The organism is Janthinobacterium woesei, assembly GCF_051380875.1.
In the GTDB taxonomy this organism is placed as follows: Bacteria; Pseudomonadota; Gammaproteobacteria; order Burkholderiales; family Burkholderiaceae_D; genus Janthinobacterium.
Genome location: NZ_JBNYXW010000016.1, coordinates 1 through 53,543, shown reverse-complemented (window position 1 = coordinate 53,543; position 53,543 = coordinate 1). Strand labels below are relative to the sequence as shown.

Here is a 53,543-nt window from a genome sequence, read left to right as displayed (position 1 = left end):
GTTATCAAGCTCATCATTATTGCTAATATACAGTGGCATGCTGGTAACAAGTCGTACGATTGCCCTTGCCGCAACGCCTGGAATTGGGCCGTTGTTGCAATTTATTCCCTGGGTAGATTAGTTTTTTTCAACGCCAGGGTATTTGTAGTGAATCCGCAACACTATTGATATACAACAATGCTTTGTGCGCCAGCGCACCGACCGCTTGAACCTGGAATCGTATTCTAAGTCCAACAGCAGTGCATTTATCATAAGTAGGCCGCACCTGGAATTGTTGTCCATCGTCTTAGCAATAGCACGCGTAGCAAGATGTCGCTTTGATGCAGTAGAGAAAATCTCTTATCAACGTTGGGAGTTACTTGTGAATAATCTAAAAAAAATCGCCGTCGCCGCCGCAGTTCTGTGCTCCGCCCTCGGCGCACAGGCCCAGGAAATCAATCCTTCCTGGTACATTCAACCTAGCATCAATGCAATGAAGCCCGATTCGGATTTTTCTACCGATAAGACTGGCTATGGCGCAGGCTTGCGTTTCGGTAAGCCTGTTTCCCCGGACTGGGATATCCAGCTAGGTACCACCTATTCCCGCTCAAAAGGCAACAACGGTACCAGTTACCGACAAAATACGCTGGGGGTCGATGGCTTGTACATGTTCAACCGCAATCCATTGTTCAGCCCATTCCTGCTCGTCGGTGCGGGTATGCAGCGCGACCAGGACACGGGCGCCTTCGGTGAACGCAGCAAGAGCTCGCCGTACGCCAGCGTCGGCCTGGGTTTCCAAGGCAAAATCAATGACCAATGGTCGACCCAGGTCGATATCCGCAACGTGCACGGCTTCCTGCGCGGCAATACCTTCCCGAGCAGCAAGTCGAATAACTACTACGTCAACGTGGGCCTGAACTACGCGTTCGACAAACCGCCTACGCCAGCAGCACCGCCGCCGCCACCGCCACCGGTGCGTGAAGAAGTCGTCGTGGTCGTGCCGCCACCACCACCGCCACCGCCGCCACGCTTTGAAAAAGTAACGATGTCGGCTACGGAACTGTTCGCGTTCGACAGCGCCAAGCTGGGTCCAACACAGACCAAGCTCGACGAAATTGCCCGCGTGTTGAACGCAGCGCCAGACGTCAACAACGTCGTCATCAGTGGTTATGCCGACCGCATCGGTGCGCCCAAGTACAACTTGAAACTGTCGCAGCAGCGCGCTGACGCAGTCAAGGGCTACCTGGTCGCCAAAGGCGTGGGCGCCAACCGCCTGACGGCCGAAGGCAAGGGCCAGACCAATCCTATCGTTACTTGCAACAACAAGAAACGTGCTGATTTGATCAAGTGCCTGGAACCTAACCGCCGCGTTGAAGTCGAGCAAATCACCATCGAACGCCGCGTACAGTAAGCAACACCTGTGGTACGCCACTAGTGAAGACTAGTTAAAAAAGGGGCTGCGGCCCCTTTTTTTCCATTGAAAGCCACCATGAATTTCTCTACCCGCTATCCGAAACTGGCCAGCCTGGCGCCATTCAGCAAGCAGATGCGCAGCGTCATCGTCTGTTCCGTCAAAGAATGGCTGGAACACCGCGCTTCGAGCAAGGGCGCCGCCCTCGCCTACTACACCCTGTTTTCCATCGCCCCCATCCTGGTACTGGTGATCGCCATCGCCGGCTTTTTCTATGGCCCGGCCGCCGCGCGCGGTGAATTGATGGCGCAATTGCAAGGCTTGCTGGGCACGCAGGGCGCCGAAGCCATCCAGCTGGTGCTGGCCGGCGCCAGGAACCATGAGCAGGGCCGCATCGCCACCCTCGTCGCCAGCGCCCTGCTGCTGTTTGGCGCCACCAGCGTGTTTGCCGAACTGAAAGCCAGTCTCGATGAAATCTGGCAAGTGCCGGCCTTGAAGGAAGCGGGTGCCTGGGATATGCTGCGCACGCGTTTGCTGTCCTTTGGCCTGGTGCTGGTGCTGGCCTTCCTGCTGATGGTGTCGCTGGTGGTCAACGCCGCCATGGCCATCCTCGCCAACTTCTGGGAAGGCGTGTGGAAAGATACGGCCGTGCTGTTTGTCATCCTGTCGAACCTGATCGGCTTCGCCGTCATCGCCTGCCTGTTCGCCGTCATCTACAAAATGCTGCCGCGCGTGCGCCTGTCCTGGCGCGATGTGCTGATCGGCGCCGTGGGCACGGCCTTCATGTTTTCCTTGGGTAAATACGCGATAGGCGTGTATATCGGCAATAGCGGCGTCGCCAGCAGCTATGGCGCGGCCGGCTCGCTGGTGGCGCTGCTGCTGTGGGTATATTACTCAGCGCAAATTTTCTTCCTGGGCGCCGAATTCACGCGCCAGTTCGCCTTGCAGCTGGGCAGCATGAAAGACATGCCAAAGACGGACGATGGCGATTTGCAGGTAAAAATCCTGAAACGCCACCAGTCCTGAGCCTGGCGCAACATGCGAAAACGGCGCCTGCGGGCGCCGTTTTATTTTCATTGCAGCAATTTATTCGCCCAACAGTTCCGCCACCACTTCCATGCCCTGCACGCGCTCGGCGACCACCTTGACGATGACGATGATGGGCACGCCCAGCAGCAAGCCCCAGACACCCCACAGCCAGCCCCAGAACAGCAGGCTGATGAAGACGGCCGTGGGATTCATGCGCGCAATGCGGCCTGTCATCCAGGTGGTGACGAAGGTGCCCACCAGGGTGGCAATGGCCATCGAGGTGCCCGTCACCAGCAAGACCATTTCCAGCGATTCGAACTGCAGAAAGGCCACCAGGCCCGTGGCGATGGTGATCAGCAGCGGGCCGAAATACGGCATGATGTGCAGCAAGCCGGCCACGATGGCCCAGGCGCCCGCGTTTTCCAGGCCGATCACGCGCAAGGCGATCCACATCAAGAACGCCAGCAAGCCATTCGTGACGAGCAGCATGAACATATAGTTCTGGATCGAAGTATTGATGTCTTCCAGGATATGCACGGTGACCTTCTTGCGGCTCAGCGACGGCCCCGTCAGCTTGACGAGCTTGCGCTTGAAGATGTCGCCCGACAGCAGCAGGAAGAACACCAGGAAGATGACCATGGTGGCCTGGCTGACAAAGCCCACCAGGCCCAGCGAACCGGCCCAGACCCAGTCCATGATCTTGAAGTTGGGGCCATCGGGCGCGGCGGCGCGGCGGGTGTTGCGGCGCGCCTCGGCGCCGACGGCCACCTGTTCGATTTCATTGGCCACCGCCTGCATCTTCTGGAAGGTGCTGTTCTTGCTGCCTGTATTGGCGGCGATCAGGCGCGACAGCTTGTGCGTGGCGGCCGGCAACTCTTCGACGATGGATTCAAATTCGCCCTGCACCCGTTCGACCATGACGATGGAGCCGAACAGGATCAGGGCCGTGACGGCAGTGGCGCCGATGGCGCGCGGCACGCGTATTTTTTCCAGCCAGGCAACGACGGGATTGAGGGTATAGGCAATGAAGATGCCAAAGATGACGGGAATGAGGAATTTCTGTGCCCACTGCAGCGCATAGATGAAGCTGACGGTGGCAATGATGCCCAGCGCCATGCCGCGCGCGTTGACATGCAGCGGCAAACGCAAGGCGGGGTCGAGCGGCTCGGCAAGCGTACCCGAAGGCGGCGTCAGAGGCTCGACGGGTGCAGCCACAGGGTCAGTCGACGCAGCCACAGGGTCAGTCGACGCAGCCACAGGGTCAGTGGATGCAGCCAACCTCGGCTCGGGCGGGGTATCGGGAGGCTGAGTATGCATGATATTCCCGCTAGGCTCGGTAAGGGGCCACAGCGCCAGCCCGTGGGCTGGACGCTGCGGCAGGCCATGCCATTACTTGACGCGGATATCGTTTTTCACCGATTTCACACCTTTGACGCCGCGCGCGATTTCGCCCGCTTTGGCTGCGTCCGCAGGCTGGGCCACGAAGCCGCTCAGCTGTACCACGCCCTTGAAGGTTTCAACGTTGATTTCCGTCGATTTCAGGGTCGGCTCATTGAAGATGGACGCTTTGACTTTCGTGGTGATCGCGGCGTCGTCAATATATTCGCCCGTGCCTTCCTTGGTCGAGGTGGAAGCACAGCCTGCAACGGCGAACAGGGAAGCGACGAAGAGGCCAGTAGCGATAGATTTAGTGAATTTCATGGTTTTTCCTTAGAAATGGTCAATCAACGTGCTCACAATGAGCTTCTTATACCAGTTTGACTGCAGTGCGCCATACTGGCGTTCAGTAGCCAAACTGGGTTTTTGCAGCCTTGACACAGTCGTCCTTGGCTGCGCCGGCTAATGCATCGCATTTTTCTGTTGCGACCTTGTACTCGGCTTTTCTTTTTGCTTCACGCGCATCGCTGCGCGCTTCGATGACTTTCTTGTCTGCCTTGGCATCGGCCAGGGCCGCTACCTTGGTGGACTTGGCCAGCTTGACGCAGACATCCTTGTCATTGCCCGTCAGCGCATCGCAGCGCGCCAGGTCGACGTCATAGTTGGCGTCCGCGATCTTGATGCGCGCCTTGGTGTAGGCACGCAGGGTATTCGTGTATTGCGCCTGCGCCACCGCTTCATCGTAGGTGCGCACGGCTTTCGCTTCGGCAATACAGACATCTTTCGGGTTGCCCGTGATTTTTTCGCAGGCGGCATGTGCCTGCTTGTAATTCAAGGCCGCCTGCTCATTGGCTGCCTTGTAGGCGGCTTTCGCTTCCGGCGTGGCCGCGACTGCCTGGCTGCCCCAGGCGGCGCACGCCAGGCTGATGAGGATGGTGGCGTACAGCTTGCTCTTTTGCATATTATTGTTCATCTGCGACTCCCTGGTGGTGACAAGCATGTCTGCTTGGCATGACTACCGTTTTACGTGGATAGTTGCCGCTCTTCTGTACGCTGCCGTACACAAGCCATTATTTTTGAAACAAGCAGGCATATAGGGATAAATAACAACGTTTATGCAGACATCCGGCGCCGCGATGGCCGCACTGGCACCAGCTTTGGCCGCCTGTAAGTGCGTGCGGCAGCGTACAGACCCACGCCATGGGCGTGGCTAAGATGGCACCACACCTTCACCATGTCAGGAGAATAAAATGAAAACCAATGCCACCATGGCTGCACTGATGCTCGCCGCCACCGCCGTTCTGAGCGGTTGCGCCAACACCGGCCCGTCCCAGTCACAATACTATCCGGCCAACCAGCCTGAGTCCGCCACCTACGGCACCATCGATACCATCCAGATCGTGCAGGGCGGCGGGCAAACCAGCGGCACGGGCGCCGTGGTCGGTGGCATCGCCGGTGCCCTGCTGGGCAACACCATCGGCTCGGGCGGCGGCCGCACGGCAGCCACAGTGGCCGGCGCCGTCGCTGGCGGCGTGGTCGGCAACCAGGTGGAAGGACGCAGGCAGCAGGGGCAGGCCTACCAGATCAGCGTGCGCCTGGACAATGGCGAATACCGCACCGTGGTACAGGACAATGTGAATGATTTGCGCCCAGGCAACCGCGTGCGCGTCGTCGACGGCCGCGTCTACCGTTATTAATCGGCTGGCCGCCCCGCAACACATACAACATATACAACACATGCAACATATGCAACATATGCAACATATGCAAGCCAACAAGGAGATATCATGGGCACCATCATTCTGATCATCTTGATCCTGGTCCTGGTCGGCGTCCTGCCAACCTGGCCGCACAGCCGCAACTGGGGCTATGGCCCCAGCGGGGTTGCCGGCCTGATTGTCGTGATACTGATCCTGCTGTTACTGACGGGCAGGTTATAAAGAAAAAGGCGCTACGGCGCCTTTTTCATTTCAAGGAGGAAATATCATGTATAGCTACAAGATCGCGTTCGCCGCCCTGCTTGCCTGCAGCCTGGCGCCGCTGAGTCTGGCCCAGACGGCCACGCCGCAGCCTGGCGACCCGCAACGCTGGTACCAGGAAGACAGCACGCCGCAAGCCCAGCTGCGCACCCTGCGCAAGGAAATCGCCGCCGCCCTCGGCGAGGCAAAAAAGTCCTGCCAGCAAGAACCATCGGCCACGCGCAGCGCCTGCCTGAGGGGCGCGCAAGAGACTTACCGGCAAGACATGGCGAACGCGGAAAAGCTGCGGGAAGCGGCGCATCCGCAGCAGTAAGGGGCGTTTTCAGACCGCGTCGCGCTCGTAGGGCGGCAGTTCGTGCACCACCAGCGGCGTGTCTTGTGTGACAAAGGCCAGCCAGCCGGCCGCCTTGATCGCGCGCAAGGCATCTTGGTAGCCCTGCTCCCAGCGCCACTCGATGGAGCCCTGGGAAAAATTGATGTCCTTGGCCGCCATATGCCAGTCGCGCCCCGCATACGGCAGGCGCACGATGTGCATGGTGCTGCCGCAGCCGAGCGCCACCAGCTCTTCGGTCTGCTGGCGGTTGTGCGCGTCGTCGGGCAGCTTGGCGTACAGCTCGCGCAATTTATGCTGCAAGGTATGCGTATTGACGTAGTCTTCGATATGGCGCTTCGAGCGCGAAGCGAACGTGACGTCCTTTTGCCGCGTCTGCACTTCATCGAGCGTGGTCGGCTCTGGCCCTTCCGCGCTCCACAAGTCCACCATGAAGACCAGCGTATCGACGTGGGGCGTGTCGTCGAGCACGGTTTCTAGCGGCGTATTCGAATACAGGCCGCCGTCCCAGTATAAATCGCCATCGACGCGCACGCCCGCAAAACCGGGCGGCAAGGCGCCGCTGGCGCGGATGTGCTCAGCCGTCAGGCGCTGCTGCTGGCTGTCAAAACTGGTCAGGCTGCCGCATTTCACACGCAAGGCGTTGACGCTGAGGCGCATGCCGCCGGGCTGGTTCAGGTAATCGAAATCGACCAGTTCGTCGAGCGTGCTGGCCAGCTCGCTCGTATCGTAGAAACTGGCCTCTTCCGGCTTGACGGCAATGCCAGCTGGAAACAGGCTGAAGCTGCGTGGCTTGAAGAAGCCGGGCACGCCGCGCATGACTGTGTCGAGCGTGGCCAGCCAACTGTTCGAACGGCGTTGCTGGTCGGACACCAGGTTCATGTCGATGCTGTCGCGGTGCGCCACGCGCTGCCAGAACTGTTTCAAGCGTACCAGCCGGTTTTCCTGTTTGTTGCCAGCCAGAATGGCCGCATTGATGGCGCCGATCGACGTGCCCACCACCCAGTCGGGCGCCAGGCCGTGTTCATGCAGCGTCTGGTAGACGCCGGCCTGGTAAGCACCCAGCGCGCCGCCGCCCTGCAGCACCAGCACGATGCGCAGGCGCGCAGGATTCAATGGAATGATCGGTGTACTCGAAGTTGTCGCCAAGATAGCCCCAATGTCCACCGCGCGAAATGCGGCGTGTTTCATTGTAAGGGATTGTGCCTCGCACTTGTGCCCCGCACTTGTGCCCGCGCTTGCGCCCACGCGTGCCGGACGTTGCGTTCAGGCAAAAAAAACGCCGTCGATGACGGCGTTGCTGTCCACATGGGCGTACATTCAGCGCTTGCGGCGCAGCCAGCCAGCGGCAGCGGCGGCCACGGCCACCAAGACCAGGGCCGGCTTGACCAGTTTCCTGCGTCCGATAAAGGACAGCGCCGTCAGTACGTAAGGCATGGCGCCTTGCAAACGCATGCCGCCGGGCGCCAGCAGGGACTCGACGCGGTGGCCGGCAAAGCCGACCGCCGTGTCGACCACGCCTTGCAGCAGCGAGTCGGGACGCAGCGCATAGCCCACGTTGGCGCGCGCATGCACGATGCCCACGCGGTACATTTCGCCTTGGGCGACGAGCAGGCGCTTGCGGGCCGCCTGCTCTGTCAGTTTGTCGGTTTCCGACATGAATTCTCCTCGAAAGGCAGTCCGGACACGGCGGTGGCCACGCCGGAACAGGTCCGCGCGGCCGCCGCCAGCCGGCTACATCAACATGTCGCGGTCGGCTTTCAATTCAGCCATGGTGGCTGGCATGGAGAGCTTTCCTTGACGCAGCATCGCCCGCGCATACATAACCAGGCCGATGGCCAGCAGCACGAACACGACCGTCATGATCGCCAGGATCTTCCAGCCCAGGCTATCCCAGGCCAGGAAAACGATCAGCACGCTGCCGTAAGCGATGGCAAACAAGCCTGCAACGGTCGCGAGCGCGAAAATGACAATCAGTTGCAGCACGTGATTGCGCACTTCCGACAGTTCGATAGTGGCCAGTTCCAGCCGCGACAGCATCAGTCCGACGGCATTCCTGGCCAGGCCGGCGACCGAACCGATCAGTCCCGGCCCCTGGTGAGACGAAGCAGACTTGTCCATATCGCTCCTGTGTGGATTACTTGCGGCCCAGGATGAAGCCGACCAGCACGCCGACGCCAGCGGCAACAGCCACCGTGCGCCATGGGTTTTCCTTGACATAACCGTCCGCCTGGGAGGCGATCTGCTTGGTGGCAACGATGGCCGAGGCTTGCGCTTCATGCGCCTTGGCCAGCGCGGCGTCCAGGGTCTTCATGCCCTTGACGCGCACTTCATCGGCTTTTTCGCCCGTCAGCGCGGCAGCGGCGCTGAACAGTGCCTGTGCATCCTTGACCAAGGTTTTGACATCGTTATTGACGGTGGTGATATTATTTTCCAACATGGTGTAGCTCCTTAGCTGTGGATGAATGTAGTTACTATACCTACTTTATTCAAAAACACTATTCCATTAGATCGCGCATATCATCGGCGTGCTCTTCCTCGACGGCCATGATCTTGATCAATAAATGGCGTGTTGTCGGGTCACTGTCGCCCACTTTGACGATCATCTGGCGATAAGACTCGATCGCCACGCGCTCGGCGATCAGGTTGGCACGCACCATGCTTTGCACGTCCTCGGAGTCATCATACTCGGCATGGCTACGCGCAAGCAATGTTGCAGGATTAAAATCTGGTTTGCCATTCAATTGCACGATGCGTTCGGCCAGCCAGTCGGCATGCTCCTGTTCCTGCTGCGCATGCTCAAGAAACTCGGCCTTGATGGTGCCATTGTCGCGCCCGGTCACGGTGTAGTAATGGCGTTTGTAACGGGCGATACACACCAGTTCCGTGGCCAGCGCCCCATTCAACAGGCTAATCAATTCTTGCCGATTGCCCTGGTAGCCAACCGTCACGGCGCCGTCATCGAGGTTTTTGGCGGCGGCGCGGATGGCGGCCGTATCGATGCCAGCTGGAATCTCAACAGATGTTTCGGTCATGATGCTTCCTTTCAAGTCTTGCATGGGTATCCACCGGCCAAGCTACGACCGGTGCTGCCTTGACTACTACAACGCCTGATGGCGTTTTTCCCAACGCTAGGGGCCGTTCAGGAATTACTGTCACATTTGGATCGTCTCGGGCCGGCGCGCTGCGGCGTTGCTCGTCGTCGCCATAGCTCGCTATGACTCCTTCTCGCGCCTTGCATCGCATCCCGCCAGAGCCACCCAAACGTAACACTTATTTATTCACGGCCCCTTAGCGGCGGGCGGGAATGGCCGTGTTGTCTTCCGACAGCACAATTTCCACCCGGCGATTCAACTGGCGATTTGCCGCGCTGTCATTGCCAGCAGCCGGATACGCGGCGCCATAGCCCTTCGTGGCGATGCGGTCGCGGCTGATGCCTTGGTCCAGCAGCGCATTGCGCACGGCTTCGGCGCGGCGTTGCGACAGTTCCAGGTTGTGCGCTGAACCGCCCGTGCTATCCGTGAAGCCTTCGATCAGTACGGTGCGCTGCGGGTTGTTTTTCAGCACATCGGCCAGCTTGCGCGCCGTATTCGCGCCATCGGCCGTCAAGTTCGCCTTGTCCGTGCCAAACAGCACGTCGCCCAGGGTAATGACCATGCCACGCTCGGTTTTCTTGGCGGCCAGATCGGCCAGCTGCACTTCCAGCGCGGCGGCGCGCGCCTGCGCATCGCGTGCCGAGGCTTCCGCCGTTTGCGCCTGCGCCTTGGCCGCTTCCGCATCGGCCTGGGCCGACTGGGCCCGTGCCGTGGCTTGGTCAGCCTGCTGCGTGCGCGCATCGAGGCGCAGCTGATCGCGCTGCTTGCCGGCATTGGCGATATCGGCTTCGGCTGCCTTCTGCTTGGCAATTTCTTGCGCGGTGGCTATTTTTTGCCTGGCCAGATAGGCCAGCTTGTCGACTTTCTCGCTATCCTCCTGGCGCGTGGCGGCCGCGTTCGCCGCGTCCAGCGCGGCGCTCGCTTCGCGCCATTCGCGTGGCGCGTAGGTCGACACCAGCGGGTTCGATTGCGCCGCCATGTAGTCGCCGCGCGTCTGGTCGAGCAGGCTGGTGGTGGTCGGCGCGGAGCTGCAGGCGGCAACCAGGGCGGCCATGGCCAGCAGGCCGGGAATGGTGGTGTAAGTGGCTTTTTTCATGATCGGGTCCTGTTCTTATTGTTGGGAATTATTGTTTGGGAGCTTGCTGGTTGGCACGGTCGAGTTCTTCGCGCATGACGCGGATGTTTTCGTTGATTTCATCGGCGGCGCTGGTGGCCTTGGCCGAGTTGGCCTTACTTTGCGCCAATTTCGCGTCTGCTTGCGCCTGGTCGGCCAGGTCGCGCGCCGTCTTGTAGTCGCGCTCTTTCAAGGCCTGGTTGGCCATGCGCATTTTTTCGCGGGCCGAACGCATTTCATCGGGCGCCAGGTCGGCGGCGCCGGCGCTGGCGGCGTTATCGACGGCCGCGCGCGAGACGGCGACGTCGGCCGTGGCCGGCGTTTTCAGGCTGGAACAGCCCGTCACCAAGAGAACGGCGGTGATGCCGGCGGCCAGTGCGCTCAAGGGGGTTTTCAAGGAATTGGTCATTTTTCTTCTCCTGGAGAATTTTCGGTAGTGGTTGCAGTCATTGCGTGGCACAACTGGAAATCGGGAATGGCGTTTGCTGTATGACGTTATAAGCCCCCCCTCCCCGCGTATCCGTTCGGTGACGCACATAGGGTAGGAAATCGACAAGACTGTTCCCGGTAGCGTGCGCCAGCGCACGTGCCCGGCGACAAAACTTGAAACGCCCCCGGCTTTTGAGCGATTCCTGTAGCATCGTCACTACTTGTTCAAAAAGAAGCGCTCCATGCAATTGTCCCGCCGCCAGAAAATCGCCCTCGCCAGTGCCGCCGTGGTCGTCGCCATTCCCGTCGCGGCCGCCGTCACCCTGCTGAACATGGACTGGAACCGCGCCAAGCCGTGGCTCAATGCGCGCGCCAGCGAAGCGCTGGGGCGGCCCTTCGCCATCGCGGGCAATCTGTCGCTGACGTGGCAGCAGAGCGCCACCGCTGCGGGACATCAAACCTGGCGCGACTACTTGCCGTGGCCCCATTTGCAGGCGCAAGACGTGCGCCTGGGCAACCCGAGCGCCATGATGGACGCGGACGGCCCGGCGGCGCAGCTGGCCACCGTCAGCCAGATGGCGTTCTCGCTCAATCCGCTGGCCCTGCTGGACAAGAAAATCATCATTCCGCGATTGCGTTTCGACACGCCGCAGGTGCGCTTGCTGCGCAGCAAGGATGGCAAGAACAACTGGACCTTCCAGCAGCCGGAGCAGCCGTCGTCCTGGCGGCTCGAACTACAAAGCGTGGTCTTCAGCAAGGGCACGGTGCTGCTCGACGATGCCGTCACGCAAACGGCGCTGCGCGCCGATGTCGATACACTCGCCGGCGATGCCCGCTATGGCATCGCCTGGAAGCTGTCCGGCACTTACCGTGGCGAAAGTATCAAGGGCGGCGGCAAGGCCGGCGGCGTGCTGTCTCTGCAGCAGCAAGGCACGCCCTTTCCCGTGCAAGCCGAGATGCACGTGGGCGGCACCAGCGTGGCCATCGAAGGCACCCTGACGCGCCCTGCCAGGCTGGCCGCGCTCGACGTGCGCCTGAAGGTGTCGGGTCCCAGCATGGCGCGCCTGTATCGGCTGACGGGCGTGCTGCTGCCGGAAACGCCGCACTTCAGCACGCAAGGCCATTTGACGGGCACGCTGGCGCCCCGTGGCGGCGAGTGGGTGTACGACCAGTTCAGCGGCAAGGTGGGTTCGAGCGACATTCGTGGCAAGCTGGCCTTGTCAAGCAGCACGCCGCGCCGCCGCCTGAGGGGCGAGGTGCACTCGCGCCTGCTGCAACTGTCCGACCTGGGGCCGCTGGTGGGCGCCGACTCCAGCGCCAGCAAGAAGGAGCGTGGCGTGCCATCGACGCAGCCAGCCGGCAAAGTATTGCCGGTGGAAACCTTCAAGACGGAACGCTGGAGCAGCCTCGACGCGGACGTGCGCTACACGGCCGACAGGATCACGCGCGACGCCGATTTGCCGATCAGCAAGCTCGACACGCATGTGCTGCTGGCCGACGGCGTACTGTCCTTGACGCCGCTCAATTTCAACGTGGCGGGCGGCACGTTCACTTCGCAGATCAAGCTCGACGGCAGTGGCAGGATCATCGCCAACGGCATCGCCGCCGAACTCAAGGCCAGCGCCCGCCATTTGCGCATCCAGCAACTGTTTCCCCGCCTGCCCGCGCTGCAGGCGAGCGCGGGCGAAATCAATGGCGACGCCTCGCTGTCGGCCACCGGCAATTCCGTGGCCACCTTGCTGGGCAGCGCGAATGGCGAAGTGCGCGCGCTGATCAACCGCGGCAGCATCAGCAAGCTGCTGCTCGAAGAGATGGGCTTGAATATCGGCAGCGTCGTGCTGACCAAGCTGGTGGGCGACAAGCAGGTCAGGCTGAACTGCATGGCTGCCGATTTCGCCGTCAACAAGGGCTTGATGCGCACGCGCCAGTTCATCGTCGACACGGACGATGCCGTCCTGCATGTGGACGGCATGGTGAACCTGTCCAATGAACGGCTGGACCTGACCTTGCAACCGGACAGCAAGGGCTTGCGCATCTTTTCGCTGCGCTCGCCCTTGTATGTGCACGGCACTTTCAGCAAGCCGGACGTGAGCGTGGACAAGGGCGTGCTGGCCCTGCGCGCCGGTGGCGCCCTGGCGCTGGCCGTGGTGGCGCCCGTGGCGGCCCTCTTGCCGTTGATCAGTACCGGCCCCGGCCAGGATAGCGAATGCGCCGCATTGCTGGCCCAGGCGCGTGTCAAGCCGGTGGCACCGGCACCGGGAAAAAGCGTGCGCCAGAAACGTTGAAAACGCCAGGACAGTGTGCTTTTACAATTGTTACACACCTATGTGCGTTGCCGAACAGACCCTGCCTTGTTGCAATCCTATCCTGTGATCGTGCCTGAAACACCAAGACGTGGCGTCACGAAGTTACTCCGGCCCATACCATGCCGGCGCCACGAGGTCCGAATTCACAGGAGAACCATCATGCAAATCATTCAAAAACTCGCCGCCACCACTTCCATCGCGGCTCTATTGCTGAGCCTGACCGCCTGCTCCAGCATGTCACGCCAGGATAAAAACACGGCCGTCGGCGCTGGCATCGGCGCCGTTGCCGGCTCCGTCCTGACGGGCGGTAGCGCAGTCGGCGCAGTCGGCGGCGCCGCCGTCGGCGGCGTGATCGGCAACCAGGTCAAGCCAAAGTAAGCGGCAATCAAAAAGCGGGGCGGGTGCCCAGGTGCCAGCCCCGCTTTTTTGCGTGTGCAAAACAAAAGACTGCAGGAAAGTGTTGCAGAAGGGATTTAAACGAAGACGTTGGCCATGCCGCTGCTGCCGGCATCCTTGACCAGCGCGTAACAGCGGCAGGAGACGGCTTCCAGGCCGGCTGAATCGAGTATCTCGATGTTGCCGCGACTGTAGCTGATGAGTTTTTGCTGTTGCAGCGCGCTCGCGGCCTTGGTCACGCCGACCCGGCGCACACCCAGCGTATGGGCCAGGAATTCATGCGTCAGGTGGAATTTTTCCGACTGCAATCGGTCGCGCGTAATCAGCAAGGAGCGCGCCAGGCGTGCCTCCAGCACGTGAAAGCGGCTGCATACGGCAATCTGGATCGCTTGCGCCAGCAGGGTATCGGTGTAGCGGTACAGCAAGCGCTGCAGGGAATCGAGCTGGACGAATTCGGCGCAAAAACTGGCCCGCGAAAGTCGGCTGGCCGTCCCGGAACGTTGCACCACGGCACGCACTTGCGCCAGATCATGGCCCAGCGCGACGGAGGCGCCAAGCACGCCTTCACGGCCAACAGCGCCCACTTCCAGCGTCATGCGCCCTTCCGCCACGGCCAGCAGCGAGATCAGGCAGTCACCCGGGAAATAGATATAGTCGATAGGCTGGCCCGGTTCGTACAGCACGTCGCCCACCTCGACCGTGACGCTATCGAACAGCGCCGCCAGATGGCGCAGGTCGGACTCGGGCAGGCTGGCCAGCAAGCGGTTGCCAGCGGCGGTCGTGGCCACGGGCGAACCCTGGCTGGCACGGCCTGCGTCGCGGGACAAATCGCGGGACAAATTCAAGCTGGCGGTCATTGTGGACATTACCTTTTTCTGATTGTCGTTACAACTTGACATAATTTTTACTTAGCCTACGGTGCGGCAACAGTCCTGTATGTACGGTGACGCACGGAAGTGAAGGACGCAGCACCGCACACTGGCCTGCACGCAATACGCATGACCGATTTCATTATTTTAAAAACCAAGGAGCCTTCCATGACTACCACCACCAAATCCCTCCATCCGCTGCTCTTGGCCGCCGCCGTCGCGGTCTTGCTGTTCTGCGGCGTCGGCACGGCCGCCCTGATGGGCTGGCTGCCCTCCTCGCAAAGCGAGGCGCCGCCGCTGTCGGCCAACGCCTCGGCCGAGCAGCTGGCCAGCCTGCAGGCAAACCAGCCGAACCAGGCAGTGAACGGCGTGCAGCCGCTGGCCGCACTGCCACTGCAGCAGCAACAGCAACAGCAGCAGCAACAGCAGCAACAACCGGTACAGCAGCCCGCGCCGATACGCCAGCCACAGCCGCAATACGTGGCGGCCGCCCCTGCGCCACAGGTGTGCGGCAATTGCGGCGTCGTCGAAGCCATCCATGAAGTCAATACGCGCGCCGAAGGCAGCGGCGTGGGCGCGGCCGGCGGCGCCGTCGTCGGCGGCTTGCTGGGCAACCAGGTAGGCGGCGGCCACGGCAAGCAGCTGGCCACCGTACTGGGCGCCGTCGGCGGCGCCGTGGCCGGCAACCAGATCGAAGGCAGCGTGCGCGCCACGCGCAGCTATAACATCGTCGTACGCCTCGATAATGGCAAGACACGCACCGTGCACCAGAGCGCCGCGCCCAAGTGGCGCCAGGGCGACCGCGTGCGCGTCGTCAACGGCGGCTTGCGCGCCATCGGCTAAGCGCCTGAGAGAACGGCGGCGGCGCTGCCGCAATGCGTTGCAGTGAACCCACGCCCGGCTCGTCCGGGCGTTTTCTTTTTGATCATGTTCGTTGGCGTACAGATGCATGAGCTGCAGCGCGAGATGATGCACTCAGGAAAGTTCAACGCAATCCTTCAAAGGAGATGGCCATGGAGAACGACAAGGCAGGCAGCAACAGGATCTGGCTGGGCTTCATCGGCGGCGGCATGCTGGCCACGGCGCTGGGCTTTTGCGCACTGGACCTGGCGCCAGCGCCAGCGAGTGCACCGGTGTTCGGCGTCATGCTGCTGCTCACCGGCGGCATGTTCAGCTGCCTGGCGGGCGCCGTCGGCATGGCCGGCATGCTGGCCTGGCTACCGGGCATGGACGGCGAGCAAGAGAAAACACGCCAGCCGCAACGGTGTGTGCGCGACAGGAATTGGTTAAATAAATAAGCTGGCTAAATATCGCTTGTGTACGGCAGCGTACAGATAATTCCAGAAACAAAGTAGACAATAAGTTATGGCATCAGCGTTCAGCGACTCAGTCGCCGCCAATGACAACAAGCGATGACAGCGCCAGACGCTAGCGCCTTGCAAGCCAGGCAACCGTCATCGACACACTACTCTCGGAGGACACATCATGCTCTATACAATCGCAGTAGTACTCATCATTCTCTGGCTGCTGGGCCTGGTAACTTCCTATACCATTGGCGGCTTCATCCATATCCTGCTGGTCGTGGCGATCATCATGATCCTGTTGCGCCTGATCAGCGGGCGCGGGCTATAGCTCCCGGCCGTTAGCGCAGGCTGACAGGGGCGGCGCGCGTGCAAACGGGCGCCGCTCTTTTGCGTGCCATTTGCGTGCCATTTTGCATGCACTGGCAAGCCGGCCCATTTTGCAGTAACGTGTGCGGGTAGTTCCTGGGTATGTCCCAATAACAAAACAAGGAGAAAATCCATGAAAACGTTCAAAAACGGCCCTGGCGCCAAATCCCTGATCGGCATGCTGGTACTCACGCTGGCCGCCACCGGCTGCGCGGATATGTCCTCGACGCAACGTGGTACGGCCACGGGCGCTGGCGTCGGCGCCGGCCTGGGCGCCCTGATCGGCGGCACCACCGGCGGCGGCGGTGGCGGCCGTACGGCAGGCGGTGCCCTGCTGGGTGCGGCTGCTGGCGCCGTGGTCGGCAATATCTGGTCGAACCGCATGGAAAACCAGAAGCGCGCGATGGAACAAGCCACCCAGGGTACGGGCGTGCAAGTGACGCAGACGGCCGATAACCGCCTGAAAATGGAGATTCCTAGCGACATCTCTTTCGACACCAACCGCGCCGATATCAAAGGCAACTTCCGCCCGATTCTCGACCGCTTTGCCGCCACCCTGAATGAAAACCCGAACACCACGGTCAACATCATCGGCCATACGGATAGCACGGGCAGCGATTCGATCAACCAGCCTTTGTCGGTGGAACGCGCAGCCCACACGCGCGACTACCTGGCCATGCGCGGCGTCTCGCCGACCCGCATCGTCACCGAAGGCCGCGGTTCGCGCGAGCCGATCGCCTCGAATGCCGACGCTTCGGATCGCGCCCGCAATCGCCGCGTGGAAATCTACGTCGCAGAGATGGCGCCGCGCTAAATTTTACATGTGCCAATAAAAAACCGCCGGCAATGTGAACTGCCGACAGTATCGTTTGCCATACGGCCAAGGGCTGGGTTCTGTATTGCACAGGGCCCAGCCCTTTTAGTTTGGGTCTGATGCGGGCGTGATTTGTAGCAGCTCAGGCTTGGCATGACAGCGTCCGGTGAGCGGCAGCTTGCGCCCCAAAGCGGACATCTCGATATATCTCACCAAGTATTGAGCGTTGTCCCTTGGTGACGTAGGGCCACGCGCTCCAGCAACGGCAGGCGCGCGGCGGCACGGTCGGATACCATGCGGCTTACTTCTGCAACTTGTTGGCAGCAAGATCCCAGGTCGATGCGGCGGTGCCCCCCTTGCTGCCGTCGGTCTTCTGCGATGACACTTCCCACTTGATCTTGACGAAGTTCATCAACAGCGTTTCGACCGGCTTGCCGCCGGTGCCGCCGCTGACGCTAACGCTCGAAAACAACACATTCGACAGCGTGTAGACGATCAACGGCATCACCGCGCCGTCGTCGGCGCCGGAATTGCGCGCGCAGGTGATTTTCACCTCGGGGATTTCCTTGCCGCCGCAGCAGTACGCATTGACCACCGGCGTCGAGCTGTCGAGGAACTTGGTGACGCTGAACTCGCCGATATACGGCCGGCCCGAGGTGCGCTCCTTGTTGCTGACGTCGTTCGTAACCTGCATTGCCACGTTGTGGCTAAACGACATGAGTTCAATTTTATCGACAAAGCCTTCAAGCGTCGAATCGCCCTTGATGGTGTCGCCCATGTCCAGAATAATTACCTCCATGCGTGTCTCCGAGGTTCAAATCTATGAAGCGGGCTTAGGCGGCAACTCGGCCACCAGGCGGATCGATGCGGTCAATTCCCCCAGCTGGAAGTGCGACTTGAGGAAGACCGTGGCACGGTAGCTGCCCGGCGTACCCGACACCGACAGCACCTCGACGCGTGCTTCGCGCAACGGATAGCCACGCAAAAAGCTACCATGAATATACGGTAATTCGACATGTCTCTCCTCTACCAGTACCAATGTCCGCTGCTGGCCGAATTCCGCCTAAGTTGCTCAGACGTTGACGTTACGCCAACCTCGCAACCAAATATATTTATCCTTCCATAGGGTGATGTAAAAGATCGCTGAGAATGGTGACGCGTTCGGTCCGCATTCAAGTATCACAGGCTCTGCAAGGCGAACGTCAACCTCAAACTTTTGCGAATGACACCAATCGATTTGCAACTGCACAGTGTGCTTTCCGGGCTCGACATCGAACTCAACCTCCGAGCCATTCGAAACTCTGGCAATATCGCTCCCATCCAAAAGAACGGTGTATTTCCGAGCTCTATCTTGCCAAATTGCTTTCTTTCGTCGAACAATGATTTTTGTCATTAAGATTCATTCAACATTAATTAAGTCGGTGGATTTGCTTGGCCGTCAGCGGCTCATGAGCATAACGAATTACCAAGTGCGAAAAGTCACGCATTGTCACGTCAACGCGAATGGCTACTCCTGACCGAAAGCGGATGTATAGAATAATAAATTGCCGGAAAGAAAAACACGCACATTGTGACAAAAGAGTGACTGTCTGCTACTTGCCGGTGCCTAACATGGCCATAGCTCTCTAACTCATCTGACAACCTGTAGCAGATGAAAGCGCTCCCATTTAACCTGACAGCTACTGCCGAACCACGGCAAGTTTGCACTGCTCCATGTACTTCGTCATGAAAAATCCCCAATAATTTGGCATCCAACTTATTGGGGTCAGTTCACTCGCATTGTCGCTGTTTATCTATACGCGCTACTTCGACGTTGTCGCCTTGGCGCCGCTTTCGCCTTCCTTGGCTACCTTGGCAAAGTCGCCCGCCGTCACGATCGAGACGGCCGCTGGCTTCAGGTAGTCGCGCAGGACCTGGTTTACTTGCGCCAGGGTCAAGGCGGCCACCTTGGCTTCGAGGTCCTTGTCATAGGCCATGGTACGGCCTTGCGCCAGGTAATCGGACAAACCGCGCGCCAGGCCGATGTCTTGCGTGCGGCCCACTTCTTCCGATTGCAGCCAGCCCTTTTTCGCTTCGACCAGTTCCGCTTCCGAGAAACCATCGGCCAGCACCTTGGCGATTTCCTCGCGCAGCGCAGCTTCCACCTTGGCCGTGTTTTGCGGCGCGCTGATGGCGTACGCCATCCAGTAGCCGGCCGGCTCGCGCGATGGCACGGTCACTTGCGAACCGACGCCATACGACAAGCCTTCCTTCTGGCGGATACGGTCGGCCAGGCGGCTGCGCAAGGCGCCGCCACCGAGCATGTGGTTGGCGATCACCAGCGCCGGATAGGCGGGCGCATCATCCTTGAGCGCAATCGGCTGGATGGCGAACAGCACGCTGTTGGCCTTGTCCGGCGTTTCCAAGGTCACTTTTTCGCCGCTGACGGGTTTGACGGCATCAAGAATGCGCACATACGGCTGCTGCGCCTTCCAGTTGCCGTACAGGCTGGCCACTTGCGCCTTCAGCGCGGCCGGGTCGAAGTCGCCCACGGCGGCAAAAGTGGCATCAGCAGCGCCATAATAGGCCGCATGGAACGCTTTCACATCGGCAACATTGATCGCCTTCCATTGCGCCAGCTCAAACGGCATGGTGCCGATATGGCGCACATGGCCTTCCGGCGTGGCGTCAATCAAGCGGCGGAAGGCGTTGACGGCCAGTGGCTGCGGCTCAGGCAATTCCTGCTCGGCGCGGCCCACGCGTTCGCGCTGCAATTCCAGGAACTCCGTCTCGGCGAGGGCCGGCTTTTGCAGCACTTGCGCCAGCAGCTCCATGGCGGCCGGCAAGTTCTCGCGCTTGCCTGTCAGCCCGGCCGTCACGCCTTCGGCACCGCCCGTCACTGCCACTTGCATGCCCAGCTGGTCGAACTTGTCCTTCACTTCCTGGCGCGAGAGTTTATCCGTGCCGCGCGACAGCAGATTGGCCGTGTAGCTGCCCACTTGCGACTTGCCGCGCAGGCCCTCTTCGCTGCCGATCTGCAGTTTCAGCACGACGCTGACCGTGTTGCCCTTGGTTTTCTTCGGCAGCAAGGCGCCTTTCAAGCCATTCGGCAAGGTAAACCGGGTTGTGCGCGCTTCGATATTGTCCGGGCTGGGGTCGAACGATTCGCCCTGCGCCACCACGGCGCGGCCCGTATAGCCGGCCAGTAGCGGCGCCACGTCGGCGTAGGCTGGCACGACCGTGCGGTCCGGCGCATCGGTGGGGATGAAACGGCCCAGGGTGCGGTTCGACGTCTTCAGGTATTTCTCGGCTGCCGCCTGCACTTGCGCCGTCGTCAGCTTGTCGAGCTGATCGCGCTGCAGGAAGAACAAACGCCAGTCGCCGGCCGCCAGGGATTCGGTCAAGGCGATCGTCATGCGCGCCGTGTTCGAGGTGATCAGGTCAACCTGCTTGTTCAGCTGCTGCTTGACGCGCGCCACTTCCGCATCCGTGACCGGCTGCGACTTCAAGTCTTCCAGCACTTTCAGCATGGCCGTTTGCGCTGCATCAAGGTTGCCATCGAGGGGCACCAGCGCGCCGAACAAGTTGTAGCCCGGTTCCAGATTGCTCACCGAGTTGTATTCGATCTTGCTGGCCAGCTTGGTTTCCACCAGCGCCTTGTGCAAGCGCCCGGCCGGCGCATCGGTCAGCACGTGAGCGAGCACTTCGATGGCGATGGCGTCCGGGTTGCCGGACGGCGCCACGTGGTAGCCGGCGCCGACGAACTGCGTGCCGCCGCTGCGGCGCACCGTCACGGCGCGCTCGCCATCCTGCACCGGTTCGGCCGTGTAGGTCGGCTCGATCACGCGCGTGGGCTTGGCGATCTTGCCGAACAGCTCATTGATCTGCTGCAAGACCTTGGCTTCGTCGAAGCGGCCCGCCACCATCAGCACGGCATTATCTGGCTGATAATATTTTTGATAGAACGCGCGCAAGCGGGGAATGTTGACCTGTTCGATGTCGGAGCGGGCGCCGATGGTCGACTTGCCATAGTTGTGCCAATCGTAGGCAATGGCCTGGATGCGTTCGCTGGTCACGCCGATCGGGTCGCTCTCGCCCATCTCGAATTCGTTGCGCACCACCGTCATTTCACCCTTTTGCGTCTTTGGATTCCACAGGTCGTTCTGGTCGATGGCGGCGTTGACCATGCGGTCCGCTTCCATGGCCAGCATCTGGCGCAGGTTGTCGTCGTTGGCAGGGAAGGTGGCGTAGTAATTGGTGCGGTCGTACCAGGTGGTGCCGTTGAACTGCGCGCCCGTCGAGTTCAGGATCTCGACCGGGGTTTTCGTACCCTTCTTGATGCCGAAGTTGGCGCTGGGCTTGAACAGCAAGTGTTCCAGCAAGTGGGCCATGCCCGTTTCGCCATAGTTTTCATGGCGCGAACCGACCAGGTAGACGATATTCGTGGTCAGGGTTGGCTTGCTGGCGTCAGGAAACAGCAGCACGCGCAAGCCATTGGCCAGGCGGTATTCGGTGATGCCTTCGACGGAAGTGACTTTGACGGCAGCAGCGCGGCTGGGTGCAACTTTGCCAGTTTTCTGGAGTGTGGCCGCTTGCACCGGGGTAGCGGCGAAGGCGAACGAAGGCGACAGAATGCCGGCGGCAAGCAGGAGGGCAGTAATTGGTTTCAAGGCAGAGTCCTGGTAACACTACGTTATAAATAAACACAAACATTGAGCGCAAACAATGCGCGCAAGCGCAATGCGATACTGTCACCGGGTCCGCGCTGCGTCTTCGCCACCCGGCGAAATAATTGCCCTCACAATTTACGGCATACTTATCAGTTACGCAACCCCTGTCATCAAGCTGTTATCAGGGCGTGTTATACTTCACGGTTCCAGAACTATCTGCCTGTATATGAGACGAGCTCTCGTCCTGATCTGCCTTTTTGTTTTCATCGCGTTACCCCAGGCGTTTGCCAGCATGGCTATCGCCAGCCCTTCCCCATTCCAGCATGCAGTTGCGGCCGGCGCTACCGCCACGCCTGCCTTCGGCGCGCCCTGTTTTGTCCCATCTCCTGCCCCCTGTCACTCCCCTTCTCACGACGACGGCGCCGCCGGCCTGCCCGGCGACAGCTGCGACGCCGAAGAATGCGACAACGATCCCATTACGCTGTACCCGGGCTCACGCCAGCGCGTGCCGTTTTACGCCATCATTTGGCAAGCGGGACCGGACGCACTTGCCGAAGCGGACGTGCGGCTGGCCACCCGGCCGCCGCGCGTCCGCCACTAAATCACGACATGCTTCACCCACGCGCCTGGGGCAGTTAGCTACCAGGCACGCTTTACACTGATTGACTTTACAAGGTTACACACATGGAATGGTTATTTGACCCGACAATCTGGGTCGGCCTGCTGACGCTGGTCGTACTGGAAATCGTACTGGGTATCGACAACCTGATTTTCATCGCCATCCTGGCCGAGAAGCTGCCGCCGCACCAGCGCGACCGGGCACGCGTGCTGGGCCTGACCTTGGCCCTGGTCATGCGCCTGGGCCTGCTGAGCCTGATTTCCTGGCTGGTCACGCTGACCACGCCACTATTTTCCATTTGGCAATTCGCCTTCTCGGGGCGCGACCTGATCCTGCTGCTGGGCGGCCTGTTCCTGCTGTTCAAGGCCACCACCGAGCTGCACGAGCGCCTCGAAGGCGTGACCCATGCCCAGACGGGTCCCAAGGTCTACGCTGGCTTCGGCCTGGTAGTGGCGCAGATCGTCGTGCTCGACGCCGTCTTCTCGCTCGACGCCGTCATCACTGCCGTCGGCATGGTCGATAACCTGTATGTAATGATGACCGCCGTCATCATTTCCATCGGCGTCATGATGCTGGCCTCGAAGGCGCTGACGCGCTTCGTCAATGCCCACCCCACCGTCGTGGTGCTGTGCCTGAGCTTCTTGCTGATGATCGGCCTGTCGCTGGTGGCCGAAGGCCTGGGCTTCCACATTCCGAAAGGCTATCTGTACGCCGCTATCGGTTTCTCAATCATCATCGAGTTCTTCAATCAGCTGGCGCGCCGCAACTTCCTCAAGCTGCAATCGACCGCCCCGCTGCGCGACCGCACGGCGCAGGCGGTACTGAGCCTGCTGGGCGGGCGCAAGGGCCGCGAAGCCGTCGAAGAGCACGAAGTCAAGCAAGCGCTCGACACCTCCGCCTTCGGCGTGGAAGAGCGCAATATGGTCAGCGGCGTGCTGACCCTGGCCGAACGCTCGATCCGCTCGGTGATGACGCCGCGCGGCGACGTGTCGTGGGTCAACCTGAACGACAGCAGCGAAAAGATGCTGCAGTTGCTGCGCGACACGCCGCACAGCATGATTCCCGTCTGCAATGATGACCTCGACAACGTGGTCGGCATCGCGCGCAGCAAGGACCTCATCGAGGATCTGGTGTCGCATGGCAAGATCGACCCGGCCAGCATGCGCGAAGCCATCGTCGTGCCGGAAGCGGCCGGCGTGCTGAAGGCCATGGAAACGCTGAAACGCTCGCGCGGCCAACTGGTGCTGGTGGTCGACGAATTCGGCACGGTGCAAGGCGTGCTGACGCCGATCGACATCCTGGAAGCGATCGCCGGCGAATTCCCCGACGAGGACGAGCAGCCGGACGTGGAAGTGCTGGGCCCCGGCCACTGGCGCATCGATGGCGCCACCGACCTGCATTACCTGGAACAGGTGTTCGAGACGGAGTCCCTGGTCAGCGATGACGGCGACTACAACTCGCTGGCCGGCTTCCTGCTGGCGCATTTCGAGAACATGCCGGCCGTGGGCGAAGTGCTGGAACTCGATGATTTGCGCTATGAAATCCTGGAAGCGGACGAGCGCCGCATCGCCAGCGTGGACGTGCGCCGCATTGAGCCCGATCACAGTTTGTAACACAATGGCAAGCGTGCCCCGCTTGCCATGCCGTATGCTGGGGTCTGCCATTTTCGGAGACCCGCACGATGAAACCTTCCTTGTCATGTTTGAGTTTGCTCGCCCTCGCAAGCTTAGGCTTGGGCGCGCTGGCCAGCGCCCAGAGCACCGCGCAGTCCACCAGCATCAAGCCGGGGCTGTGGCAAGTCGACAACAAGGTGGCGTCCCCGGACGCGGCCACCGACAACGCCATGTCCATGGTGCTGCAGCAGCTGGGCAACCTTCCTCCCGAACAACGCAAACAACTCGAAAGCATGGCTGCCAGCCGCGGCATGGCCATGCCCACCGTGGCGGCCGATGGCGCCGTGCGGGTGACCGCCTGCGTGACGCCTGAGATGGCGGCGCGCAAGCAGATTCCCACGGGCCAGCCCGGTGATTGCACATCGAACAACACCCCCATCGCGGGCGGCATGAACGTCTCGTTTACTTGCGCCAACCCGAAATCGAGCGGTACAGGCAAGGTACTGTTCAGCGGCGACCAGGCTTTTTCCATGCAGCTGGCGGTGACCACCAGCGCGCGCGGCACGCCCGAGCAGGTGAATGTGACGAGCAAGGGCCAGTGGCTGGGCGCCAGCTGCCCTGTAATTACTGGTCAGAAACCGTGACGAAAGCCCAGGCTGAACGCAGCATCGCCACGGCCCGCGTCGCTGGCGTTGCCCACCGTGTAGCGGGCGCCGTTCTTGTTGTGGATCTTCGCGTAGGACGCATAGAAATCGCTGCGTCTTGACAAGGAATACGTGAGGCCGACGGCCACCTGGCTGGCGTCGCGGTTGGCCAGGTCGCGGTCATCCTTGTGCACCCAGGAGGCCAGCAGCTTGAAGCCGCCCACGGGCACGGACACGCCCAGCAAGATGTCGCGGCTGTCTGAGGACGACATCGACAGCGCCAGCGAGCTGTAGTCATTGCTGGGGTCCCACGGCGAGCTGCCGTAGCCCTTGTTGATGCCGATGGCGGCAAAGGCGGTAGCCACTTTCAGATCGATATTCGCCGCCACCAGGGTGTTGCGGGCCGACATGTCGATGGCGGGTGCGGTGCCGGCCGCCAGAATGAAGTTTTTCTTGCGCTGATGCGAGATGCTGATATTCACGGCGCCATGCGAATAGCCGAGGTTGGCGCCATACGCGCGGTTGCCGGCACTGCTGTAGGGCGACTCGCCAAAACTGTAGATGGCGCTGGCCGACACGCCGCGCAAGGCGGGCGATACGTACTGGACGGTATTGTCGTAGCGTTTCACGCCGTAGCCGGCCAGGTTGCTGGCACTGCCGGCCATGCCGCCCTTGAACGGGTCGGCCACGTCAGTCAGGGCCAGGTATTGCGGATTGTACTGGCGCCCCAGGGTCAGTGCGCCCAGGCGGCTATCGAGGCCGACATACGCCTGGCGGCCAAACAAGCGCCCCTCTTCGGACTGGCCCGTGTCGTTGCTGATGCCCGCTTCCAGGGTATACACGGCGGAAATATCGCCGCCCAGCGCTTCGCGGCCCTGCACGCCCAGGCGCGAGCCGGAAGCGACCCCGCCCGAGACCTTGCTGACGGCACAGGCGGCGGCGCAGCCGCGTTCAGCCACGACGCCCGCGTCGAGCACGCCATACACGGCAACAGTACTGGACGCCGCTCTACCGGCGCCATCGGCGCCATCGGCAGCCTGGGCCGGCGCACAGAGCAGCCACGGCCCTATCCCTATCACAGCAAGCGCAAAATACGAGGTCTTCATGATGAATATCTCGGTAACGTAAAAGAAACTACCCGGTATTGATCAGGACATACGCTGTGTGTCACATCTCAGTGTTATCTTATCCTCGCTTTTTGTCCAGCTATCTGTGCGTTGCGCAACAGAAACTCCAGCTTAGCCCTTGTCAACGCGTCGCACACTGACAACACGCAAGAGTGATCATGATGAGGCTTGTTGTCGCAAAATAGCAGCAGAAGCAGGCCCTGCGATACAGCGACGTTCGGTGCCGAACATTGCGCGATCTGGCACAGGCGGTACACTACTGGTTTTACCGACAGCGGCTCGCCCGTTTTTTCTGCATGCTAGCTATCCTCGAACGCATTGATCCCAACTCCAGCAATATCGACTTGCTGGTGGAATTGTTTAACTCTCTGCGTCCCAAGCGCCCCCACGACAGCGCTACCGCGATTGCCAACGTGCGCACCCTGCGCCAGCTACTCAACGGTAACCCAGCTCAAGCCCGCGCCCTGCACGAATACGTGCTGCGCGTGCTGGCCGCCCGCCGCCATGCCAGCCTGTACAGCGACATCGGCGTGCTGTCGAACAGCGGTTTCTTCACGGAATTGAAACGCCGCATCGCCTACCGCATGCTGCCGCCCGCCCTGGGCGACGAATACCTGAACGATGCACTCGACCAGGTGCTGTACCTCAATACCGACTATCAGTGGATCAGCAACGTGCCCGCCATGGACTGGCTGAAACTGTTCGACGTGCTCACCAGCGACGGCATCGAACTGGCCGTCGGCGACGGCAATATCATGTTGCCAGGCATGCTGGACGCCATCCGCACCCTGTCCTACCGCGTCTGCGCCATGGGCCTGGAGCCGGAACTGACGCGTTTCCACAGTGAAATCGAAGTCTTCCATTCACCGTTCATGGTGCAAAACATGGAAGTCAATGCCTACCTGGACGCCTACACGAATCTGCTGCAAGGCGATATTGACCACATCGAAGATGCGCGCCATTTGCTGGTGATGCTGGACCAGTGCGACGCCGTGATCGCCAAGATCCGCAAAAAGGCGCTGTACCAGGGCACCAGCATTGCCCTCACGTATTTATTGGTGGCGCTGGCGCAAAGCATCGAGCGCCTGCGCAAGCTGCTGTTCCTGGTCGATACCAGCGGCGAGCTGCCCGCATCAAACAATGTGGACATCGCCGCCATCACCGTCGACGCCACCCAGGACCTGCTCGATGCGCAGCCCGTCAGCCGCCGCCGCGCGGGCGCCGTCGCGCTGGCGCTGGAACTGATCTGCGCGCACAACAACAAGTACAAGGTCAGCGACTTGTTTTCCGACAATATCAACTTGCTGGCGCGCAATGTGACGGAAAACGCCAGCCGCACGGGCGAGCACTACATCGCGGAAAACCGCCGCGAGATGGGCGCCATGTTCCTCTCCTCGGCCGGGGCCGGCATCATCATCGGCTTCATGGCGCTGTTCAAGATATTGATGTCGTATTTGCGCTCGGCGCCGCTGGTTGAAGCGTTCATGTTCAGCATGAATTACTCGATCGGCTTCATGTTCATCCACTTGCTGCACTTCACGGTGGCCACCAAGCAGCCCGCCATGACGGCTTCGCGCATCGCCGCCGGCCTGCACAGCAAGGATGGCAGGAATATCGACCTCGACAGCATGGCCGAACTGATCACCAAGGTTTTCCGCACGCAAAACATGGCCGTGCTGGGCAATATGGCCACGGCCCTTCCCACCGCCTGGCTGATCGCGCTGGGCTACAAAGCCATCACGGGGCAAAACCTGGTGTCGCCAGAGAAGGCCATGCATCTGCTGCACGATATCGATCCCATCGGCAGCCCCACCATCTTTTACGCCATGATCGCCGGCGTGTGCCTGTTCGTGGCCGGCCTGATTTCGGGCTACTATGACAACCAGGCGCTGTACACGCGCTGGGCCCAGCGCATCGCGCAATTGCGCGGCCTGGGCCGCATGATCGGCCAGGAGCGGCTGCAACGGCTGGGCATGTACCTGGAAAACAACCTGGGCGGTCTGATGGGTAACTTTTACTTTGGTATCCTGCTCGGCTCCATCGGCACCCTGGGCTTTCTGATCGGCTTGCCAATTGATATCCGTCACATTACCTTCTCGGCGGCCAACTTTGCCACCGCCCTGGTGGGGCTCGACCACAATATGAGCTGGCAGTTGGCCGTCAAGTCGCTGTCGGGTATCTTCGCCATCGGCACGGCCAACTTGCTGGTCAGCTTCGGCCTGGCCCTGTGGGTGGCCCTGCGCTCGCGCCAGGTGCGCTTCAAGCACGGCATGCAATTGTTGAAGATCCTGGGCAAGAGTTTCCTGAAGGCACCCATCGTCTTCTTCTTCGGCTCGAAAAATTCGCCACCACTGGCACTGGCCGATGACTCGGCAAACCTGTCTCCCACGACCAAGGCTCAAAAATGACCGCCAGGCACATGCAACCCTGCCTCACCGCCCTTCTGCTGTGCTGGACCCTGGCTGCATGCGCCTCGCTACCGAACGTCAAGAACCTCAATACCACCTTGGCTCCCGTGGCCGCGCCCAAGGTGATCACGGGCAAGGGCGCCGTGCTGAACGTCAACAGCCGGGCCGCCCTGCTCAACAAGCGCTGGGCCAAGTCTGGCATGGACTTGAAGACCCAGGCGGCACTGGAAGAAGCCGCGACGGGCGTACCTTTGATCAAGGGCAACAAGGTAACCCTGCTGTTTGACGGCCCGCAAACGATGGACGCCATGTTCCAGGCCATCAGCGAGGCGAAAAACAGCATCAATCTGGAAACGTATATCTTCGACCAGGATCCGCTGGGCCAGAAGTTTGCCGACATGCTGATCGAAAAGCAGCAGGCCGGCGTGACGGTCAACGTCATCTACGACAGCGTGGGCACGCTGGGCGTGCCGCAAGCGTTCTTTGAGCGCATGCGCGCGGCCGGCATCCACCTGGTGGCCTTCAATCCCGTCAATCCGGCCAAGCTCAAGGGCGAGGACTGGAAGATCAACAACCGCGACCACCGCAAGGTGCTGATCGTCGATGGCAAGATGGCCTTTACGGGCGGCATCAATATCAGCGACACCTATGCCAAGAGCTCGCTGTTTCGCTCGAAATCGAAGCCCACCGACAAGAAGGACGTGGGCTGGCGCGATACGCACGTGAAAGTGGAAGGCCCGGCCGTGGCCGCCTTCCAGTGGCTGTTCATCCGCACCTGGGCGCAGCAAGATCAGGCCGACTTGCCGGACGCCAATTACTTCCCCGTTCTCGCCGAAGTGGGCGACAAGCTGGTGCGCGTGGTGGCCAGCGAGCCCGATAGCGGTTTCGAAATCTACAAGGCGTATATCCTGGCCATCCAGGAAGCGAAAAAAACCATCCACATCACGTCCGCCTATTTCGTGCCCGACCCGCAGACGGTCGACGCGCTGGTGGCGGCCGCCAAACGGGGCGTGGAGGTGACCGTGGTGCTGCCCGGCGTGTCCGACAGCGGCCTGGTGTTTCACGCGGGACACGCCTTGTACGACCAGCTGCTGGCCGGCGGCATCCGCATCTTCCACCTGAAACTGGCCGTGCTGCACGCCAAGACGGCCGTCATCGACGGCGCCTGGTCGACGGTGGGCTCGACCAACATCGACATGCGCAGCTTCCTGCATAACAGTGAGCTGAACGTGATCGTGCTGGGCGACAGTTTCGGGCGCGAAATGGAAAACGCGTTCCAGGAAGACTTGCGCGACTCGGAAGAGATCACCAAGGCGAAATGGGAAACGCGGCCCTGGGCTGACCGCATGAAGGAGTGGACGGCGCGCTTCATGCACTACTGGCTATAAGTGGAGGCACTCCAGAGAGTGTTTATAAGGGTCTTTTGCTGGCCCACACGCCATCCTCGCGCTCAAACGCTTCCGTGCTGACCTTTTCAAAGTCGGCGCGCTCTGCACGCCAGCTGTAGCGCTCGACCCGGATGCAGCCGGACTCCACGCGCAGCACATTGAACGAGTTCGACTCGCCGCGGCCCCGCGTGGACGTGGCCGTGCCTGCCTGCACCATCAAGGCTGCGTAGCCGTCTATCTTGTAGCGCTCGGCCGTGTTGCCCGCATGACTGGCATGCAAATGGCCGGCGAGCAATAAATCCACGCCGCATTCGGAAAACATTTGCAGCGCTTGCGGGGCGCGGTCGACCAGATCATCTTTGTCGAAATGTTCGGGTAAGTCAAACGGATGATGCGTGACGATGATGCGCGTCAAACCGGGCGCCAGCCGGCCCATGCGCTGGCGCAGGGCCGCGATCTGTTCATGGCTGATGCGGCCATCCTTGAACGTCAGCGAGCGGGCCGTGTTGATGCCCAGCACGGCAATTTCCTCATCCACATATTCAGGCGACAGATCGGGCGTCAGGTAGCGCCGGTACTTCACCAGCGGCATCAGGAAACGGGAAAAGACGTTGTACAGCGGCACGTCATGGTTGCCCGGCACCACGATCTGCGGCCCCGGCAAGCTGTCGAGAAAGGCCTTCGCCTCCTGGAACTGCACGCTGCGGGCGCGCTGGGTCAGGTCGCCCGAAACCACCACCACATCGGGTTCCAGCCGCTCGACCAGCGCGCGCAGCGGCGCCAGCAGGGCCGCATCGACCCGGCCGAAATGCAAGTCAGACAGATGCACGAGCGTACGCATGGCAAACTCTCCTCTATGCCTGGACGGGCGCCGGCACAGGCGCTGGCACCAGCACCTGCAGCGCGGTGGGACGGATGCGGTAGTGCAGCGGCGTCGCCATGATGGTCACTTCGCCATCGGTGGCCACGCGCAAGCGCCTATGCTTGGTGGCAATTTCCAGGTCGGTGGCCGTCAGCACATCAAAATCCTTGGCTTGCGACAACTTGCCGAACAGCGCATGCAAAGCCAGCTTCAGCAACCCCAGGCGCCCCGGGCGCTGCGCCACATACAGACTCAGCTGGCCGCCATCGAGACGCTCGCGCTCGCCGATATTCAAGCCTTCCATCAGGTATTCATTATTGCCGATGAAGACGAACGGCGTGCGCCGCGCATGCACGGCGTCGTTGACCTTCAGCTGCACGCCGAGAAACGGATAACGGCGCAGCGTGGCGATCAGCGCCCAGCAAAAGGCCAGCCACTTGCCGCGTCCCAGCCGGCGCTGCTGCTTTTCGCGGTCGCGCACGATGTCCGGATACAGGCCCAGGCTGGAGTTGTTCAGGAAGATGCGGCCATTGACCTCGCCCACATCGACTTTTATCTGGATGCCTTGCGCCACATTGGCGATGGCCGCATCGAGTTCCAAAGGAATCTTCAAATCCTTGGCGAAATGGTTCAAGGTGCCCAAGGGCAAGACGCCAAACGGCGTGCCGCTGCCGACGACGACGGAGGCGACGGCATTGATGGTGCCGTCGCCTCCACCGGCTACGATGATCGCTGCGCCGTCCCGCAAGGCTTGCTCGGCCGTGGCGATCATGTCAGCCCCGCTGGCGGCCAGGGTGATGGCGGCATCGAGGCCCACAGCCAGGAATTTCGCTTCAAGCTGCTGCGCCCAGTCGGGCGCATAGCCGCAACCGGCGCCTGCGTTGATGATGACGGCAATGTTGGACAGGACAGTTTCCCCTCAGATTTATTTGGTTTGCCGGATATGCCGGCGCCGGCGCAGCGTCGACACGCCGGCGATGCAGATGGCCAGCCAGCCGTAGCTTTCCGCCATCGCCGCCAGCACGTCGCTCAGGTAATGCGCGCCCAGGTAAATGCGGCTAAAACCCACCAGCGCCGCCATCAAGAAGGCGGCCAGCGCAATGGCGATGCGCTTGCCCCACGCGCCCGGTGCCGCCTGGCAAATCAGATAGGCAGCCAGCAAGCCATACAGTGCGGTCGAGGTGGCCGTGTGGCCGCTGGGAAAGCTGTACGTGCCGAGGGCCGTCTGCAGGATGGGTTCGTCAAAGCTGGGCCGCGCGCGGACAAACAGATACTTTAACAGCAGGTTCAGGAACATGACGCCCGGCATGGTGATGATCAGGGTAAGCAGCCAGTAGGTGGCGCCCTTGCGGTACCAATACCAGCCCAGCAAGGTGGCCAGGGTCACGGCGCCGATCACGCCATGCAGGTGCGTGATGACCAGCAGGCACTGCGTGACCCATGGCACTGCATGCTGATTGAACCATTGCGCCACCTGCAGGTCGATCGTCGTGATCTGGGCCATGCCCATGACGGCTTCGGCAATCTCGTGGAACACCACGATGGCTACCAGCATCAGGGCCACGCCCACCGTCATATGCAGGCCCAGTACACCCTCGGGCGATAGGCGCGCCTCGACGAAGCGGCGCAGTTTCGTGGTCCAGCCCGTGGTCATGCCCATGTCATTCTTCCGCTGCAAACTGCTCTCACTTTCCTATTCGTGGTGCTGATCAAAAAAACCACACCAGTAAAAAAATACTGTTTATTCATACAGTAGCTGTGTTTTCATACAGTAGTTATGTTATTCTGATGACTCGTTCAACACATCTCCCTCAAAGGAATTGTCATGGCAACATTGAATAGCGGTTTTGGCTCACGGTTTGGCCTGGAATACGCCCCAAGCTCTTTCCTCGTCCGCATGGGCAAACGCGAAATCCTCGTCTGCCGCGACTTCCGCAAGCGCTACTACACCGTCAATCCCTTGATCGAGTGCGGTACGGGCATCGAGCCGGGCTATGTTGAAGTGCTGCTGATGCGCCGTTGGCTCCTCATTCTATCCAAGGCGCATTAAGAATGCCTTTAAAACAAAGTGTTCCCACATTGTTTTAAAGTCAGCTCGTCCGGCCACGCCAGGAACTCGACAGTACCGGCCAGCAGCACGCTGGCCGACCCCTCACTACTGTCTGCTTTCCGGTGCGGCCGGGCTGGCAGGTGTATTAGCAAGTGCGTTGGCAGGTGCGTTGGCTGGCGGCACGCTGTCAAACACATGCGCTTCGTACCACAGGGTAACAAACAGCACCATCACGACGGGGCCGATGAACAGGCCCACGAGGCCCAGGGTTTCCACGCCGCCCAGGATGCCGAACAGCACGGCCAGGAACGGCAGCCGGGTGGCGTTGCCGATCATGCTGGGGCGCACAAAATGATCGGCCACGAACAGCACCACGGTGCCCCAGACGGCCACGCCGATGGCGGCGCCGACGCTGCCCTGGAAGGCCAGCAAGGCCGCTGCGCACAAGTAGGCCAGCGGCGCACCGAAGGGGATGATGGCCAGGATGCCGGTGGCAAACGCCCACAGCGCCGGCGATGGCAGGCCGGCAATGGCGTAGGCGATGCCGATCAGCACGCCTTCGGCCAGGCCCACCAGCACCAGGCCATTGACGGTGGCGCGGATGGCGGTGGGAATTTTTTGCGCATAACGGCCCCAGCGTTCGGGGCGCAGGAAATGGCTGCCGATGGCGGTGATCTGGCGCGTCAGCGCTTCGCCATCCTTGTAGAAGAAAAACAGGCACAAGAACGCCAGGCCAAAGTCGACCAGGCGGTGAAATACATCTGCGCCGAGGATTTTCAGCATGTCGCGCGCCGAGTGAAAACCGCCGACGGCGCTGCCCGCAAAGAAATGGCCGAGGCCGTGAGGCTGGCTGAGGGTGGCTTGCCACCAGTCGCCGATGGCGTCGCCTGCCAGCGGGGTCTTCGCCACCCAGGCCGGCATGGGCAAGCCATTGCTATTCGCATTAACGACGAAATTGGCCAGCACGGGCACTTCGCGCGCGGCCTGCGCCACGCCGAACAGCACGGGAATGATGAAGATGCAGGCAAACGCCAGGGTCAGCACGGCCGCCGCGATGATGCTGCGCTGGCCCAGCGCCGCGCGCACGCGCCGGTATAATGGCCAGGTGGCCACGCACAGGATGCCGGCCCACACCAGCGGCAGGAAGAAACGCTGCATGACGAACGCCGTCACGGCAATCAGCGCCAGGGAAAAGCCTGCGCTGACAATATCGCGCTGGGTATCGCTCATACCGCTCCATTCGAACGGGGTCGGACCCGGCGGGTCCGACCCCAGTTTTACGCGCCAGTTGCGCAGGCGTAGCGTAACACGGCACTTGCCAACCCAACATCACACCAGGCCCAGCTCCACCGGCGCCACCCCGGCAAACACATGCTCCAGTTGCGCCGCGCTCAAGCCAAACGTGCGGCGCAGCAAGCCGCCCAGCACGGCGCGGTATTCATTGAGCACCGGCATGTCGCGGTTCTGGAACAAATTCGCTTGCGAAATGGCTACCTGCTCGCCCGCCACCTGCTTGCCATGGATAGCCCCGCCCAATACCCAGAACACGCTGCCGTGGCCGTGGTCCGTGCCTCGGTTGCCGTTTTCGCGGAAAGTGCGGCCAAATTCGCTGACGACGACGACCATGGTATTGCGCCATGCACTGCCCATTTCCTGCGAAAACGCGGACAAGCCCCGCCCCAGCTCGTCAAAACGCCCCGCCAGGTAGCCGTTGGCGCCGCCCTGCCCCACGTGCGTGTCCCAGCCGCCCACGTCGACGAAACCGATGTTGTATTTATCCTTCATCAACCTGGCGATGCGCTGCGCTTCCAGTTCGAAGCCGCGGGTAGAGATGGCGTTGCGGTTGGCGGCCTGCATCTCTCCCGTCAACTCCTTCGTCACATCGTCGCGCACGACAAAGCCGGCGGCGACCTGCTGCTGCAAAGGAGTACCCCGGTACATGGCGGCGATGACCTGGCTTTGACGCGCATCAATGCCGGACTTGCCCAAGGAGCGCAGCGCCATGTTCGGCACTTGCACGCCGCCCTGGAAGATCAGCGGCAACTGGTCCGTGAAGGCGATGGCCGGGGTGGCCGGGGTGGCCTTATTCGCATTGAGTGTCTGCACCAGGCGGTTCAAGAAGCCCGAGCGGAAATCGCGGCGCTTGCCGAGCTCCTGTCCCAGCTCGATCGTGTCCTGCGTCTCGAAATGGCTGCGCGTCAAATCCGTCGTGCCGGCAAAGGGAATGAAGGCAGCCTCGCCGGCGTTGAACATGGGATGGATGGTATCGCGCAAGGCCGGATGCAGGGCCCAGTCGGCGTTCAGGGCCAGCGCGCCATTCTCCGCGCCCGGCCTGGGAATAGCGATATTGGGCCGCGCCGCATAGTAAAAATCGCTGCCGACAGGCACCAGCAAGTTGTTCGCGTCATAGCCGCCGCGCAGGAAGACGAACAGCAGCTTCGCATCCGTGGCCGGTGCGGCCAGCAGCCTGCCCGCGTGCGACAGCAGGGGCGCGGCGGCCAGGGCTTTCAACAGGTCACGACGGTTCATGGCAGTCCTTTCAGCGGTGCATCATTTCTGGCGACGACAATAAAAAGGTATTCCACTCCTGCGGCGAGGCAGCCTGCTCCAGGGCCTGGCGCGTGGCAGGACTCAATGTTGCCTGCAGCGACTGGAAATACAGGGCACTGGCCAGTTGCGGAAACGCCGTCTTTTCCTGCGGCTGCGGGCCGTCCGTCTTGAACAGGCCGGCGCTGCCCGAGCCGATGGTGCGGGCGATATCGAAACGCGTCGTCATCTGGCCCGGGCTGGCCCAGGCGGCGTCCGTCAAGGGATAGCCATCCGGCGTCTGGCGACCGTACAGGGGCTGGCCCATGCGCGAGAGCCAGTTCAGCATGGGGCCCGCGTTCAGGATGGGCTTGTCGTCATAGCTGAGGCGCACGGCCGACATCACATAATGCATGGGGTCCTTGAACTTATGGCCCAGCGACTGCTTGAATTCCGGGCTTGCAAACAGGGTCTGCAGCACCTCGGCGATCATGCCGTCGCTTTGCTGGAACGTGGCCGCCATGCGTGCCACCAGCGGCGCGGGTGGATTGTCGCCGACGAAATACTGGGCCAGCTTGCCGCTGATAAAGCGGGCCGTGGCGGGGCTGCGGCTGAGGCGATCGAGCGCTTCGTCGAGCTCGGCCAGGCCTCGGCCCTTCACTGTTTGCCCCAGGAATTGCTTGTCGCCGTAATCGTGGCGGTTCGGATTAAATTCAAACAAGCCCCGGCGCACATACTGCGACTGCAGGGCTGGCCGCACTTTCGGCGCGTCCGTGCCCAAGTTCACCCCTACGCCCGTCAGGATGCGCGCCAGTTCCTGCACATCGGTCTGGCTATAGCCGCCATTCACGCCCAAGGTATGCAGTTCCATCAGCTCGCGCGCATAGTTTTCATTGATGCGCCTGGCGGCATTGGCTTCATTGTCCAGGTAGCGCAACATGGCCGGATGGTGGACGGTGGCGCCCAGCAAGTCGCGAAATTTCCCCAGCGCATGCGGGGCGATGGCCTTGGCTTCGTAATCGCCGACCATGGCGCGCAAGTTGTGCTTGCCCTGGTGCACGCTGAAATGGTTGAGCCAGAACCAGCTCACTTGCTGTTGCAGCTGATTCGGCGAATACACGTCGAGCAGCAGCGAACGCGTGGCCGCTTCGCGCGCCAGGCGGGTCAGTTCCTGCTGGTAATCTTTTTGCGCCTGTTGCTTCGCTGCGTCATCCATCATGGCGGCAGACTCCTTGCGGCGCTGCTCCATGGTCAGGACCAATTGATCGAGCGGCACCTGGCTGATGGTCATGGCGTCTATCTGCGCCTGGACGGCGGGCGGCAAGTTGACTTTGCCTGGATGCAATTGCGCCTGCAAGTAACGCTCCCAGCCATCGGTTTGCAACTGGCGCACGCTGCCCGCGTTCACGCCCCAGCTGACGCGCTCCAGCATGGCGATGCCTTGCGCAGCATTGTCCGGCGGGTTCGCTGGCGCAATGGCAGGTTGGGTCGGGGCGCAGCCTGCCAGCAACAGCAGGGACAGAACGGTGCTTGGCAGAAGTTGCTTATGCAACATGGCGATCCTTCAGGCGGTGTCAGGCAGAATGCATGAGCGTACGCCCTGCCTGGCTAGCGCATGATTGCCATTTGCAACAAGTTGTAATGAAAAGTATATTTATAACAATTTCATACACTTTTCGCGCAGGAAATCGCGCAGTTGCAGTACCAGCGGCGTCACTTGCGCCCGGTGCATGCACACCAGGTGCAGCGGGGCAGCCTCGCCCGCCACTTCGGGCAGCAGCACTTGCAGGCGGCCGGTGGCCAGGTCAGCAGACAAGTCAAGCCGCGATTTATACGCGATGCCCAGGCCCGCCACGGCCCAGCGGCGCACCAGGTCGGCATCGTCGGCGCTGCGGTTGCCGCTCACCTGCACGGTCACTTGCTCGCGCTGCGGCAGGCGGTAAAAGGTCCAGCGGTCGTGCAAGCCGTCTTCCAGCGCGAAACGCAGGCAATTGTGCTGCGGCAAGTCTTCCAGCGCCAGCAGGGGCCCATGCGCGCGCAGGTAGTCGGGCGAGGCCACCAGCACGCGGTCATTCGCGGGGGCGATCGGCATGGCGATCATCGATGAATCGTCTTGCTGGCCATAGCGGATGGCCACATCGACTTGCTGGCGCACCATATCGGCCACGCGGTCGCTGACGCTGAGCTGGTATTGCAGCTTTGGATGGCGCAGCTGGAATTCATCGAGCCAGCCCAGCATCAGGTTGCGGCCCAGGTCGGATGGCATGGCAATTTTCAAGGTTCCACCGAAACTGTCCTTGCCCGCCAGCAGCGCGTCGTGGCCCACGCGCAGCAAACGCAAGGCTTCCCGCGCATGCTCCAGGTACTGCGCGCCTTCCGCCGTCAGGCTCAGCGAGCGCGTCGTGCGCGCCAGCAGGCGCAAGCCCAATTGCCCTTCCAGGCGCTTGACGGCGGCGCTGGCCAGCGCGGGCGAAATGCCGATCTCGCGCGCGGCCGCCGACAGGCTGCCCCGGTCGGCCGTGCGCACAAACACCTGCAAGTCATCGAGTCGCAGCAATTTTCAGCATTCCTTTGAAAGTGTTTCGGTACGCGCCCTCTTTTTCTTGGGCGGAAATAGCACCATCATACGGTATCGACTCAACAAGGAAGCATATGAAAGCCATCGCCTACCACCACAGCCTGCCCATCACCGATACGCACGCCCTGCTCGACATCGAACTGCCCACGCCCGTCGCCACGGGCCGCGACCTGCTCGTCGCCGTGCACGCCATCTCCGTCAATCCCGTCGATACCAAGATACGCAAGAACCGCCAGCCGAAGGATGGCCAGGCGGAAGTGCTGGGCTGGGATGCGGCCGGCGTCGTCACCGCCATCGGCCCCGACGTGACGCTGTTCCAGGTGGGCGACAAGGTCTGGTACGCTGGCGCCATCAACCGCCCCGGCAGCAATAGCGAGTTCCAGCTGGTCGATGAGCGCATCGTCGGCCACATGCCGGCCAGCCTCGACTTCGCCCCCGCCGCCGCCTTGCCCTTGACGGCAATTACCGCCTGGGAATTGCTGTTCGACCGCCTGCAGATCAGCCGCGACAAGAGCGTTGCCGGCAAGTCCTTGCTGGTGATCGGCGCGGCCGGCGGCGTCGGTTCCGTGCTGCTGCAGCTGGCGCGGCAATTGACGAACGTGACCATCATCGGCACGGCATCGCGCGCGGAAACCTCGGCCTGGGTGCAGGAACTGGGCGCCCACCACGTGATCGACCACAGCCTGCCGCTGGCGCAGGAAATGACGCGCCTGGGCTTGCCGCCCGTCGATTATGTGATCAGCCTGAACCAGACCGACCAGCATTTCGACCAGATCGTCGAACTGATCGCGCCGCAAGGCAAGTTCGCCCTGATCGACGACCCCGAGCACATCGACGTGCGCAAGTTCAAGGGCAAGAGCGTGTCGCTGCACTGGGAATTGATGTTTACCCGCTCGCTGTTCCAGACGGCCGACATGCTCAAGCAGCACGAGCTGCTGGAAGAACTGGCGCAGCTGGTCGACGCAGGCGTCATCAAGACCACCCTGGCCGAGCGCTTCGGCACGATCAATGCGGCGAATCTGAAACGCGCGCACGCGCTGCTGGAAAGCAATACGGCCAGGGGCAAGATCGTGCTGGAAGGATTCTAAACTCAGGTAATCAAGATGGCCCGGAAATCATTGACATTGGTCAATGTCGGGCCAGTGATCACACTATCTCCCAGCGCCTGGAAGAAACCGTGGCCATCGTTGTTGTCCAGGCTGTCGCGAGGCTTGACGCCCAGCGCCCAGGCGCGCTGCAGGGTGTCGGGCGCCAGATACGCACCGGCGATCTCTTCCTGTCCATCGACGCCATCCGTGTCGCCGGCCAGTGCATGAATGCCCGGCTCGCCATCGAGCGCGATGCCCAGCGCCAGCAGGAATTCCACGTTGCGCCCGCCTCGTCCCTTGCCACGCACGGTGACCGTCGTTTCGCCGCCCGACAACAGCACGCACGGCGCGGGAAACGGCTGGCCCCGCAAGGAGGTTTGCCGCGCGATGCCGGCCATGACGGTGCCCACGTCGCGCGCCTCGCCTTCCAGGCTGTCGCCTAATATATACGGCGTGATGCCGGCCGCGCGCGCCACGGCAGCGGCCGCTTCCAAGGCCAGCTGCGGCGTGGCAATCAAGGTCGTTTGCGTCTGCGCCAGGTGCGGATCACCTGGCTTGACCGATTCGCCGCGCCCGCTTTCCAGCGCCGCGCGTATAGTATCCGGCAATGCCATGCCATAGCGGCGCACGATGGCCAGCGCATCGTCGCAGGTGGTGGCGTCGGCCACCGTGGGGCCGGAGGCGATATCGCCCAGCTTGTCGCCGGGCACGTCGGAAATCGCCAACGTAATCACTTGCGCCGGATGGCAGGCGGCCGCCAGGCGCCCCCCCTTGATGGCGGACAAATGGCGACGCACGCAATTCATTTCGCCGATAGTGGCGCCCGATGCCAGCAGGGCGCGGTTCAACTCTTGCTTGTCTTCCAGGCTGATGCCCTCCAGGGGCAAGGCCAGCAGCGACGAGCCGCCACCCGAGATCAGGCACAGCACCGTATCGTCGGCCTGCAGCTTGCTGACCAGTTCGAGCATGCGCCGCGCCGCCTCCATGCCGGCCGCGTCCGGCACAGGGTGCGACGCTTCGGCGATCTCGATGCGCTGGCACGGCACGGCATAACCGTAGCGCGTGACGACCAGCCCTGACAACGGCCCCGGCCAGTGCTGCTCCACGGCATGCGCCATGGCGGCGGAAGCCTTGCCGGCGCCGATGACGATCAAACGCCCTTTCGGCACGGCTGGCAGGTGCGGCGGCACGCAGTGCGATGGTTGCGCCGCTTCGATGGCCGCGTTGAACATAGCTTGCAGCAAGGCGCGCGGCGCTGGGGTCGTCGTCATTGTTTTCTCCTCCGGGATCCGGACTCGATCATAGCAGTGTCCGCGCCGCTTGGCGGCTACAATGGCGGCAATCTTACTGATAGGAAAGACATGAACGACGCCATCGAATGGACCAGCCTGGCCCGCACTTTCGGACTGTTTACCGTCACGGCCGTGGCCGAACTGCTGGGCTGCTATCTGCCCATGCTGTGGCTGAGCAACAAGGGCAGCGCCTGGCTGCTGTTGCCGGCTGCCATCAGCCTGTTGATCTTCGTGTGGCTGCTGACCCTGCATCCAACCGCCAGCGGCCGCGTGTATGCCACGTATGGCGCCATTTATATCGCCACGGCGCTGGGCTGGCTGTGGCTGGTCGATGGCATCACGCCCGCCTGGACCGACATCGCCGGCGTGGGCCTGGCCTTGGCTGGCGCCGCCGTGATTGCCATGGGGCACAAGGCGGCGTAAAGTCAGGCCTCAAGCCGCATCAAGCCGCATGCTGGCGGAAGTTCGTTTCCGCCGACCAGGCAGTGCTGGCGCGGGCCAGCAAGACCGCTTCGCCATCGGCCAGCCAGTCGTCGGCATCGGCGATCTTCCACATGGCCTGCAACAGCTTGCGGCGCAGGTCGGGATCATCAATTTCTTCCAGCAGGCTGTCGATCACGCCATTGCCCAGTTGCACGGCGCCATGCACGGTCGAGGTCAGCATGTCATCGCACAGGTCTTGCAGCAGGCGCTGGAAGGCGGCTGGCTCCAGTTCGATATGTTCAAGGATCTTGCTGCGGTGCATCGCTTGCAGCTCGGCACTGGCCAGGTTGCCATCGACGATCATCATCAGGGCCAAAATACGTCCAGCTGCCTGGGGACTGTTTACTTCGTAGGTACGCATAATTACATTCTTTCATTGTGATGGATCAAGCGGCGCGCCACCGCCATGCGGGGCGCGCCGTACTACTGTTTTACTTTTCGCTACGGGTGATGAACACGCTGGCCACGCAGCTGGCAACGATCAGGACAGCCACCACCAGCAACGACGCTTCGACGGGCACGTGGTACCACGGCATGATCAGCATTTTTGCGCCGATAAACACCAGCACCATCGCCAGGCCATACTTGAGCATGTGGAAACGGTCAGCCACATCGACCAGCAGGAAGTACAGCGCCCGCAGTCCCATGATGGCGAACAGGTTCGACGTGAAGACGATGAACGGGTCCGTCGTGATGGCGAAAATGGCCGGGATCGAATCGACCGCGAAAATCAAGTCCGTCACCTCGATCAGGATCAGCACCAGGAACAGCGGCGTGACATAACGCAAGCCACCCTTGGCGACAAAGAAACGCTCGCCATGGTCACCGTCAGCCACCCGCAAGTGGCGGCGGGCAAAGCGCAGCACCGGGTTGTTCGCCACGTCCGGCTCGGCATCGGCCGCCACCAGCATGCGCATGCCGGTAATCAAGAGGAAGGCGCCAAACAGGTACAGCACCCAGCTAAACTCGCTCACTACCCACGCACCGGCCAAAATCATCACGGCACGCATGACGATCGCGCCCAGCACGCCATAAATCAAGACCCGGCGCTGGTACTGGATCGGCACCTGGAAGGCGCTGAAGATCAGCAGGAAGACGAAGACGTTATCGACCGACAGCGCTTTCTCGATCAGGTAGCCGGAAAAAAATTCCAGCGCCTTCTGGTTGGCGACCTCGGCACCGGCCGTGCCGTTCAGATACCACCACAGACCGCCGTTGAACAGCATCGCCAGGCTGACCCACACCAGCGACCAGGTCGCCGCTTCCTTGACGCCCACCTTGTGCGCCTTGTTGCCGCCGAAGACGAATAAATCGAGCGCCAGCATCAGCAGCACGAAAAGGATGAAGCCGGCCCACATGGGCGCCGTTGCAATACTCTCCAGGCCGTTCATCGATGGCCTCCGCTACTGCTTGTGTCTGCTACGAAGCACATGGTGTTCTCCCCGCATGAATGATAAGCAGCCATCATATGCTGAATTGAAACATCGAACAAATCGAATATAATTGCACTACACATCGAATAATTCGATTAATTAAAAACCAATAAAAATCATGTCCACACTCAACTTCAAGCACCTGCGTTATTTCTGGATGGTGGCCAAGACGGGCAGCATCGCTCGCGCGGCCGAGCAGCTGCACCTGACGCCGCAATCGATCTCCGGCCAGCTGGGCGACTTTGCCGATACGCTGGGCGTGGAACTGTTCCGCCGCAGCGGGCGCAACCTTGAGTTGACGGACACGGGCAGGCGCATCCTCAGCCATGCGGAAGAAATTTTCAGCGCCGGCGATGAGTTGCTGGAAATCGTGCGCGACCAGTCGCGCACCACCACCACGACCTTTCGCGTCGGCTGCGCCGATTCGGTCTCGAAACTGATCGCCTGCCGCCTGGTGGCGCCAGCGCTGGGCCTGGCCGAACCGCTGCGCATAATTTGCCGCGAAGGACGGCTGGCCAGCCTGCTGGCAGACCTGGCCGTGCACCGGCTCGACCTGATCATCGCCGACCGCCCCATGCCGGCCCATTTGAGCGTGCGCGGCTTCAATCACTTGCTGGGCGAAAGCGGCATGACCCTGTTCGGAACAAAGGCACTGGCCGCCACGCTGACAGGCGAGTTCCCCCAGTGCCTGGACCGCGCCCCGCTGCTGCTGCCGGGCGAAGACTTTGCCATCTACGGGCGCTTGCTGCAGTGGCTCAGCGAAAACAATCTGCACCCGCGCATCGTCGGCGAATTCGACGACAGCGCCATGATGAAGGCGTTTGGCCAGTCCGGCGCCGGCCTGTTCTTTGCGCCCACCGTGATCGCACCCCAGGTCTGCGAACAGCACGCCGTGGTGGCGCTGGGGCGCGTCGACAGCCTGGTCGAGCAAGTCTATGCGATCACCACGGAGCGGCGTTTGAGCCACCCGGCCACCATCGCCATCAGCCAGAGCGCGCGGCGCGAGTTGTTCGGATCAAAGCCCGGCTAGCCTGGCCAGCGCGGCAACTGGCGCAGGCGAACCTGCTGTCGCCAGCTGCCCGGAAATAAAACAGAAAAATACATTCGGACAAATATAGCTTTATAATGGCACCCCTCCCCGACGCCCTGCGCGCCCCTCCCAGGACTTGCCGCAATGAAGCATTTGCACGATATTCCCTCTGCCTTCAAGCATGAATTTGCCAACCCGCGCCTGTGGTGGTCGCGCGCCGTCGTGGTCGGCATGGCCGCCATCGCCGGCCTCGTCGTCGTGGGATTTACCTGGCTGGCGGAAACAGCGCTCGATTGTTTTCTGTTTTTTAACGGCAAGGCCTGGTGGTTTGCCCTGCTGTGGACACCGGCCTGCGCCGCCCTGCTGGTCTGGCTGACGCGCCGCTATGCGATCGGCGCGGCCGGTTCCGGCATCCCGCAAGTGATGGCCACGCTCGACCCGGCCGTGGCGCCGGAGCAGCGCTCGCTGTTCGTCTCATTGAAACTCAGCGCTGCGAAGATCGTGTTGACGGCGGGCGGCATGCTGGGGGGCTTGTCGCTGGGGCGCGAAGGGCCCTCCGTGCAGATCGCTGCCGGCGTGATGCTGGCCGCGCGCCGATGGCTGCCGCGCCACTCGCAAGTGAGCGCCCATTCGCTGCTGGTGGCGGGCGGCGCAGCCGGCATCGCGGCGGCCTTCAATACGCCGCTCGCTGGCGTCATGTTCGCCATCGAGGAACTGTCGCGCTCGCCGGAGCAGCGCAACAGCGGCCTCATCGTCGCCGGCATCGTGCTGGCCGGTATGATGGCGGTGTCCATCCACGGCAACGCCACGCACTTCGGCATCATCCATCCTGGCCCCATCGGCCTGGCGCTGGCCCTGCCCGGCCTGCTGGTGACTTTAGTCGCCGGCGTGGCAGGCGGCCTGTTCGCGCGGCTGCTGCTGGCCTCAAGCCGGGGCAATCCGCTGGGAAAGTTATCCGCCTGGCGCAAGGGCCGGCCAGTGCTGTTTGCCGCCGTGTGCGGCTTGGCTGTGGCGGCCATCGGCATCGCCAGTCATGGCGCCACGTTCGGCAGCGGCACGGTAGCCACGCGCGCCATGCTGGACGGGGCAAGTGAGGCCTCGCCCGCCTTTGTTGCCTTCAAGTATGTGGCCACCTGGCTGACCGTCTGGTCGGGCGTGCCAGCAGGCATCTTTGCCCCGTCCCTGGCCATCGGCGCCGGCATCGGGCATGACATTGCGCAACTGCTGCACTACCCGCACGCGCCGGCCCTGATCGCGCTGGGCATGGTGGGCTTCCTGGCCGCCGCCACGCAGGCGCCGCTGACGGCCTTCATCATTGTCATGGAAATGGTCGATGGCCACGGCATGGTGCTCAGCCTGATGGCCTGCGCCGTGGTGGCCAGCACGGTGTCACGCGTGCTCAGCGAACCGCTGTACGGCGCGCTGGCGCAATTGCAGCTACAACGGCTGCCGCAGGCCAGCCGGGAAACTACATCGTAAAGGGAAATGGCTGCAGGCCAGCCTGGCGGTCGTCGGGAGCGATCACGGCCAGCAAGGCGCCCAGGCCCTGGTTCAGGTGCGCCAGGCTGTCGGCGTCCAGCTGGGCCAGCGCACCGGGCAGCAAGCCGCGGGCCGGCTGCGGCGCGCGGGCGATCACGGCCTGGCCGTCCGCCGTCAGGGTCAGCGTCACCACGCGCTGATCGGGCTGGTCGCGCGCCTTGCGCACAAAGGCTTTTTTCACCAGCGCCTCGACCAGATTGCTGGCCGTCGTCTGGTGGATGGACATCTTGCCAGCCAGTTCGCCCATGCGCAGACCGGGCCGTTCCAGCAATTCCTGCATCACCCACAATTGCGCGCCCGACACGCCGCACTGCTTCTCGATCTGCGCCGAGTGCCGCTGCGCTGCGCGCATGACGACGCGCATGTTTTGCAGGGCCAGGCTCTGCGCCTTGGCCACCGCCGATACTTCCGCTTCCACCACCATTGCCTCCAGTTATCAGATCCGGCTTCGCGCCTGCTGGCGGGCCGCAATCCCTACATGATACCTGCAACGGCTGGGCCGCCCCCTCTGCACACTTCCCGCTAGCCGGCAGGCATTAGCTGCCCAGCCTGCCACGTTTGCTCCAGCACCAGCTGGCCGCGCTGGTCCCAGTGGCGCTCGACGCCCTGCTTCTTGCCATGTTCATACGGCACGATCTGTTGCAGCGTGCCATCGCCATGCCACAGCCGCTGCAAGCCGTGGCGCTGGCCATCGAGCATGGGGATGACGCTGGCGCGCTCGCCGTTGTCATACCACTCGCTCACATCGCCCTGCTCGCGCCCCTGTGCGTCTTTCTGCCAGGCACTGCTGGGCAGGCCATTGCGGCCCCACTTTTGCATGCTCAGCAGCTTGCCCTTGCGGTACAGCGCCTTTTGCGCCATTTGACCATTATCATGACTGTCAAACGACCAGCCATCCGGCTCGCCATGGCGCCACACCTTGCTGGCGAGCACCTTGCCATCCTCGGCCAGGGTCACGACTTCGCCCTCGTACTGATCCTTGACGAAGTTGCCGCGCTGGAATAATTTGCCATCGGCGTAAAACACTTCCTGCAAGCCGTGCATCTTGCCGCCTTTTAAGAACGAGCGGCTGCTGACCTTGCCATTCGCCCCATACGACACATATTCACCATCGGCCATCTGCTCGCCGTGATAGGTGATGCGATGCATCAGCTGGCCATTCTCGTGATAGCTTTCCGAGACGCTGTCGCGCCCGTTCGGCAGCAGAGTCACCTTCTGCTTGAGCTGGCCATTGTTGTAAAACAGCGCGCCGCCGCGCAGCTCCCCGCCCTGGGCATCGAGCTGCGTTTCGCGCAGCAATTGGCCATTCTCGTCATACGACTTGCGAAAACGCACGAACTTGACCAGGCTCAAATCCAGGTCGGTGGCATAGGTTTCAAAGGCCAGCTGGCCTGGCAAATCGGGAAACTCCAGCCTCACGCCAGGCACCCAGCGCCGCATCGCGCACGGGCGGCGTGCGCAGCGTGTGTTGATTCTTCATACTGATCCATGGATGAGTGGCTTGCGGCGGCCATCATACGGGCAAGCGCCGCCCGCCACTGGCACGATTGCCTGCCGTAAATGGCACAAGCCGGGAGCGCACCGTCCAGGTCCGCCCCCGGCCTGTGCACGGGTTCCTTCAACGCAAGGGATGCGCCCTCAGCTCACGCTCTCCTTGACGGGCGACAACTGGCTGGCGTGCAGCCGGGCATATGCGCCGCCCTGTTGCAGCAAGGCTGCATGGCTGCCCGATTCCACCAGGCGGCCGCCCTGCATGACGACGATGCGGTCAGCGCTTTCGATGGTCGACAGGCGGTGCGCGATGACGATGGTGGTGCGGTTGCGCATCAGCACTTCCAGCGCCGCCTGCACCGATCGCTCCGATTCCGTGTCCAGCGCGCTGGTGGCTTCGTCGAGCAGCAGTATCGGCGCATCCTTGTACAGCGCGCGCGCGATGGCCAGGCGCTGGCGTTGCCCGCCTGACAGGCGCGAACCGTTCTGGCCCGCCTGCGTCTCGTAGCCTTGCGGCAACTGCATGATGAAATCGTGCGCATACGCGGCGCGCGCCGACGCTTCGATGCGCGCCATGTCCGGCGCCGGATCGCCATACGCGATATTGGCCGCCATGGTGTCGTTGAACAGGATCACATCCTGGCTGACCAGGGCGAACTGGCGCCGCAGGGCCAGCAAGGCGTAATCGCGCACATCGACGCCGTCGAGCAGGATCTGGCCGCCGCTCACGTCATAGAAGCGCGGCAGCAAGCCCAGCAAGGTCGTCTTGCCGCCACCGGAGCCACCCACCAGGGCCACCGTCTCGCCGGCACGGATGTCGAGCGAGATATCGCTCAAGGCCGTGGGCGCATCAGGGTCGTCGCTGTTGTAGCGGAAATTGACGTTTTGCAGCGACAGATTGCCCTTCACGGTGGCCGGGGCGATGCTGCCCGGGTCCGGTTCCAGCGGCGTGTCGATCAAGCCGAAGACGGACTCGGCCGCGGCCAGGCCCCGCTGCAGCGGCTCATTGATCTTGGTCAGGTTCTTGATCGGCGACTGCATCGCCATCAACGCGCCCATGAAGGCGACGAAGGCGCCCGGCGTGATGGCGCCGCTTTGCGCGCGCAGCATGGCGAAATAAATCACCGACGACAGGGTCACGCCGACGAGCATCATGATGAAGCCGGAATTCAAGGCCGAGGTAGCCGCGTGCTTGACGGCCAGCTGACGGTTGCGCTTGACCACGTCGACGAAGCGCGCCTGCTCATAGTCTTGCCCGCCAAAAATTTTCACCACGCGCTGGCCGCCGATGCTTTCATCCAGCACCGACGTCAGCTCGCCCACGGCTTGCTGCGAACTCTTGCTCAGGTGGCGCATGCGCCGTCCCGCCAGGGTCACCACCAGCGCCACGATGGGCATCGAGGCCATGCAGAACAGGGCCAGCTTGACGTCGATGCTGAAGAGTAAAATCAGATAGCCCAAGGTGGCGACGGAATCGCGCACCATCACATTAAGCACGTTCAAGCCCGCCTGCGACACCTGGCTGGCGTCGAAGGCCACGCGCGACTGCGTCAAACTGGTGGTGGTAGTGTCAAAAAAGCGGCTGGGCAGGCGCATGATGGTGGCGAACATCTTTTCGCGCAGGTCGGCCTGCACCCGGCTCGATAGCCAGACGGAACCATAATCGCCGGCAAAACTGGACACCATGCGCAGCGCGGCCAGCCCCAGGATGGTGGCCGGTATCACCCACAGGTCCACCTGCCCCGCCTGTGCCGGCAGGAAACGGTCAACCCAGCCTTGCAGCATGCCCATCACGCCGGACGTGGGCGCGACCTGCGCGCTGGCCGTGTCGCGCATGGCGTCGACGACGTTTTGCAACTGGCGGATTAACAACACATCGGTGGCAGACGCCACGCCCACCGCCAGCAAGGTGACGGCAACGATGGCGCCATAGCGGCGAAACTGCCCGGCCAGGCGGAAAAACAGGAGGCGACTTTGCTGCATGTAGAGGGAAAAGAGTGAGCTAAAGCGTGATTCTAACGCGTGTGTGCCTTCCCTATGAGAAAGTCGTCACCTTGCCGGGGAAGTACCGGCAAGGAAGTCATGGCAAAAATAATAAGTTACGACTTCGCCACTTTCCACGCTTGCGTGCCGGCCTTGCATAGCTTCAGCTTCAGCGTCTGTTCCTGGCCCTTGGCATTCAAGGCCACTTGCACCTTGCGGCACACCTGGGCATCGGTCTTTTGCGTGTCGCTGGCCGTGATCTCGGCGGCGATGCGCACGGAATTGCGCAAGCCTTCATTGCTCCATTGCACGCTCTCGCCATCTTTCTTGTCATTGAGTACGTCGGTGACGGCCTTGAGCAAGACAGGCTTGTCGTTCTTGTTCAGGTACGCCATTGGCGTCTCTGCCAGGAAACCCAGGCCGACGGCAGAAGCACCGGTGGTGCAGGCAGCCAATGCCAGCGTGGCGACGATTTTCTTGTAGTGTGTACGCATCATGTCCAGCCCCATTAAAGTGCCGTTTATTTAACCCGCAAAATACGGCTCGATATTACTCTCGCTATGACTGTTTAACGCAGGCATTCTATATTTGTTTTCGTAAAGCAAGTGCACACTTGTCAAGACAGGCGCAGGCCCAATGGAGGCTGATAGCGGTGGCGTTGCCATGCGCGTTGGCAAGCAGCGTTGCTTGTCGCATAATGCGCTCATGTTCAAACTGACCTTTCTCGGCACATCTTCCGGCGTGCCCACGCGCTACCGCAATGTCACCTCGCTGGCCCTGCAAACCACGCACAACCGCGACTGGTGGATGATCGATTGCGGCGAAGCCACGCAGCACCGGCTGCAGCGCATTCCCCTGTCCGTGCACGACCTGGTCGGCATCTGCATCACCCACGTGCATGGCGACCACAGCTACGGCTTGCCGGGCCTGCTGGCCAGCGCTTCCATGACGGGGCGCACCAAGCCATTGCTGCTGATCGCCCCGCCCGCCATCAAGGCCTGGATCGACGCCACCTTGCTGCACACCGAACTGTTCCTCACGTATCCGCTGATCCACATCGACGTCGATAGTGCGCAAATCGTGCACCAGGAGGCGGGCTTGACCATCGAGCGCCACGCCCTGTCGCACCGCGCGCCCAGCGTCGGCTTCCGTTTTGCGCTGGAAACAAGCAAGTGGAAACTGGACAAGGCTGCATTGCAGGCAGCGGGCGTGCCGCCCGGTCCTGCCTGGGGAACATTGCAGGCGGGCCAGGACGTGCAACTGGACGACGGCCGCACGCTGGCGTGCGCAGATTTCAGGATCACCGAGACCGCGCGCGCCACGGTGGTGATCGGTGGCGACAACGACACGCCGTCCCTGCTGGCGGACGCCTGCGCCGGCGCGCAACTGCTCGTGCATGAAGCGACCTATACGGAAGCCATGCTGCAAAAAATCGGTCCCGGCCCCACGCACAGCTCGGTGCAGCGCGTGACGCAGTTTGCCGCGTCAGCCCACTTGCCGAATTTGATCCTCACGCATTTCAGCGCCCGCTATCACAACCCGGCTGGCATGGCCGAGCTGGAAGCGGAAGCGCGCCTGCATTACTCAGGCGAACTGTTTTTGGCGCGCGATTTCGACAGCTATGAACTCGATGTGGCTGGGGTGCTGACCAAGCTGGCGCCGGCCGATGGCAAGCCGCGCATCCGATAACTGTCACTGGGCAATCACAGAGACCACATGAGCAAACAGGCCGCGTCGATGACCTTCCATGCCGCCAATGCAGACGACACGGCCGCCTTCATCGCGCTGCGCGGCAAGACCCGGCAAAACGCCATTTCCAAAGAACGCCTGGCGGAAGTGGGCATTACCGCCGATTCCTGGGCGCAGATGATGCGTTCGGGCAATCTGCCGGGCCAAATCTGCCACAGCGACGGCCAGCTGGCCGGCTATTGCTTTGGCGAGCGCACGACAGGTGAAATTATCGTGCTGGCGCTCTTGCCGGCATTCGAAGGCTTAGGGCTCGGCAAGACCTTGCTGGAACTGGTGATGGCGGAACTGCGCGCGCAGGGCCACGAACGGCTGTTCCTGGGCTGCTCCAGCGATCCGGCATCGCGCTCATACGGCTTTTACCGCTACCTGGGCTGGACAGCGACGGGGGAAATGGACCAGTATGGCGATGAGGTGCTGGAGTACTTGTTTAGCGGCGGCGAGTAAAAGCGGCTAGCTAACTGCCAGCAAGCAAGCCTGGGCAAGGCCGGCACGTTCAGCACGCGGGGAACGTGCCCCGTGTGCGCCAGGAAAGCAGCCAGAGTGGCATGGCATGGTTGATTTGGCTGCGGGCAGTGTCAAGGCGTCTTCCTGTCCTCTTCCTTCGTCCCCTCGTCCTTATCAGCCGCAGACAATCCCCAGTCATTCCAGCCCTCGCCAAACAGCTCGATCGGATGCTGCGTGCGCTCAGAACCATTCCCGCAGCGCATGGCGTCCGGCGGGCAATACTTGTCGCAGCCCCAGCAGATGCGTTCGGGGTTCTTGGGGGCGAGGGGGAAGGGTTTGGCCATGGTTTTTGCGACGGAGTCGGTTGAGGTCTCATCGACGACTCTAGACCTGGCGCGGGTGGCGGTCAAACGAAGTTCGGTCACATACTTGTCCGGGGTCAATTCCGTGCAAATGGAAGTGGTGGCTGGAAGAAAAAGCGCCCTGTTCCTGTTCCTATTCTTACTTCTTATCTGGCCTGAAGGATGCGGCCACTTCCAGTACGGTTCGCGCGTAACTCACGTTGCCGTCGGCAGCAGGCTGCGCATTGAGTTCGTCAAACGCATCTACAACCAGGCGGGTCTTGACATGTAGCGGATCGTCTGCGCGTCAAGCTGGTATAAGTGGACTGGAGAAAAAGGCAGTAATTAATGCAAGAGTTAAAAATCTAGCCGCGAGATCGCACAATGTTGACAGTAAGCAATTGCCAGCGTATCTTTCAATATTGAATTGAATTCTTAAATACCGTGAATATAGATTTTTCCCCTGAAAAAAGTTTATTTAGTCTCCCAGTAGTACGATGGTGCGCAGGAACATCGGCAATAATTGCGATCACCATAACTATCGCCATTACCTTTAGCTTGCGACACCTGCCATTTGATTTAAGCGCCCATGGATTTAACTATTTTTCCGAACTTTACAAGGTTCCAGCAGCATTTTTGGCGATTGGATTTACATTGGTCGGCCTATGCGCAGCAAATCATCGCTCAGAACAGACGAAAAGGCAAATTGAGCGTACTACCAGTCAGATAGCACTTACAAACAATCAAATTGAATTAACAAAAAGCCAGAATAACTTTTCCAATTATTACAAGCATATTGATGAGTTTGAAAAATATTTCAATGAGAACAATCATGGGATAGGAAATAATTTAAAATTCTCCAGAAGTTTGCATGGAAATATTTTCACGAAATCAAGAGATGGAAATTATGAAATAGATGAAAGATTCATTGCTTTACTACACAATTTCTTGATATCAATACTAGATCTATCAAAAGGCCTAAAATCAAAAAATACGTGGCAGGAAGCAGTATATGCAATGTCAATTAAAATGAAAGAGTACTTAAAAAATACAAAAATTAGTTCTGGCGTTGGAGTTTTATTTGTGGAAAAAATTAACAGTAAAAAGTATAAAGAAAGTCGCGGTTGGTGCATGAAAGATTTTATACGTCAGATTTTTTCCATTATTAAAACAGTGGACGAAATTCTAAAATTTGACCCGCAATATAGATCACTAGAAATTGTCACAGATTTCATTAAAATAGACCTAAATTTAGTTCCCGATGAAGAGCTCGGAGACGGTGACTTTTATCCTGTTTATTTGCACCGCATAATATATGAAGGGAAAAATCAGCCGCGAAGCGTTGATTACTCTGAAGAAAATATAGCTACCGACATCCCGAAATAGCCGCCTCCAGCTCGCCCTCATATTTCCGCCCGCGCGGCCAGTCCCGCGCCAACGCCAGGACGATCTCGCCGTCCGTTGCCGCTGGCGCCAGATGGTCGAACTCGTAGGCTGGCCGCTGCGGCACCGCGCTGATGCACGCCGCCATCACCGGCACCTCGACGCGCACGGTTGCCGGTGGCGTGCTGACGCAGCCGGCCAGCATCAATGCCACAAAAATTAACATCCACTTGATCATAAATACCTTGCCAAATAATTTAGTGTGTATATTATAGGACCATCACAGCAGACAACCTAACTGAAGAATTAAATGACCTACACCATTGTCGTATTGAAAAGTTCCTGCCGGCTTATAGCCTGCGTGCCGGATGATGAATTTTCCGACCATGTGATTTCAGCCGCCGAATCTGATGCCGGCGTTGAATTCGACAGCGCCGATATTGCCATTGAGTACGGACTAATACTCACTAACGACAGTGATGCTGGCGATGTTCGATACAGAGTCTTCGACATGGGCCGCCTGAAAGACGCTGCCGGCATCGAATTCAAATATGCCGTACGCCGCCCAGTGGGTAGGCCATCTGAAATGAAATCCGGCAAGCGCGTAAATGTCTACCTCGACGCTGCTAGCCTTGCCCGTGCGGCCGATCTCGGCGCAGGGAACGTCAGCGAAGGCATCCGCTTGGCGCTTATTGCACGCCCTCCAGCAGTAGCTTGACGGCCGGCATGGCCTCGCCGCAGGTGGCGGCGCGCGCGCCGGCGATCTGCGCCAGCGCTGCGTCGTATTTCTTGCCCTTGGCAACGGCCTGCACTTGCACCGCAGCAAGCGCAAGGGGCCACGTCTGCCATTCAGACACGGACTGATGCGTTGAGCGCAATGGAAGCTTGCTTAGTCGAAAAGCTAATTAGAACCACGAACGCGCGCCTGCGGCGCGCGAGGCTGCCGCGCAGCGGCAGCAGGTGGAAGATTCGGGGCGGGCTGGGCCGGTAGGCCCAGCCCTTCGAATCTCACACGCAGGGCGCACAGGCGCCCTGCTCGCTTCCGCCAGGCAACAAAAAACCGCCCGAAGGCGGTTTCTTTATTTCCTGGCGGAAGCGGTGAGAACTTAACCACAGGCAATTTTCATCCCTCTACGTCCGCCAAAATCCTTGTAAATCATTGATTTTATTAGTGAACTTCCTCTACTTGGTGGAAGAAGTGTCTCACTAAAGTGTCTCACTACAAGACGCTTGATCCAAGGAAATTATAGCATTTTAATCCGAGGGCGCTGTGATAGCATTGAGGCAATATCAATCCTCGGTGATGACATGAACAATTGCTCAGTTGTAGAAATTAAGGTCAAAGAAATTGAGGACAGCAAGATCTATCTCAAATGCCCCACATGCGACAGAGACAATCAGCGTGGCGAACTCTTGGCGAATGTTGTCAAGAACGGCGAGGACGACTGTGGTCATGGGAACTCTATAAGCTGGGGCTTGCGCTATGAGACTGTTAAATGTTGTGGTTGTGAGAATGTCTTTTTTAGAGAAATCTCGTGGAACTCCGAAGACATAGATCATGACTACGATGAAAATGGTCAAACGATTTCTTGGGCTAATGAGACCATTACCTTATACCCGGAGCCAAAGAAAGAACGCAACACGATTAGAGACTTCCATCTTCTTCCTGAAAACATACAAAACATATACAAAGAAACGGTTGTGTCTTTAGAGTCAGGACAAGTGATTTTGACGGGTATCGGAATACGTGCAATCTTAGAGACTATTTGCAAAGACAAAGGCACTAAAGGAAAGCTAGTCACTCAAATTGGACAATTGCATACAAAAGGAGTTCTGTCAAAAAATGGTGCTGACTTACTTCATAAGTTAAGGATTTTAGGCAATGCCTCGGCTCATGACATTAAGCCCACGCCGTTATACACAAGTCCTGACCAACGAGCGCGTGGGCGAAAAAGCCGTTTGCATTCAATGAGTTGCGGCAGCCCTTGTAAACTTTCTCGTTTTCGCGTTTACTCTCGTCTTTT

At 60.9% G+C, this 53,543-nt stretch carries 59 protein-coding genes and 1 pseudogene; 27 read left to right on the top strand and 33 right to left on the bottom strand.

The annotated features are described in order from the left end of the window. Positions 1–361: 361 nt before the first annotated feature. Complete coding sequence (locus ACQ4W6_RS18900) at positions 362–1,390, top strand: OmpA family protein (protein ID WP_436568714.1); 1,029 nt, start codon at positions 362–364, stop codon at positions 1,388–1,390. Positions 1,391–1,468: 78 nt separating this feature from the next. Next, entirely contained in the window at positions 1,469–2,416 is a 948-nt protein-coding gene (locus tag ACQ4W6_RS18895; RefSeq protein ID WP_436568713.1) for a YihY/virulence factor BrkB family protein, read from the top strand. 60 nt (positions 2,417–2,476) lie between these two features. Here the strand turns inward: ACQ4W6_RS18895 and ACQ4W6_RS18890 are convergent, their stop codons facing one another. From ACQ4W6_RS18890 to ACQ4W6_RS18880, 3 genes are all read right to left on the bottom strand, one after another. After that, on the bottom strand, positions 2,477–3,568 hold the full coding sequence (locus ACQ4W6_RS18890) for an AI-2E family transporter (RefSeq protein ID WP_436568806.1): 1,092 nt from the start codon (positions 3,566–3,568) through the stop codon (positions 2,477–2,479). Between the two features lie 240 nt (positions 3,569–3,808). Beyond that, on the bottom strand, positions 3,809–4,120 hold the full coding sequence (locus tag ACQ4W6_RS18885) for a BON domain-containing protein (protein ID WP_436568712.1): 312 nt from the start codon (positions 4,118–4,120) through the stop codon (positions 3,809–3,811). A gap of 82 nt (positions 4,121–4,202) precedes the next feature. Then, positions 4,203–4,769, bottom strand: a complete 567-nt coding sequence (locus tag ACQ4W6_RS18880) for a hypothetical protein (RefSeq protein ID WP_436568711.1) — start codon at positions 4,767–4,769, stop codon at positions 4,203–4,205. A 277-nt stretch (positions 4,770–5,046) separates the two neighbouring features. Between ACQ4W6_RS18880 and ACQ4W6_RS18875 the strand changes: the two genes are divergently transcribed. From ACQ4W6_RS18875 to ACQ4W6_RS18865, 3 genes are all read left to right on the top strand, one after another. Next, positions 5,047–5,493, top strand: a complete 447-nt coding sequence (locus tag ACQ4W6_RS18875) for an outer membrane lipoprotein (protein ID WP_436568710.1) — start codon at positions 5,047–5,049, stop codon at positions 5,491–5,493. 90 nt (positions 5,494–5,583) lie between these two features. Beyond that, a complete protein-coding gene (locus tag ACQ4W6_RS18870) occupies positions 5,584–5,736 on the top strand; it encodes a DUF3309 family protein (protein ID WP_436568709.1) in 153 nt (50 codons plus the stop codon). A gap of 46 nt (positions 5,737–5,782) precedes the next feature. Further along, complete coding sequence (locus ACQ4W6_RS18865; protein WP_436568708.1) at positions 5,783–6,088, top strand: hypothetical protein; 306 nt, start codon at positions 5,783–5,785, stop codon at positions 6,086–6,088. A 9-nt stretch (positions 6,089–6,097) separates the two neighbouring features. On the opposite strand, the gene ACQ4W6_RS18860 is transcribed toward ACQ4W6_RS18865, so the two are convergent. The 7 genes from ACQ4W6_RS18860 to ACQ4W6_RS18830 all read right to left on the bottom strand — a co-directional run bounded on the left by ACQ4W6_RS18860 (position 6,098) and on the right by ACQ4W6_RS18830 (position 10,724). Further along, positions 6,098–7,297 (bottom strand): patatin-like phospholipase family protein, encoded by a 1,200-nt coding sequence (locus ACQ4W6_RS18860; RefSeq protein ID WP_436568707.1) that lies wholly within the window; start codon positions 7,295–7,297, stop codon positions 6,098–6,100. A 129-nt stretch (positions 7,298–7,426) separates the two neighbouring features. Then, positions 7,427–7,765, bottom strand: coding sequence for a hypothetical protein (locus ACQ4W6_RS18855; RefSeq protein ID WP_436568706.1), 339 nt, complete (start codon positions 7,763–7,765; stop codon positions 7,427–7,429). 75 nt (positions 7,766–7,840) lie between these two features. Next, positions 7,841–8,227, bottom strand: a complete 387-nt coding sequence (locus ACQ4W6_RS18850) for a phage holin family protein (RefSeq protein WP_436568705.1) — start codon at positions 8,225–8,227, stop codon at positions 7,841–7,843. Between the two features lie 16 nt (positions 8,228–8,243). After that, complete coding sequence (locus ACQ4W6_RS18845) at positions 8,244–8,546, bottom strand: ElaB/YgaM/YqjD family protein (RefSeq protein WP_436568704.1); 303 nt, start codon at positions 8,544–8,546, stop codon at positions 8,244–8,246. Between the two features lie 58 nt (positions 8,547–8,604). Beyond that, positions 8,605–9,141, bottom strand: a complete 537-nt coding sequence (locus tag ACQ4W6_RS18840; protein ID WP_436568703.1) for a ferritin-like domain-containing protein — start codon at positions 9,139–9,141, stop codon at positions 8,605–8,607. A gap of 256 nt (positions 9,142–9,397) precedes the next feature. After that, the gene (locus ACQ4W6_RS18835; RefSeq protein WP_436568702.1) at positions 9,398–10,297 is read right to left on the bottom strand and encodes an OmpA family protein; all 900 of its coding nucleotides are present in this window, start codon (positions 10,295–10,297) and stop codon (positions 9,398–9,400) included. 28 nt (positions 10,298–10,325) lie between these two features. Beyond that, positions 10,326–10,724 (bottom strand): DUF4398 domain-containing protein, encoded by a 399-nt coding sequence (locus ACQ4W6_RS18830; protein WP_436568701.1) that lies wholly within the window; start codon positions 10,722–10,724, stop codon positions 10,326–10,328. 262 nt (positions 10,725–10,986) lie between these two features. On the opposite strand from ACQ4W6_RS18830, the gene ACQ4W6_RS18825 reads away from it, so the two are divergent. Both ACQ4W6_RS18825 and ACQ4W6_RS18820 read left to right on the top strand, forming a co-directional pair. After that, positions 10,987–13,029, top strand: coding sequence for an AsmA family protein (locus tag ACQ4W6_RS18825; protein WP_436568700.1), 2,043 nt, complete (start codon positions 10,987–10,989; stop codon positions 13,027–13,029). 180 nt (positions 13,030–13,209) lie between these two features. Then, positions 13,210–13,428, top strand: coding sequence for a YMGG-like glycine zipper-containing protein (locus ACQ4W6_RS18820; protein WP_436568699.1), 219 nt, complete (start codon positions 13,210–13,212; stop codon positions 13,426–13,428). A 95-nt stretch (positions 13,429–13,523) separates the two neighbouring features. Here the strand turns inward: ACQ4W6_RS18820 and ACQ4W6_RS18815 are convergent, their stop codons facing one another. Beyond that, positions 13,524–14,312, bottom strand: coding sequence for a Crp/Fnr family transcriptional regulator (locus ACQ4W6_RS18815; protein ID WP_436568698.1), 789 nt, complete (start codon positions 14,310–14,312; stop codon positions 13,524–13,526). A 171-nt stretch (positions 14,313–14,483) separates the two neighbouring features. Between ACQ4W6_RS18815 and ACQ4W6_RS18810 the strand changes: the two genes are divergently transcribed. The 4 genes from ACQ4W6_RS18810 (at position 14,484) to ACQ4W6_RS18795 (ending at position 16,799) form a co-directional block, all read left to right on the top strand. Next, entirely contained in the window at positions 14,484–15,158 is a 675-nt protein-coding gene (locus ACQ4W6_RS18810; protein WP_436568697.1) for an outer membrane lipoprotein, read from the top strand. A 170-nt stretch (positions 15,159–15,328) separates the two neighbouring features. Continuing rightward, positions 15,329–15,613 carry a hypothetical protein gene (locus ACQ4W6_RS18805; protein WP_436568696.1) on the top strand — a complete coding sequence of 95 codons (285 nt, stop codon included), beginning with the start codon at positions 15,329–15,331 and terminating at the stop codon, positions 15,611–15,613. A 187-nt stretch (positions 15,614–15,800) separates the two neighbouring features. Next, the gene (locus ACQ4W6_RS18800) at positions 15,801–15,947 is read left to right on the top strand and encodes a lmo0937 family membrane protein (RefSeq protein WP_436568695.1); all 147 of its coding nucleotides are present in this window, start codon (positions 15,801–15,803) and stop codon (positions 15,945–15,947) included. A gap of 171 nt (positions 15,948–16,118) precedes the next feature. Beyond that, positions 16,119–16,799, top strand: coding sequence for a YiaD family glycine zipper/OmpA-like lipoprotein (locus ACQ4W6_RS18795; protein WP_436568694.1), 681 nt, complete (start codon positions 16,119–16,121; stop codon positions 16,797–16,799). A gap of 301 nt (positions 16,800–17,100) precedes the next feature. Here the strand turns inward: ACQ4W6_RS18795 and ACQ4W6_RS18790 are convergent, their stop codons facing one another. The 4 genes and pseudogenes from ACQ4W6_RS18790 to ACQ4W6_RS18775 form a co-directional block, all read right to left on the bottom strand. After that, the gene (locus ACQ4W6_RS18790) at positions 17,101–17,598 is read right to left on the bottom strand and encodes an Hcp family type VI secretion system effector (protein ID WP_436568693.1); all 498 of its coding nucleotides are present in this window, start codon (positions 17,596–17,598) and stop codon (positions 17,101–17,103) included. Between the two features lie 21 nt (positions 17,599–17,619). Continuing rightward, a pseudogene (locus tag ACQ4W6_RS18785) lies at positions 17,620–17,775 on the bottom strand (type VI secretion system contractile sheath large subunit); the annotation flags it as partial. Between the two features lie 96 nt (positions 17,776–17,871). Further along, positions 17,872–18,192, bottom strand: coding sequence for a hypothetical protein (locus ACQ4W6_RS18780; protein WP_436568692.1), 321 nt, complete (start codon positions 18,190–18,192; stop codon positions 17,872–17,874). A 409-nt stretch (positions 18,193–18,601) separates the two neighbouring features. Further along, positions 18,602–21,448 (bottom strand): M16 family metallopeptidase, encoded by a 2,847-nt coding sequence (locus tag ACQ4W6_RS18775; protein WP_436568691.1) that lies wholly within the window; start codon positions 21,446–21,448, stop codon positions 18,602–18,604. A gap of 292 nt (positions 21,449–21,740) precedes the next feature. Between ACQ4W6_RS18775 and ACQ4W6_RS18770 the strand changes: the two genes are divergently transcribed. The 3 genes from ACQ4W6_RS18770 to ACQ4W6_RS18760 all read left to right on the top strand — a co-directional run bounded on the left by ACQ4W6_RS18770 (position 21,741) and on the right by ACQ4W6_RS18760 (position 24,324). Beyond that, the gene (locus ACQ4W6_RS18770; protein ID WP_436568690.1) at positions 21,741–22,049 is read left to right on the top strand and encodes a hypothetical protein; all 309 of its coding nucleotides are present in this window, start codon (positions 21,741–21,743) and stop codon (positions 22,047–22,049) included. Between the two features lie 83 nt (positions 22,050–22,132). Next, positions 22,133–23,680 (top strand): TerC family protein, encoded by a 1,548-nt coding sequence (locus tag ACQ4W6_RS18765; protein WP_436568689.1) that lies wholly within the window; start codon positions 22,133–22,135, stop codon positions 23,678–23,680. A gap of 68 nt (positions 23,681–23,748) precedes the next feature. Beyond that, the gene (locus tag ACQ4W6_RS18760) at positions 23,749–24,324 is read left to right on the top strand and encodes a DUF3617 domain-containing protein (RefSeq protein ID WP_436568688.1); all 576 of its coding nucleotides are present in this window, start codon (positions 23,749–23,751) and stop codon (positions 24,322–24,324) included. Here the strand turns inward: ACQ4W6_RS18760 and ACQ4W6_RS18755 are convergent. After that, entirely contained in the window at positions 24,312–25,430 is a 1,119-nt protein-coding gene (locus tag ACQ4W6_RS18755) for a porin (RefSeq protein ID WP_436568687.1), read from the bottom strand. The genes ACQ4W6_RS18760 and ACQ4W6_RS18755 overlap by 13 nt on opposite strands. A gap of 317 nt (positions 25,431–25,747) precedes the next feature. On the opposite strand from ACQ4W6_RS18755, the gene ACQ4W6_RS18750 reads away from it, so the two are divergent. Further along, complete coding sequence (locus tag ACQ4W6_RS18750; RefSeq protein WP_436568686.1) at positions 25,748–27,859, top strand: site-specific recombinase; 2,112 nt, start codon at positions 25,748–25,750, stop codon at positions 27,857–27,859. Beyond that, positions 27,856–29,247, top strand: a complete 1,392-nt coding sequence (gene cls / locus ACQ4W6_RS18745) for a cardiolipin synthase (RefSeq protein ID WP_436568685.1) — start codon at positions 27,856–27,858, stop codon at positions 29,245–29,247. Before ACQ4W6_RS18750 ends, cls begins: the two co-directional genes overlap by 4 nt. A 22-nt stretch (positions 29,248–29,269) precedes the next feature. On the opposite strand, the gene ACQ4W6_RS18740 is transcribed toward cls, so the two are convergent. From ACQ4W6_RS18740 to ACQ4W6_RS18730, 3 genes are read right to left on the bottom strand one after another with little or no spacing between them, the layout of a single operon-like run. Further along, positions 29,270–30,088 carry a metallophosphoesterase family protein gene (locus ACQ4W6_RS18740; RefSeq protein ID WP_436568684.1) on the bottom strand — a complete coding sequence of 273 codons (819 nt, stop codon included), beginning with the start codon at positions 30,086–30,088 and terminating at the stop codon, positions 29,270–29,272. 13 nt (positions 30,089–30,101) lie between these two features. Further along, positions 30,102–31,016, bottom strand: coding sequence for a diacylglycerol/lipid kinase family protein (locus ACQ4W6_RS18735; RefSeq protein WP_436568805.1), 915 nt, complete (start codon positions 31,014–31,016; stop codon positions 30,102–30,104). Between the two features lie 18 nt (positions 31,017–31,034). Further along, complete coding sequence (locus ACQ4W6_RS18730; RefSeq protein WP_436568683.1) at positions 31,035–31,769, bottom strand: phosphatase PAP2 family protein; 735 nt, start codon at positions 31,767–31,769, stop codon at positions 31,035–31,037. A gap of 165 nt (positions 31,770–31,934) precedes the next feature. Here ACQ4W6_RS18730 and ACQ4W6_RS18725 point away from each other — a divergent pair, with 165 nt between their 5' ends. Beyond that, positions 31,935–32,159, top strand: a complete 225-nt coding sequence (locus tag ACQ4W6_RS18725; RefSeq protein WP_010396348.1) for a hypothetical protein — start codon at positions 31,935–31,937, stop codon at positions 32,157–32,159. A gap of 105 nt (positions 32,160–32,264) precedes the next feature. Here ACQ4W6_RS18725 and ACQ4W6_RS18720 read toward each other — a convergent pair whose 3' ends face one another. The 4 genes from ACQ4W6_RS18720 to ACQ4W6_RS18705 all read right to left on the bottom strand — a co-directional run bounded on the left by ACQ4W6_RS18720 (position 32,265) and on the right by ACQ4W6_RS18705 (position 37,242). Then, positions 32,265–33,389 carry an AI-2E family transporter gene (locus ACQ4W6_RS18720; protein ID WP_436568682.1) on the bottom strand — a complete coding sequence of 375 codons (1,125 nt, stop codon included), beginning with the start codon at positions 33,387–33,389 and terminating at the stop codon, positions 32,265–32,267. 99 nt (positions 33,390–33,488) lie between these two features. After that, entirely contained in the window at positions 33,489–34,688 is a 1,200-nt protein-coding gene (locus ACQ4W6_RS18715) for a DUF1501 domain-containing protein (RefSeq protein WP_436568681.1), read from the bottom strand. A 10-nt stretch (positions 34,689–34,698) separates the two neighbouring features. Further along, positions 34,699–36,240, bottom strand: coding sequence for a DUF1800 domain-containing protein (locus tag ACQ4W6_RS18710; RefSeq protein WP_436568680.1), 1,542 nt, complete (start codon positions 36,238–36,240; stop codon positions 34,699–34,701). A gap of 99 nt (positions 36,241–36,339) precedes the next feature. Further along, positions 36,340–37,242, bottom strand: coding sequence for a LysR family transcriptional regulator (locus ACQ4W6_RS18705; RefSeq protein ID WP_436568679.1), 903 nt, complete (start codon positions 37,240–37,242; stop codon positions 36,340–36,342). Between the two features lie 95 nt (positions 37,243–37,337). On the opposite strand from ACQ4W6_RS18705, the gene ACQ4W6_RS18700 reads away from it, so the two are divergent. Continuing rightward, positions 37,338–38,351 (top strand): zinc-binding alcohol dehydrogenase family protein, encoded by a 1,014-nt coding sequence (locus ACQ4W6_RS18700; protein ID WP_436568678.1) that lies wholly within the window; start codon positions 37,338–37,340, stop codon positions 38,349–38,351. Positions 38,352–38,353: 2 nt separating this feature from the next. Here ACQ4W6_RS18700 and ACQ4W6_RS18695 read toward each other — a convergent pair whose 3' ends face one another. Beyond that, positions 38,354–39,622: a glycerate kinase type-2 family protein gene (locus tag ACQ4W6_RS18695; RefSeq protein ID WP_436568677.1), complete on the bottom strand. Its 1,269-nt coding sequence runs from the start codon at positions 39,620–39,622 to the stop codon at positions 38,354–38,356. A gap of 90 nt (positions 39,623–39,712) precedes the next feature. On the opposite strand from ACQ4W6_RS18695, the gene ACQ4W6_RS18690 reads away from it, so the two are divergent. After that, on the top strand, positions 39,713–40,066 hold the full coding sequence (locus ACQ4W6_RS18690) for a YnfA family protein (RefSeq protein WP_436568676.1): 354 nt from the start codon (positions 39,713–39,715) through the stop codon (positions 40,064–40,066). Positions 40,067–40,085: 19 nt separating this feature from the next. On the opposite strand, the gene ACQ4W6_RS18685 is transcribed toward ACQ4W6_RS18690, so the two are convergent. Both ACQ4W6_RS18685 and ACQ4W6_RS18680 read right to left on the bottom strand, forming a co-directional pair. Beyond that, positions 40,086–40,487 (bottom strand): tellurite resistance TerB family protein, encoded by a 402-nt coding sequence (locus ACQ4W6_RS18685; RefSeq protein ID WP_436568675.1) that lies wholly within the window; start codon positions 40,485–40,487, stop codon positions 40,086–40,088. A gap of 70 nt (positions 40,488–40,557) precedes the next feature. After that, positions 40,558–41,517: a TerC family protein gene (locus ACQ4W6_RS18680; protein ID WP_436568674.1), complete on the bottom strand. Its 960-nt coding sequence runs from the start codon at positions 41,515–41,517 to the stop codon at positions 40,558–40,560. Between the two features lie 160 nt (positions 41,518–41,677). On the opposite strand from ACQ4W6_RS18680, the gene nhaR reads away from it, so the two are divergent. Both nhaR and ACQ4W6_RS18670 read left to right on the top strand, forming a co-directional pair. Further along, positions 41,678–42,589 carry a transcriptional activator NhaR gene (gene nhaR, locus ACQ4W6_RS18675; RefSeq protein WP_436568673.1) on the top strand — a complete coding sequence of 304 codons (912 nt, stop codon included), beginning with the start codon at positions 41,678–41,680 and terminating at the stop codon, positions 42,587–42,589. A gap of 144 nt (positions 42,590–42,733) precedes the next feature. After that, on the top strand, positions 42,734–44,068 hold the full coding sequence (locus ACQ4W6_RS18670; protein WP_436568672.1) for a chloride channel protein: 1,335 nt from the start codon (positions 42,734–42,736) through the stop codon (positions 44,066–44,068). Here ACQ4W6_RS18670 and ACQ4W6_RS18665 read toward each other — a convergent pair. The 4 genes from ACQ4W6_RS18665 to ACQ4W6_RS18650 form a co-directional block, all read right to left on the bottom strand. Then, complete coding sequence (locus ACQ4W6_RS18665) at positions 44,058–44,552, bottom strand: MarR family winged helix-turn-helix transcriptional regulator (RefSeq protein ID WP_436568671.1); 495 nt, start codon at positions 44,550–44,552, stop codon at positions 44,058–44,060. The genes ACQ4W6_RS18670 and ACQ4W6_RS18665 overlap by 11 nt on opposite strands. Positions 44,553–44,650: 98 nt before the next feature. After that, on the bottom strand, positions 44,651–45,556 hold the full coding sequence (locus tag ACQ4W6_RS18660; RefSeq protein WP_436568670.1) for a toxin-antitoxin system YwqK family antitoxin: 906 nt from the start codon (positions 45,554–45,556) through the stop codon (positions 44,651–44,653). 210 nt (positions 45,557–45,766) lie between these two features. After that, entirely contained in the window at positions 45,767–47,602 is a 1,836-nt protein-coding gene (gene msbA, locus ACQ4W6_RS18655; protein WP_436568669.1) for a lipid A export permease/ATP-binding protein MsbA, read from the bottom strand. A 116-nt stretch (positions 47,603–47,718) separates the two neighbouring features. Next, a complete protein-coding gene (locus ACQ4W6_RS18650; RefSeq protein WP_436568668.1) occupies positions 47,719–48,099 on the bottom strand; it encodes a hypothetical protein in 381 nt (126 codons plus the stop codon). A gap of 208 nt (positions 48,100–48,307) precedes the next feature. Here ACQ4W6_RS18650 and ACQ4W6_RS18645 point away from each other — a divergent pair, with 208 nt between their 5' ends. Both ACQ4W6_RS18645 and ACQ4W6_RS18640 read left to right on the top strand, forming a co-directional pair. Further along, the gene (locus tag ACQ4W6_RS18645) at positions 48,308–49,291 is read left to right on the top strand and encodes a ribonuclease Z (RefSeq protein ID WP_436568667.1); all 984 of its coding nucleotides are present in this window, start codon (positions 48,308–48,310) and stop codon (positions 49,289–49,291) included. A 27-nt stretch (positions 49,292–49,318) separates the two neighbouring features. Next, positions 49,319–49,795 (top strand): GNAT family N-acetyltransferase, encoded by a 477-nt coding sequence (locus ACQ4W6_RS18640; RefSeq protein ID WP_436568666.1) that lies wholly within the window; start codon positions 49,319–49,321, stop codon positions 49,793–49,795. Between the two features lie 131 nt (positions 49,796–49,926). On the opposite strand, the gene ACQ4W6_RS18635 is transcribed toward ACQ4W6_RS18640, so the two are convergent. Further along, complete coding sequence (locus ACQ4W6_RS18635; protein WP_436568665.1) at positions 49,927–50,139, bottom strand: DUF3079 domain-containing protein; 213 nt, start codon at positions 50,137–50,139, stop codon at positions 49,927–49,929. On the opposite strand from ACQ4W6_RS18635, the gene ACQ4W6_RS18630 reads away from it, so the two are divergent. Together ACQ4W6_RS18630 and ACQ4W6_RS18625 are read left to right on the top strand one after the other, a co-directional pair. Further along, positions 50,138–50,428 carry a hypothetical protein gene (locus tag ACQ4W6_RS18630; protein WP_436568664.1) on the top strand — a complete coding sequence of 97 codons (291 nt, stop codon included), beginning with the start codon at positions 50,138–50,140 and terminating at the stop codon, positions 50,426–50,428. The genes ACQ4W6_RS18635 and ACQ4W6_RS18630 overlap by 2 nt on opposite strands. A 152-nt stretch (positions 50,429–50,580) precedes the next feature. Then, a complete protein-coding gene (locus ACQ4W6_RS18625; RefSeq protein ID WP_436568663.1) occupies positions 50,581–51,522 on the top strand; it encodes a hypothetical protein in 942 nt (313 codons plus the stop codon). On the opposite strand, the gene ACQ4W6_RS18620 is transcribed toward ACQ4W6_RS18625, so the two are convergent. Further along, entirely contained in the window at positions 51,503–51,757 is a 255-nt protein-coding gene (locus ACQ4W6_RS18620; RefSeq protein WP_436568662.1) for a hypothetical protein, read from the bottom strand. The two genes, ACQ4W6_RS18625 and ACQ4W6_RS18620, sit on opposite strands and share 20 nt — an antisense overlap. A 72-nt stretch (positions 51,758–51,829) precedes the next feature. Here ACQ4W6_RS18620 and ACQ4W6_RS18615 point away from each other — a divergent pair, with 72 nt between their 5' ends. Further along, complete coding sequence (locus ACQ4W6_RS18615) at positions 51,830–52,237, top strand: hypothetical protein (protein ID WP_436568661.1); 408 nt, start codon at positions 51,830–51,832, stop codon at positions 52,235–52,237. On the opposite strand, the gene ACQ4W6_RS18610 is transcribed toward ACQ4W6_RS18615, so the two are convergent. Then, positions 52,209–52,376 carry a hypothetical protein gene (locus tag ACQ4W6_RS18610; RefSeq protein ID WP_436568660.1) on the bottom strand — a complete coding sequence of 56 codons (168 nt, stop codon included), beginning with the start codon at positions 52,374–52,376 and terminating at the stop codon, positions 52,209–52,211. The two genes, ACQ4W6_RS18615 and ACQ4W6_RS18610, sit on opposite strands and share 29 nt — an antisense overlap. 451 nt (positions 52,377–52,827) lie before the next feature. On the opposite strand from ACQ4W6_RS18610, the gene ACQ4W6_RS18605 reads away from it, so the two are divergent. Beyond that, positions 52,828–53,543 (top strand): DUF4145 domain-containing protein (locus ACQ4W6_RS18605; protein ID WP_436568659.1); only part of this gene is annotated, 716 nt, incomplete at its 3' end.

What these genes read in the sequence shown, in the direction of transcription:
- ACQ4W6_RS18810 (WP_436568697.1), top strand. Translation starts at nt 14,484, where the DNA reads ATGACTACCACCACCAAATCCCTCCATCCGCTGCTCTTGGCCGCCGCC.
- ACQ4W6_RS18860 (WP_436568707.1), bottom strand. Translation starts at nt 7,297, where the DNA reads ATGAAACACGCCGCATTTCGCGCGGTGGACATTGGGGCTATCTTGGCG.
- ACQ4W6_RS18635 (WP_436568665.1), bottom strand. Translation starts at nt 50,139, where the DNA reads ATGGCCAAACCCTTCCCCCTCGCCCCCAAGAACCCCGAACGCATCTGC.
- ACQ4W6_RS18665 (WP_436568671.1), bottom strand. Translation starts at nt 44,552, where the DNA reads ATGGTGGTGGAAGCGGAAGTATCGGCGGTGGCCAAGGCGCAGAGCCTG.
- cls (WP_436568685.1), top strand. Translation starts at nt 27,856, where the DNA reads ATGACCGCCAGGCACATGCAACCCTGCCTCACCGCCCTTCTGCTGTGC.
- ACQ4W6_RS18700 (WP_436568678.1), top strand. Translation starts at nt 37,338, where the DNA reads ATGAAAGCCATCGCCTACCACCACAGCCTGCCCATCACCGATACGCAC.
- ACQ4W6_RS18750 (WP_436568686.1), top strand. Translation starts at nt 25,748, where the DNA reads ATGCTAGCTATCCTCGAACGCATTGATCCCAACTCCAGCAATATCGAC.
- ACQ4W6_RS18820 (WP_436568699.1), top strand. Translation starts at nt 13,210, where the DNA reads ATGCAAATCATTCAAAAACTCGCCGCCACCACTTCCATCGCGGCTCTA.
- ACQ4W6_RS18615 (WP_436568661.1), top strand. Translation starts at nt 51,830, where the DNA reads ATGACCTACACCATTGTCGTATTGAAAAGTTCCTGCCGGCTTATAGCC.
- ACQ4W6_RS18845 (WP_436568704.1), bottom strand. Translation starts at nt 8,546, where the DNA reads ATGTTGGAAAATAATATCACCACCGTCAATAACGATGTCAAAACCTTG.
- ACQ4W6_RS18740 (WP_436568684.1), bottom strand. Translation starts at nt 30,088, where the DNA reads ATGCGTACGCTCGTGCATCTGTCTGACTTGCATTTCGGCCGGGTCGAT.
- ACQ4W6_RS18695 (WP_436568677.1), bottom strand. Translation starts at nt 39,622, where the DNA reads ATGACGACGACCCCAGCGCCGCGCGCCTTGCTGCAAGCTATGTTCAAC.
- ACQ4W6_RS18765 (WP_436568689.1), top strand. Translation starts at nt 22,133, where the DNA reads ATGGAATGGTTATTTGACCCGACAATCTGGGTCGGCCTGCTGACGCTG.
- ACQ4W6_RS18670 (WP_436568672.1), top strand. Translation starts at nt 42,734, where the DNA reads ATGAAGCATTTGCACGATATTCCCTCTGCCTTCAAGCATGAATTTGCC.
- ACQ4W6_RS18815 (WP_436568698.1), bottom strand. Translation starts at nt 14,312, where the DNA reads ATGTCCACAATGACCGCCAGCTTGAATTTGTCCCGCGATTTGTCCCGC.
- ACQ4W6_RS18870 (WP_436568709.1), top strand. Translation starts at nt 5,584, where the DNA reads ATGGGCACCATCATTCTGATCATCTTGATCCTGGTCCTGGTCGGCGTC.
- ACQ4W6_RS18875 (WP_436568710.1), top strand. Translation starts at nt 5,047, where the DNA reads ATGAAAACCAATGCCACCATGGCTGCACTGATGCTCGCCGCCACCGCC.
- ACQ4W6_RS18640 (WP_436568666.1), top strand. Translation starts at nt 49,319, where the DNA reads ATGAGCAAACAGGCCGCGTCGATGACCTTCCATGCCGCCAATGCAGAC.
- ACQ4W6_RS18850 (WP_436568705.1), bottom strand. Translation starts at nt 8,227, where the DNA reads ATGGACAAGTCTGCTTCGTCTCACCAGGGGCCGGGACTGATCGGTTCG.
- ACQ4W6_RS18795 (WP_436568694.1), top strand. Translation starts at nt 16,119, where the DNA reads ATGAAAACGTTCAAAAACGGCCCTGGCGCCAAATCCCTGATCGGCATG.
- ACQ4W6_RS18645 (WP_436568667.1), top strand. Translation starts at nt 48,308, where the DNA reads ATGTTCAAACTGACCTTTCTCGGCACATCTTCCGGCGTGCCCACGCGC.
- ACQ4W6_RS18855 (WP_436568706.1), bottom strand. Translation starts at nt 7,765, where the DNA reads ATGTCGGAAACCGACAAACTGACAGAGCAGGCGGCCCGCAAGCGCCTG.
- ACQ4W6_RS18755 (WP_436568687.1), bottom strand. Translation starts at nt 25,430, where the DNA reads ATGAAGACCTCGTATTTTGCGCTTGCTGTGATAGGGATAGGGCCGTGG.
- ACQ4W6_RS18710 (WP_436568680.1), bottom strand. Translation starts at nt 36,240, where the DNA reads ATGTTGCATAAGCAACTTCTGCCAAGCACCGTTCTGTCCCTGCTGTTG.
- ACQ4W6_RS18730 (WP_436568683.1), bottom strand. Translation starts at nt 31,769, where the DNA reads ATGGGCATGACCACGGGCTGGACCACGAAACTGCGCCGCTTCGTCGAG.
- msbA (WP_436568669.1), bottom strand. Translation starts at nt 47,602, where the DNA reads ATGCAGCAAAGTCGCCTCCTGTTTTTCCGCCTGGCCGGGCAGTTTCGC.
- ACQ4W6_RS18800 (WP_436568695.1), top strand. Translation starts at nt 15,801, where the DNA reads ATGCTCTATACAATCGCAGTAGTACTCATCATTCTCTGGCTGCTGGGC.
- ACQ4W6_RS18680 (WP_436568674.1), bottom strand. Translation starts at nt 41,517, where the DNA reads ATGAACGGCCTGGAGAGTATTGCAACGGCGCCCATGTGGGCCGGCTTC.
- ACQ4W6_RS18760 (WP_436568688.1), top strand. Translation starts at nt 23,749, where the DNA reads ATGAAACCTTCCTTGTCATGTTTGAGTTTGCTCGCCCTCGCAAGCTTA.
- ACQ4W6_RS18865 (WP_436568708.1), top strand. Translation starts at nt 5,783, where the DNA reads ATGTATAGCTACAAGATCGCGTTCGCCGCCCTGCTTGCCTGCAGCCTG.
- ACQ4W6_RS18895 (WP_436568713.1), top strand. Translation starts at nt 1,469, where the DNA reads ATGAATTTCTCTACCCGCTATCCGAAACTGGCCAGCCTGGCGCCATTC.
- ACQ4W6_RS18830 (WP_436568701.1), bottom strand. Translation starts at nt 10,724, where the DNA reads ATGACCAATTCCTTGAAAACCCCCTTGAGCGCACTGGCCGCCGGCATC.
- ACQ4W6_RS18885 (WP_436568712.1), bottom strand. Translation starts at nt 4,120, where the DNA reads ATGAAATTCACTAAATCTATCGCTACTGGCCTCTTCGTCGCTTCCCTG.
- ACQ4W6_RS18770 (WP_436568690.1), top strand. Translation starts at nt 21,741, where the DNA reads ATGGCTATCGCCAGCCCTTCCCCATTCCAGCATGCAGTTGCGGCCGGC.
- ACQ4W6_RS18835 (WP_436568702.1), bottom strand. Translation starts at nt 10,297, where the DNA reads ATGAAAAAAGCCACTTACACCACCATTCCCGGCCTGCTGGCCATGGCC.
- ACQ4W6_RS18725 (WP_010396348.1), top strand. Translation starts at nt 31,935, where the DNA reads ATGGCAACATTGAATAGCGGTTTTGGCTCACGGTTTGGCCTGGAATAC.
- ACQ4W6_RS18805 (WP_436568696.1), top strand. Translation starts at nt 15,329, where the DNA reads ATGGAGAACGACAAGGCAGGCAGCAACAGGATCTGGCTGGGCTTCATC.
- ACQ4W6_RS18720 (WP_436568682.1), bottom strand. Translation starts at nt 33,389, where the DNA reads ATGAGCGATACCCAGCGCGATATTGTCAGCGCAGGCTTTTCCCTGGCG.
- ACQ4W6_RS18690 (WP_436568676.1), top strand. Translation starts at nt 39,713, where the DNA reads ATGAACGACGCCATCGAATGGACCAGCCTGGCCCGCACTTTCGGACTG.
- ACQ4W6_RS18715 (WP_436568681.1), bottom strand. Translation starts at nt 34,688, where the DNA reads ATGAACCGTCGTGACCTGTTGAAAGCCCTGGCCGCCGCGCCCCTGCTG.
- ACQ4W6_RS18620 (WP_436568662.1), bottom strand. Translation starts at nt 51,757, where the DNA reads ATGATCAAGTGGATGTTAATTTTTGTGGCATTGATGCTGGCCGGCTGC.
- ACQ4W6_RS18790 (WP_436568693.1), bottom strand. Translation starts at nt 17,598, where the DNA reads ATGGAGGTAATTATTCTGGACATGGGCGACACCATCAAGGGCGATTCG.
- ACQ4W6_RS18630 (WP_436568664.1), top strand. Translation starts at nt 50,138, where the DNA reads ATGGTTTTTGCGACGGAGTCGGTTGAGGTCTCATCGACGACTCTAGAC.
- ACQ4W6_RS18650 (WP_436568668.1), bottom strand. Translation starts at nt 48,099, where the DNA reads ATGATGCGTACACACTACAAGAAAATCGTCGCCACGCTGGCATTGGCT.
- ACQ4W6_RS18825 (WP_436568700.1), top strand. Translation starts at nt 10,987, where the DNA reads ATGCAATTGTCCCGCCGCCAGAAAATCGCCCTCGCCAGTGCCGCCGTG.
- ACQ4W6_RS18880 (WP_436568711.1), bottom strand. Translation starts at nt 4,769, where the DNA reads ATGAACAATAATATGCAAAAGAGCAAGCTGTACGCCACCATCCTCATC.
- nhaR (WP_436568673.1), top strand. Translation starts at nt 41,678, where the DNA reads ATGTCCACACTCAACTTCAAGCACCTGCGTTATTTCTGGATGGTGGCC.
- ACQ4W6_RS18780 (WP_436568692.1), bottom strand. Translation starts at nt 18,192, where the DNA reads ATGACAAAAATCATTGTTCGACGAAAGAAAGCAATTTGGCAAGATAGA.
- ACQ4W6_RS18685 (WP_436568675.1), bottom strand. Translation starts at nt 40,487, where the DNA reads ATGCGTACCTACGAAGTAAACAGTCCCCAGGCAGCTGGACGTATTTTG.
- ACQ4W6_RS18840 (WP_436568703.1), bottom strand. Translation starts at nt 9,141, where the DNA reads ATGACCGAAACATCTGTTGAGATTCCAGCTGGCATCGATACGGCCGCC.